The sequence below is a fragment of the Stenotrophomonas pictorum JCM 9942 genome, from assembly GCF_001310775.1.
Taxonomy (GTDB): Bacteria; Pseudomonadota; Gammaproteobacteria; order Xanthomonadales; family Xanthomonadaceae; genus Stenotrophomonas; species Stenotrophomonas pictorum.
The window spans coordinates 1-46,006 of the sequence record NZ_BAZI01000002.1; the positions used below are offsets into that span (position 1 = coordinate 1).

Below are 46,006 nucleotides of genomic sequence, written 5' to 3' on the forward strand. Positions count from 1 at the left end.
CCGCGGCAGGCGCAGCGCGTGCTGTCGCAGCTGCCGGGAGTGCTCAGTGTGGCGCAGATCGGCAATCTGCTGCGGGTGCTGGTCCAACCCGGTGATGACCTCCCGGCGCGCCTGCAGCGGCAGTTGCAGGCCGCAGGGCTGCGGGCACAGGTGACACCGGTGCCGCCCAATCTGGAGGATGTGTTCGTCTCGGCTACCCGCGGCCGTGGCGGTGCCGATGCCGAGAAGGGCGGGAGGGACGCATGAGCCTGCGCCGGCTCTGGGCCATCGTGCTGAAGGAGCTGCGCCAGCTGCGCCGCGATCGCATCACCCTGGCCATGATCGTCGGCATCCCGGTGATGCAGCTGGTGCTGTTCGGCTATGCGATCAATCTCAACCTGCGCCACCTGCAGGCCGGCGTCGCCGACCAGGCCGGTACCAGCGCCTCGCGGGCGCTGGTGATGGACATGGTCGCCACCGGGGTGATCGCCCCGGCGCTGTGGGTGCAGACGCCGGAGGAGCTGATGCACGCGCTGCGGCGCGGCCAGATCAGTGTCGGGGTGGTGATTCCTGCGGATTTCGAGCGTCGCCGCTTCGAGGGGCGCGAGGCGGTGCAGGTGCTGGTCGACGGCAGCGACACGGTGGTGCAGAGCACGGCGCTGCAGCTGGCGCAGGTGCCGCTGGAGACACGGCCATTGCGCAATGATCGGCCGCTGCGCACCGGCGCGACCGGCGGCAGCGGCCAGGTCAGCGTGGTCGCCTTCTACAACCCGCAGCGGCGTTCTGCGGTCAATATCGTGCCGGGTCTGATCGGCATCATCCTGACCATGACCATGGTGATGTTCACCGCAGTGGCGATCGTGCGCGAACGCGAGCGCGGCAACATGGAACTGCTGATCGCCACCCCGCTCAGTCGCAGCGAGCTGATGATCGGCAAGGTGCTGCCGTATGTGGCGATCGGCCTGGTCCAGACCTCGCTGGTCCTGCTGCTGGGAGTCTGGCTGTTCCAGGTGCCGGTCCGTGGCAGCGTGCTGGAGGTCTATCTGGCGACGATGCTATTGATCGTGGCCAACCTGGCCCTGGGGCTGTTGATCTCGACCAAGGCACGCTCGCAGTTCCAGGCGATGCAGATGACGATGTTCGTGTTCCTGCCTTCGATCCTGCTGTCGGGTTTCATGTTTCCGTTCGAGGGGATGCCACGGCCGGTGCAATGGCTGGCCGAGCTGCTGCCATTGACCCACTTCCTGCGCCTGATCCGCGGCATCATGCTGCGCGGGGCGCGGCTGTGGGAGCTGTGGCCGGAAGTGCTGGCGCTGCTGGCTCTCATCGTGGTGATGATGGCGCTGGCGATACTGCGCTTCCGCAAGCGGCTGGATTGAACGCTGCAGTATCCACAGCGGTTGTGGACCGGGGCTTGGCAAAGATGTGGATAAGCCCCGGCCGTGCAGGCAGGCCAGGGCTTTTGCGCGGTTGGTCAAAAAATCGCCAAGGCCTGCCGCCCGGCCGGAACGGGTCCGGCCGGAGCGGAATCAGGCCGCGACGATGCGCCCGCGCAGCGAGTTGCTCAGCGCCTCGGTGATGACCACATCGACGAACTGGCCGACCAGGCGCGGGTGGCCGGGGAAGTTCACCGAACGCATGTTCTCGGTCTTGCCGGTCAGCTCGTTGGGGTCCTTGCGCGAGGGGCCTTCGACCAGCACCGACTGCACGCTGCCCACCATCGACCGCGAAATGCCGGCGGCATGGTCGTTGATGTGCGCCTGCAGGCGCGACAGGCGCGCATGCTTCTCGCGTCGCTGATGGTGTCCTCCAGGTCGGCGGCCGGAGTGCCCGGGCGGCGCGAGTAGATGAAGGAGAAGCTCTGGTCGAAGCCGACGTCCTCGATCAGCTTCATGGTCTTTTCGAAATCGGCCTCGGTTTCGCCGGGGAAGCCGACGATGAAATCCGAACTGATCGAGATGTCCGGGCGCACCGCGCGCAGCTTGCGGATCTTGGCCTTGAATTCCAGTGCGGTGTAGCCGCGCTTCATCGCGCTGAGGATGCGGTCACTGCCGGCCTGCACCGGCAGGTGCAGATAGTTGGCCAGCTGCGGTACGTCGCGATAGGCGTCGATCAGCGAGTCGCTGAACTCCAGCGGGTGCGAGGTGGTGAAACGGATGCGGCCGATGCCGTCGATTTCGGCCAGGGTGCGGATCAGCAGGCCCAGGTCGGCGATCTCGCCGTCTCCATAGGGACCCCGGTAGGCGTTGACGTTCTGGCCGAGCAGGTTGATCTCGCGCACCCCCTGCGCCGCCAGCTGCGCGCATTCCACCAGCACATCCTCGAACGGCCGGCTGACCTCGGTGCCGCGGGTGTAGGGCACCACGCAGAACGAGCAGTACTTGGAGCAGCCCTCCATGATCGACACGAACGCCGACGGGCCTTCGGCGCGGGGCTCGGGCAGGCGGTCGAACTTCTCGATCTCCGGGAAGCTGATGTCCACCTGCGGCTTGTTCTGCTCGCGGCGGGCGCGGATCAGCTCCGGCAGGCGGTGCAGGGTCTGCGGGCCGAAGACCAGGTCCACGTAGGGCGCGCGTTTGACGATGGCTTCGCCTTCCTGCGACGCCACGCAGCCGCCGACTCCGATGATGACATCGCGGCCACCGGCCTTGAGCGCCTTCCAGCGGCCGAGCTGGCTGAACACCTTCTCCTGCGCCTTCTCGCGGATGGAGCACGTGTTGACCAGCACCACATCGGCTTCTTCGGGGTTGTCGGTCAGCTCCAGGCCTTCGGATTCGGCCAGCACGTCGGCCATCTTGGCCGAGTCGTACTCGTTCATCTGGCAACCGTGGGTCTTGATATACAGCTTGCCGCGCGCGCCGCCGGCAGGCTTCGGCTTGGCGCTGGGCAGGGGAATGAGTTCAGGAGTGGTCATTTCAACAGACGGCACGTCGGAGCCGGCCGGATTCGGCGAGGGAGAAGCGGGCGTCCCGGGCATGGTGCGTATTCCAGACGGGTGGGCGGGCAACGACCCGAAGGCCGCATTCGAAGCCGGCTATTGTATCGGTCCATGCCCGGGCGCAGGGCCGGCGGGCCGTCAAATACTTGGCAAGCCCCGGTGAAGCTGGGAGACTCCCCGCCCATGAAGGGGATTTTGGGGATCGCCGCAGTTCTTGCCGCGACACTGACCGCCGCGCCGGCCAGTGCGGGCACGCTGTACAAGTGTGTCGGTGGCGATGGCGTAGCGAACTATGTCAGCAAGCGCATCGGCGGGGCCCAGTGCAGCGTGGTCAGCAGCTACCGGCCCGCACGCGAGGCGCCCCGGCGAATGCCGGTGGTGGCCCCTCCGGCTTCTTCGCCGGCGACTCTTGCGGACACCGCTTCCGGATCCAGCCCCACCCCAGTGGCCGCCCAGGTCGCACCGGCTGCGGTGGCGCCCCTTCCGGCACCCGCGCCTGCGACCGCTGGGAAAGCCCAGCGCGTGGTCAGCGGGCAGGTCTATTCCTATATGAAAGATGGCGTCCGCCATTACACCAGCGCCCGGCCCGCACAGCTGGCCAGCGTCGGCCAGGTGCGCACCATCCAGTACAGCTATATCGAGCGCTGCTTTGCCTGTGGCGTGCAGTCGCGGGTCAACTTCGGCTCGGTGCGTCTGAACACCCACGCCTACAGTGCCGAGATTGCGTCGGCTGCCCGCGAGTTTGGAGTCGAGGAAGCGGTGGTGCGCGCCATCATCCATGCCGAGTCGGCGTTCAATCCGACCGCGCTCAGCCGTGCCGGAGCCCAGGGCCTGATGCAGTTGATGCCGCCGACCGCACGTCGCTTCGGGGTTTCCGATTCCTACGACGCCGGACAGAACATCCGTGGCGGCGTGCAGTACCTGGCCTGGCTGCTACGCCGCTTCAACGGCAACCTGACGCTGGCGGCGGCCGGTTACAACGCTGGCGAAGGTGCCGTCGACCGTCATGGCGGCGTACCGCCGTATCGGGAAACCCAGTACTACGTGCAGCGCGTGGCGCAATTGGCTGACCGCTATCGGGGCGAATTGGCGGCGCGGCAGTAAGTGCTGACGTTTCTGTTGCAACAGGCCGTGACAAATTTTACGGACTGGTGTTTGATCGCGTTGTGTCACCGTTAAGCGTTCCGCTACACTCGGGCGCGATTTGTTCAGAGCGGGCTGGCCCCCACCAGACCGCTGGCAGCCTCAAGCTACCTAATCAATATCGGAGTGCCGGATGGCCAACGATGGGGTAAACGATCCAGTCAACACCGGACGTCGGCGGTTTTTGACAGCGACCACAGCGGTGGTCGGAGCAGTCGGCGTCGGCTTCGCAGCGGTACCGTTCATCAAGTCGTGGAATCCCAGCGCCCGCGCCAAACTGGCCGGGGCCCCGGTGACGGCCGATATCAGCGCCTTGCAGGAGGGCCAGCGCCTGATCCTGGAATGGCGTGGCCAGCCGATCTGGATCGTCAAGCGCTCCAAGGCCATCCTCCAGGCGTTACCGGGACTGGATGGCAGGCTCAAGGATCCGGAGTCCGACAACAAGGACCAGCAGCCGGACTATGTGCTCAAGGGCAATCCCGAATTCCGCTCGATCAAGCCGGACATCTCCGTGCTGGTCGGGCTGTGCACCCATCTGGGGTGTGCCCCGGAGATGGTCGCCGAGATCCGTCCCGAACCGTATGACGCGCAGTGGAAGGGCGGCTACTTCTGTCCCTGCCACAAGTCGCGTTTCGACATGTCCGGGCGCGTGTTCCAGGACGTGCCGGCACCGATCAACCTGCTGGTGCCGCCACACCATTATGTGGATGACAACACCATCGTCATCGGCGTCGATCCGCAGGGGGCTGCCTGATCATGGCCGACAACATTCTCACCCGCACCGCCACCGGCGTGGCCAACTGGGTCAATGAGCGTGCTCCCGGCCTGATGCCGGTTTATCGCAAGCATGTCAGCGAGTACTACGCGCCGAAGAATTTCAACTTCTGGTACTACTTCGGCTCGCTGGCGATGGTGTTGCTGGTCAACCAGATCCTGACCGGCATCTTCCTGACGATGCACTACAAGACCAGTGCAGCCGAGGCGTTCGCATCGATCGAATACATCATGCGCGACGTGGAGTGGGGCTGGCTGATCCGCTACATGCACTCCACCGGTGCCTCGTTGTTCTTCATCGTGGTCTATCTGCACATGTTCCGCGGTCTGATGTACGGCAGCTACAAGAAGCCGCGTGAGCTGGTGTGGATCCTGGGCATGCTGATCTACCTGGTGCTGATGGCCGAAGCCTTCATGGGATATGTACTGCCGTGGGGACAGATGTCGTTCTGGGGTGCGAAGGTGATCATCTCGCTGTTCGGTGCCATTCCGGTGATCGGCAACGGCCTGACGGAGTGGATCATGGGCGACTACCTGCCCGGTGATGCCACCCTCAACCGCTTCTTCGCCCTGCACGTGATCGCGTTGCCGCTGGTGCTGCTGCTGCTGGTGGTGCTGCATCTGGGGGCGCTGCACGAAGTGGGCTCCAACAATCCCGATGGCGTGGAGATCAAGAAAGGGCCCAAGGGCAACCGCTGGTCGGCGGGCGCGCCGGCCGATGGCATCCCGTTCCATCCGTACTACACGGTCAAGGACATGGTGGGCGTCGGCTTCCTGCTGGTGATTGCGGCCTTCATCATTTTCTTCGCCCCGGGTTTTGGCGGACTGTTCCTGGAGCATGACAACTTCACCGAGGCCAATCGGCTGGTGACGCCGGCGCACATCAAGCCGGTCTGGTACTACACCCCTTACTACGCCATGTTGCGTGTGGTGCCGGACAAGCTTGGTGGTGTGATGGTGATGTTCTCGGCCATCGCCATCCTGTTCCTGGTGCCCTGGCTGGACCGGGCCAAGGTGAAGTCGATCCGTTACCGCGGTCCGCTTTCCCGGTTGATGCTGGGCCTGCTGGTGGTGTGCTTCGTATGGTTGGGGGTAATCGGCTCCGGCCCGGGAACGGCGATCTGGGAAACCTGGGTCGGGCGTGTACTGACTTTCCTGTACTTCGCCTTCTTCATCACCATGCCGCTGTGGACCACGCTCGACAGCACCAAGCAGGTACCGGACCGGGTGACGACGCATGACTGACAAATGGATGGTGCGGCTGCTCTTTGCAGCAGCGATGCTGTTCTGTACCTCGCGTCCGCAGCCGATGGCGGGGCCTTGCAGCAAGCGGGAAATGACCTGGGGGATCGCGCATCGCTGCAACGCGGCGCCCAGGCCTACATGAGTTATTGCTCGGGCTGCCACTCGCTGAAATATCTGCGTTATTCGCGTATGGCCGAGGACCTGGGGCTGACCGAAGAACAGGTGATGGACAATCTCAACTTCACCGGTGCCGCGTTCGGCGAGCAGATCCAGGTGGCGCTGCCGCATGAGGCGGCCACCCAGTGGTTCGGCAAGATGCCACCGGATCTGAGCCTGATTGCCCGGGTTCGAGGAAGCGACTGGATCTACAGCTATCTCAAGTCGTTCTACGTGGACGAGTCGCGGCCGCTGGGCTGGAACAACGCCGTATTCCCCAATGCCTCCATGCCCAATCCGCTCTGGGAGCTGCAGGGCATGCAGCATGCGTGTATGGCAAGGCCGAGCAGCCCGGGCTGGATCCCCCGGTCACCGGGCTGAAGATCGACACGCCTGGCAAGGTGGATGCCCGCGCATACGACCAGACGGTACGGGACATCACCAATTTCCTGGAATATGCCGGTGAGCCGGCAGCCCTGAAACGGCAGAGTATCGGGGTGTGGGTGGTGTTGTTCTTGGCGCTGCTGACGTTCCTGGCGTATCTGCTCAAGACCGAGTACTGGAAAGACGTGCATTGATTTCACGTGGCCCGGTGCGGGTGCAGGCACGGGGTGATGGCAGGGCCTTGGAAATTGTCTCGCCCGATTGCACACTCGGGAGACCGTGGCGACCGTCGGCAATGGGTTGGCGGAGCTGTAAGGCTGGCGGATTCCGGCCGTTGGAGAGCCTTTGATGGCGGCGAGTGTGCGTATGCGTAATACCCTGACTTTGTTCTCTGCCAATGACGATGTGCTGTGCCATCGGGTGCGGTTGGTATTGGCGGCCAAGGGCGTGACCTACGATCTGGTCCCGGTCGATGCGCAGAATCCGCCGGAAGATCTGATCGACCTCAACCCCTACCATTCCGTGCCGACCCTGGTCGAGCGGGAGCTGGTGCTCTATGCCGCCTCGGTAGTGAGCGAGTATCTGGATGAGCGCTATCCGCATCCGCCGCTGATGCCGGTCGATCCCCTGTCGCGGGCCCGGCTTCGCCTGGCGATGCTGCGCATCGAGCACGACTGGGTACCGCAGGTGCAGGCCATCCAGCTGGGCAACAAGACCCAGGCCGAAGCCGGACGCAAGCGCCTGAAGGAGCTTGTGGCGCAGTCGGTGCCGCTGTTCAAGGCGAGCAAGTTTTTCCTGAATCCGGAAATGAGCCTGGCCGACTGTGCGATTGCACCGATCGTGTGGCGGCTGGAGTCGCTGGGCATTCCGCTGCCCAAGGACGGCAAGGCGATCGAGGATTACGGCAACCGCATCTTCCGTAACCCGGGGTTTATCCGCAGCCTGACCGACCAGGAAAAGAAGCTGCGCGACCTGCCGGCCTGAGCGGGGAACAGCTGTACTTGACCCCATCGAACACCGCCTCCGGGCGGTGTTCGCGCTTCAATGCGGCGTACACTTGGCATATGAGTGAAGAATCTTTTCGCATGAGCAGCCACCGTCCGTACCTGTTGCGGGCGCTGGTGGAATGGATCAACGACAACGGTATGACGCCGCACATCATGGTGGATGCGGGAGTCCCGGGCGTGCAGGTGCCGGCCAGCGCGATCAAGGAGGAGCGGGTCGTGCTCAATGTCGCCGAGCGCGCGGTAATGCGTCTGCATATCGACAATGAGACGGTCAGCTTCACGGCACGCTTCTCCGGTGTCAGTTTCCCGGTGAGCGTGCCGATCTCGGCGGTACTTGCGGTGTACGCGCGGGAGACCGGGCAGGGCATGGCGCTGCCGGACGATGTTCCCGGTGCGGACCTGCCCCCGGACGATGACGATACGCCGCCGTCGGCACCCGAGCCGCCACCGGCGGGCAAGCGCCCGTTCCTGCGGGTGGTCAAGTAATCCGACACATCGCCGCCGCAAGGTGGCGATTCTTTTTGGGCGATGGCACCGGTCCGGGTTGCCCGGACTCGGCGGCTGCAATCTCCCCCGCCGTCCGGCAGGGGCGCGATCAGCTCACGGGTTGCAGTGGGACTAGGCCTGGGTGTTGCCGCTGCCTGGGAGGCTGAGGGGGCGCTTGCCTGCTGATTCAGATGTCTTCAGCTTCTTCGCCAGATTGGCGGATCTTGCCGATCTGCGCCGCGGCCGGGCCGGAGAAGGACACCAGCTCACGACCGAGCAGCACCAGGCGACCGGTGTGGCGTTCTATGCCGTCGTAGGAGTAGTCGAAGCGGAAGCTGCGCTCGAAGCCCAGCCAGCCGCTGGGCAGGCGGCGCAGGCGCATGCCGGTGGCATGCACGCTGTGGTCCAGCCATTGCACATCGGCAGCACGACAGGCGTTGCGGCCCAGTTCGCTGGCACGCTCGGCTGCGGCGCGGCCGGTGTCCCACAGCGCGAAGCCGATGGCGCCGATGATCATCAGGATGAGAAGAGTAGGCATGGCCACACTCTAGGGGCTGTCAGTGGAAAGCGGAACCGGGTGGGCGCTGCTGTCAGCGGGATGTGGCGTTGCCGGTTTCTGTGGCCGCGGGCTGTGCTGGTATGACTGGCGCAACCGCGGGCCCCTGTGACGCGGTCGTGGGCAGCAGTTTCAGCAACGCGGCCCAGTCCTGCCGGTTGAGGTTGCAGTCTTCCTCATTGCCGGGGGTGCAGCCTTGCGCGCCGATCTGCCCGGTGTTGCCGCCATCCGGGCGCGGCAACTCGACCAGACCGGTGCGGCCCAATGCCAGTTTGCGCATCACCACCGAGTTGGCGACATTGCCGCCGACCAGGTGCAGCGTGCGATCACCGCCGGCGTTGGCGGTCACCACGATCTCGCAATGGGATTGCCAATTGCCGGCGCTGCCGTTGCCCAATGCCTGGATCAACCCGCTGTAATTGAGCGTCGTGCTGCGGTTGCGAAGAAAGCACAGCATGTCGCCGGGGGCGGGTTTCTCGGTTGCCGGATCGGCGAGCCTGTAGGGGCCGTTGCCGCCGCTCTGGTAAGCGGCACGGATGTAGTCGATATGGCGCGGTGAGCGGTTGAAGCCGGTCACGCCGGCGCGGGTCATGACCCAGGAAATGAATGCCGCCGACCACGGGTTGTCGATCAGGAAGGCGCGGCAGTCGCTGTCGGTGTAGCGGTTGCCGGTGGCGACAAAGCAGCTCTGGGCACCGGGAACACTGCCCATTGCGCCCAGCGTTCCACTTTCGCGCCAATAGCCGGCCACGCGCTGCCACGCGATGACGCCATTGTCGGCCAGGCTGCCGCTGTCGGCCTCTGAAGCGCCGAGGCTGGCGATGCGTCCGTCGCGGTCGATGAACGGGCGATACCAGAGCCGGTGTTCGTTGCAGGTGGTGCGCACGATGGCCTGGGCGGTGGTGCTCAGGCCGTAGCGCGGCGGGATATCGCAGACTTCGATCGCCAGCGCGCCGGTTGACATGAGTGCGAGCACTGAGCCGAAAAACAGGTGCCGGTAGACCACGGTGAACTCCTCATCCTTGAACGGAGCGTTGCAGAACCGGCAGTGCTCGTGCCGTGAAATCAGCCCGGTGGCGGGCCGAGCTTGAGGGACAGGTCGATCGCCTGGATGTGCTTGGTCAGGCCGCCGATGGAGATGAAGTCCACCCCGTCCTCGGCAATGGCACGGACCACGGTCAGGTCCACGCTGCCGGAGACTTCCAGCGGAATGCGCCCGGCCGCGATGCGCACCGCGTCGCGCCGCATCCCGGCGCTGAAATCGTCGATCAGGATGCGTTCGCAGCCGGCGGCCAGGGCTTCCTGCAGCTGTTGCAGGTCTTCCACTTCCACCACCAGCGGCAGTTGCGGCTGCTGGGCGCGGGCCGCCTGCACGGCGGCGCTCAGCGAACCGGCGGCGCGGATATGGTTTTCTTTCAGCATCACCGTATCGAACAGGCCCATGCGGTGGTTGTCGCCGCCGCCGCAGCGGACCGCGTATTTCTGGGCCTGGCGCAGGCCGGGCAGCGTCTTGCGGGTGTCCAAGATGCGCGTGCCAGTGCCGGCCACGGCCGCCACGTAACTGGCGGTGACAGTGGCGGTGGCGGACAGCGTCTGCAGGAAATTGAGCGAGGTGCGCTCGGCGCTCACCAGACAGCGGCTGCGGCCTTCCAGCGTTGCCAGTACGGTGCCGGCGCTGACGTGATCACCCTCCAGTACGCGCCAGTGGATCTTCACCGCCGGGTCGAGCGCGCGGTGTGCGGCATCAAACCAGGGCCGGCCGGCAATCACCGCGTCCTGCTTGCACAGCAGGTAGGCGATATCCGCCGTGTCCGGCAACAGGGCGGCGGTGACATCACCGCTGCCGATGTCCTCGACCAGGGCGCGGGCGACGTCGGCCTCGACCTGCGCCTGCGGCGGCGCGGCTGGCGGGTGCGGCAGCATCAGGCGCCCGGGAAGTCGGCGATCTGCGCGGTGGCAATGGCTTCTTCGGCCAGCAGTACCGGAATGCCGTCCTCGACCCGGAACAGCTGTTTGCGGTCACGGGTGACGAGCACTTCGCGCAGTGGCTGGGTCTGGGCGCTGCCATCGGCACGGTTGACCGTACCTGCGGCGATGGCGCGGTTCAGTGCGTCCAGGCCGGCGCTTTCCAGCAGGAGCAGCGGCTGGCGGGTGTCTGGGGAGACGAGCAGGTCGAGCAGTTTGCGGTCCATCAGGTCTTGGTCTTGCGTGGAAGATGGCTAGAATACGTCTTTGCAGCAGGTGACGGCCAATGACCCCCAACCCCTCCGTGCCGCTTGTCGGCATTGTCATGGGTTCCCGTTCCGATTGGGAAACCATGCAGCACGCCGCCCAGAAGCTCGATGCGCTGGGTGTTCCCTACGAAGTGAAGGTGGTTTCGGCGCATCGCACGCCGGACGTGCTGTTCACCTATGCCGAAGAGGCGGGCGCGCGTGGTTTGCGCGCGATCATCGCCGGTGCCGGCGGTGCCGCCCATCTGCCGGGCATGATCGCGGCCAAGACCGCGGTGCCGGTGCTGGGTGTGCCGGTGAAGTCCAAGGCCTTGAATGGCATGGATTCGCTGCTGTCGATCGTACAGATGCCGGCCGGTATTCCGGTGGCGACGTTCGCCATCGGTAGCGCTGGTGCCTCCAATGCCGCGCTGTTTGCCGCGGCGATGCTGGCGCCCGAGCAGGTGGCGATCGGCCAGGCGCTGACTGCATTCCGCGCACGGCAGACCGCTGATGTGATGGCCAACGACGATCCGCGGCAATGATCACCGTCGGCATCTTGGGAGGCGGGCAGCTGGCCCGCATGATGGTGTTGGCCGGTGCTCCGCTGGGGGTGCGCTTTGTGGTACTGGATCCGGTCGCCGATGCATGCGCCGGACAGGTGGCGCCGCTGCAGGTCGGGGCATTCGATGATCCGGTCGCGCTGGCCGAGTTCGCCGCCAAGGTGGATGTGGTCACCTTCGATTTCGAGAACGTGCCGGCCGCCAGTGCGCACTGGCTGGCCGAGCTCAAACCGGTGTTCCCGAACCCGGCCGCGCTGGCTGTGGCGCAGGACCGCCTGAGCGAGAAGACCCTGTTCCGGGAATTGGGGATTCCATTGCCGCCGTTTGCAGATATCCGCAGCCGCGACGAACTGGCTGCCAGGGTCGGCGAGTTCGGGCTGCCGTGCATCCTCAAGACCCGCCGTCTCGGTTACGACGGAAAAGGCCAGTTCCGCCTCCGCAATGAGGCCGATATCGACGCGGCCTGGCAGGCGTTGGGCGCGCAGGTCGAAAAGACCGGCCTGATTCTGGAAGGTTTCGTCGCGTTTGACCGCGAGGTCAGCGTGGTGGCGGTGCGGGGGCGTGATGGCGAATTCCGTGCGTGGCCGCTGACCGGCAACTGGCACGTCGATGGCGTGCTGTCGGCCAGTCTGGCGCCTGCACAGGCCAGCGCCGCGCAGCACGAAAAGGCCATGAGCTACGCCCGGCGTGTGGCCGAGCGGCTGGATTACGTGGGCGTGTTCGCCCTGGAGCTGTTCTGCCGGGGCGAGGAGCTGCTGGTCAACGAGATGGCCCCGCGCGTGCACAACTCCGGCCACTGGACCAGTGATGGCGCCGAGACCTCGCAATTCGAGAACCACATCCGTGCGGTGCTCGGTCTGCCGCTGGGCGATACCCGCGTGCTGGGCCATGTATGCATGTTGAACTGGCTGGGGCGGATGCCGGATGTGGCGGCGGTACTGGTTGAGCCATCGGGCCACTGGCACGACTACGGCAAGTCGCCGCGCGAAGGGCGCAAGGTCGGTCATGCCAACCTGCGCGAGGACTCGGCCGAGGCATTGGCCGCGGCGCTGGAGCGGGTGGGTGCCGCGTTGGGCCGTCCGGCACAGGTGGCACCGGTGGTGGAGACGCTGCGTCGCTGAGGCGCAGCCGTTGCATCGTTCGGGACCTGTGTGCCTGGTGTCTCCGGCACCTCCATTGGAGACACTCGATGCCGGGCTGGAGTCGGTATTGCGGTGAGCTCAACGGTCGGATCGGCGAGTGGGTCGCGCCGGCTGCGGTAGTGACCCCGTGCTGCGATAGCGGTATCACCGTTGGCTCCGGTCTCGGCCAGCGCGCAAACAAGCGTGCTGCAATCGCCACAGGTCATGGGCGCCCATCCTCACTGCCGGTAACGCCGGTACGGCATCACAACCTTTCGCTGAACCAGTGCGGCCGCGGTGCGGCTCAGCGCAACTGGCTGGCGACGAAGTCCCAATTGACCAGTCGCCAGAATGCCCGCAGGTAAGCCGCGCGGTCACTCTGGTGGTCGGTGTAATAAGCATGCTCCCACACATCGCAGGCCAGCAGCGGGGTGCTGGTGCCGGTCAGCGGCGTGTTGGCATTGCGCGTGGAGACGATGGCCAGGCTGCCATCGGCGTGCTGCACCAGCCAGACCCAGCCCGAGCCGAACACGGCCAGCGCGGCCCGATTGAATTCCTCGCGAAGTTTCTGCACGTCACCGAAATGCCGGGCAATGCGCTCGGCCAGCGGGCCATGTGGCTCGTCGCCGGCCCGTGGGTGCAGGCATTGCCAGTAGAACGCGTGGTTCCACGCCTGCGCGGCGGCCTCGAACAGACTGCCTTGGCTGCCCAGCACGATATCTTCCAGCGAGGCCTCGGCCAGTTCGGTGCCGGCGATGCCTGCATTGACCCTGTCGACGTAGGCGCGGTGATGGCGGCCGTGATGCAGGTCCAGGGTCTGGGCGGAAATGTGCGGTTGCAGCGCGGTGCGGGAGTAGGGCAGTTCGGGCAGTTCGACGGGCATGGTCCGTATCTTTTTGAGGGCAAAGGCGCCGGGAGTTGGCCGGCTCGGCTTACAATTGGCCACCACGTGAAAGTCTATCCGACAGGACAGGCCGTTCTTTCGCAGCAGCAGGGAGAATTCGAATGCCGGTGATGGAGCAAATCCAGGCCGAAGTGGAACAGCACCCACTGGTCTTGTTCATGAAGGGCACACCGCAGTACCCGATGTGCGGCTTTTCCAGTCGCGCGGTGCAGGCGCTGATGGCGGCTGGGGCGGCAGGATTACGCACCGTCAATGTGCTCGAGTTTCCCGAGGTGCGCGCCAATCTGCCACGTTATTCCAACTGGCCGACCTTTCCGCAGTTTTTCATGCACGGCGAGCTGATCGGTGGCTGCGACATCATCCTTGAACTGCTCGAGTCGGGCGAGCTGAAGCGCATGGTCGCCGAGGCGGGCCAGGCGTGAGTGCGCAGCCGATGGCGGAGAGCCGGATCGATCTGGCCGGACGTGTCGTGCTTGTCTCCGGCGCGGCCGGCGGGCTCGGAGCAGCCGCAGTGCGGGCCTGTACCAGTGCCGGGGCCACGGTGGTGCTGCTCGGGCGCAAAGTCGCCAAGCTCAATCGCGTCTATGACAGCGCCGCATCGCTTGGGCCCGAGCCGCTGCTGTATCCGCTGGATCTGGAGGGCGCCACGCCCGATGACTACGCCGCGCTGGCCGAGCGCCTGGCGTCCGAAGTGGGGCGGCTGGATGGACTGTTGCATTGCGCGGCCGACTTCGCAGGGCTGACGCCCTTTGCACTGGGAGACCCGGCGGCGTTCGCACGCGCCATCCATGTGAACCTGACCGCGCGCGCCTGGCTGACCCAGGCCTGCCTGCCGCTGCTGCAGAAACGGGAGGATGCCGCAGTGGTATTGGCGCTGGATGACCCGCAGCGGGTGGGGCAGGCCTATTGGGGTGGTTACGGTGTAGCCCAGTTCGGACTGCGCGGGCTGCTGGAAAGTCTGCATCACGAGTTGCGCAACGGGCCGGTACGGGTCAGCGGCCTGCAGCCGGGGCCGATGCGCACCGCGCTGCGCGCGCGTGCATTCACCCATGAGCAAGACCTGGTCCCAGTCGATCCGGCTGCCTATGCCGCCGCCTGTGTGCAGTTGCTGGCGGCCGACGGTAGCCGGTGGCGCGGCAAGGTGATGGATCTGTCCGTGTGACGATCCTGTCGGCGGCATTGCTGCTGTTCCTGATTCTCGACCCGCTGGGCAACATCCCGGTGTTTCTGAGTCTGCTCAAGCCCTTGGCGCCGCGCCGCCAGCGCCTCGTGCTGGTGCGCGAGCTGTTGATCGCGCTGGCGGTACTGATGGCGTTTCTATGGGGCGGCAAGTACGCGCTGGAGCTGATGCACCTGCGGCAGGAGTCTGTCGCCATCGCTGGCGGCATCGTCCTGTTCCTGATCGGTATCCGCATGATTTTCCCGCGGCCGGAGGGGCTGATGGGCGCGGTGCCTGATGGCGAGCCGTTCATTGTGCCGATGGCCATCCCGCTGGTAGCCGGTCCTTCCGGAATGGCCGCGGTGATGTTGATGGGCAGCAACGAGCCCGATCGCCTGCTGGACTGGAGTCTTGCATTGCTCCTGGCGTGGGGAGGGACCGCCGCGATTCTGTTGTCCGCCACCTTGCTCTACAAGCTGCTGGGGGCCCGCGCGCTGACCGCGCTGGAGCGCCTGATGGGCATGCTGCTTGTCGCGATTTCCGTGCAGATGCTGCTGGACGGGATCGCCACGTATCTGGCCTCGCTTTCGTAACTTGTTGATTCGCTTGAGCCGGGATTGTTGCGTCGCATCACGACTGTCTTATGCCGGTCATATTCACAATCTAACGTGTTAACCTGATGTTAACCGTTGCGGCTGCAACCGCTCCGGAAGGTATCCCAGATTCAAGCCGATCAGGCGCCCGGTTGATCCCGGGGCTGATGGATCGCGTTTTTTCTTTCTCAATCGCTAACTCGTGTCGAGCTACCCCAAAAATGAACCACCCACGCATCCGGATGTCCAAGCTTGCTCTTGGCCTCGTCGCCGCTCTTGCGGCCGCGCCCGCGTTCGCACAAAGCACGTCCGCCGGTGTCGGCGGCCAGGTCACCTCCGCTGCTGGCCAGCCGGTGACCGGTGCTGAAGTCACCATCACGCACGTCGAGTCGGGCACGGTCAGCCGTGCGACCACCGACGCTGCTGGTCGTTACAACGCCCGCGGTCTGCGTGTGGGTGGTCCGTACACCATCACCATCACCAAGCCGGGTGAAGGCACCAAGACCGAAGATGGCGTGTATCTGAACCTGAACCAGGTCAACACCGTCAATGCGGCCCTCACCGGCGATCTGGCTGCCACCACGCTGGAAGCGGTGCAGGTCATGGCTGTCGGTGCTGGTTCGGAAGTGTTCAGTGCCAACAAGATGGGCACCGGCACCAACGTGACCCGTGAAACCCTCGAGGCGCTGCCGTCGGCCAACCGCAACATCCAGGACTACATCCGTCTGGATCCGCGCATCTCGCAGGTCAGCAAGGCTGACGGCGCGATCTCGGCCGGTGGCCAGAACACCCGTTTCAACGCCATCCGCATCGACGGCATCGGCGCCGGTGACCCGTTCGGTCTGGAATCCAACAACCTGCCGACCGAGCGTCAGCCGGTGTCGATGGATGCCATCCAGGAAATCAACATCGATCTGGCCAACTACGACACCACCATCTACGGTGGCACCGGTGCGGTGATCAACGCCGTGACCAAGTCGGGTACCAACGAATTCCACGGCACCGTGTACGGCGCATACCGTGACAAGGACATGGTGCGTGAAACGCTCGATGGCGTGAAGGGCAAGTTCAACGGCTTCGACGACGAAACCACCTACGGCATGACCTTCGGTGGCCCGATCGTCAAGGACAAGCTGTTCTTCTTCGCCAACTACGAGAAGTATGAGCGCTCCGCGCCGGGCGTCAGCCTGAGCGAAGGCCCGTATGGCAAGGGCAGCGTTACCGATGCCGATATCACCAAGGTGCAGGACTACATGTCGGGCTTGGGTTACGACATCGGCAGCCTGAATGCGCCGGCCAACAAGACCGAGATCGAAGAGTACGCGGTCAAGCTGGACTGGAACATCAACGAGAATCATCGTGCGGCCCTGCGCTACAACAAGATGCAGCAGGACGTGATGCGCTTCCCGGGCCTGACCAACAGCACCGTTTCGCTGAGCAGTCACTGGTATTCGCAGCCGAAGATCTATGAAACCTGGATGGGCGAACTGTTCTCCGACTGGTCGGAAAACTTCTCCACCGAATTCAAGGTCTCGCACAAGGACTACTCGGCCAACCGCGTGCCGACCAGCAACCTGCCGCAGATCCGCATCAACGGCTTCGCTGCCAATGGCCGCGATGCTCTGCTGTTCGGTACCGAGCAGAACACCCACGTCAATATCGTGGAGTCCAAGGAACTGAGCGCCTTCGGTGCTGGTACCTGGTACGTCGGTGATCACACCGTCAAGTTCGGCTTCGACTACTCCGACAACGACCTGATGAACTTCTACGGCCGTAATCTCAACGGCGTTTACGAGTTCAACAGCCTTCAGGATTTCCTGGCGGGCAAGGTGAACCGTTACCAGCTGCGCGCGCCGCGTGCCGATGGCAGCATCGACGACATCCCGGCCTCGTTCACCCTGAAGAACACCGGTGTGTTCGTGCAGGACACCTGGGCGATCAACTACAACCTGAACCTGATGTTCGGCGTGCGCGTCGACATGCCGGATTTCAGCGACCAGCGCCTGTACAACCCGGAGATCGAGAAGGTCTACGGCTACAACAACACCAACCTGGTTGACAGCAAGCTGGTGCAGCCGCGCTTCGGCTTCAACTACACCTTCGACAGCGAGCGTCCGACCCAGCTGCGTGGCGGCGTCGGCCTGTTCGGTGGTGCGGCTCCGAACGTGTGGCTGGCAGGTGCCTACCAGAACACCGGTCTGAACTATGTCGAGTACGATCTGCGCGGCGCCAACGCTCCGGCGTTCGATCCGACCGTACCGCCTTCCACCGCGGGCATGACCCCGGGCAACGCCCGCCAGAACGTGGACCTGATCGAGCCGGGCACCAAGCTGCCGTCGGTGTGGAAGGCGAACCTGGCGTTCGATCACGAACTGCCGTGGTACGGCATGGTCGCCTCGGCCGAGCTGCTGGTCACCAAGGTCAAGGACGCGCTGTATTTCGAGCGTCTGGACCTGTACAACGCCGCGGGCGCAGGCCCGACTGCGATTGGCCAGGATGGTCGTGAGATCTTCTGGAATGCTGCCGGTCTGAATCCGAACAATGCTGGCAACTTCGGCATGGAAAACGGCACCAACGGTGCCGGTAACAAGGCCAACCGTCCCGGCAACATCGGTGACGTGATGTTGCTGCGCAACACCGACAAGGGCCGCAGCTCGCAGGCGACGTTCTCGGTGAGCAAGCCGATGACCGAGAACTGGGGCTGGTCGCTGGGTTACACCTACACCCAGGCCAAGGAAGTCAGCCCGTTGACCAGCTCGCAGAACACGTCGAACTGGAACAACACCATGATCTTCAACGCCAACGAGAACGTGGCCTACAACTCGCGTTATGCGATGAAGGACCGTGTGACCGGCACCCTGGAGTGGAAGCACAATTTCTTCGGCGACAACGCCACCCGCGTTGGCCTGTTCTATGAAGGCCGTAGCGGTCGTCCGTACAGCTACATCTTCTACAACGACGTGAATGGCGACGGTGCCGGCACCAACGACCTGTTCTACGTGCCGTCGGGCTATGGTGATGTGCTGTTCGGCAAGGTTGTCGGCGGCAAGTTCCAGCAGGATGCCGGCATGGAGAAGGCCTTCTTCGATTGGCTGGAGAAGACCCCGGAACTGGCGGGCTACAAGGGCCAGGTTGTTCCGGCCAATTCGCATCGTGCGAAGTGGGTCAACAGCTTCGACATGCGTATCAGCCAGGAGCTGCCGGGCTTCTTCAAGGGCCACAAGACTGAAGTTGCGCTGGACATCATGAATGTCGGCAACCTGCTCAACAAGAAGTGGGGCCTGATCGACGACTACGGCTTCTTCTCGACCCGTCGCATCGCCAACTATGGCGGTATCGATCCGGCAACCGGCAAATACATCTACCAGTTCACCGGCTCGACCGATAACCCGACGATCCAGGAAAACAACAACGACAAGGGCAACACCGGTGTGTCGCGCTGGTCGATGATGTTGAGCCTGAAGTACAAGTTCTGATCGTTTGATTGATCGGATGTGAATGAAAACGGCCGGGGCGACCCGGCCGTTTTCTTTTTTGTGGGGGCGGGGCTAAAGTCGATCGCCAATAAGGATGGAATGACGATGGAAATGAAGAACAGTGACGGTATGGCGCGTGCATTGCCGGTGCAGGATGCGCGCATCTACCCACGTGGCGGGCTGGACGTGCTGTCGCGGGCGGAAGTGGCCCGCCTGCGCGACGCCTCCGGCGGTGGCATGCACGAGCTGCTGCGCCGCTGTGCGCTGGCGGTGCTGACCAGTGGCAGCGCCTCGGATGATCCGCGCGCCGCGCGCGATCTCTATCCGGATTTCGACATCCAGGTGGCACAGCAGGACCGCGGTGTCCGCATCGATCTGAGCAATGCGCCGGCAATGGCGTTCGTGGATGGTGAGATCATCCGCGGTATCGCCGAGCTGCTGTTCTCGGTGGTGCGCGATCTGGCCTACATGGCAATCGAGCTGGGGCCGGAATACGCCTCGGACCTGGAGACTTCCGAAGGCATCACCAACGCCGTGTTTGGCCTGCTGCGCAACGCGCGCATCCTGCAGCCGAGCGAGCCGAATCTTGTGGTGTGCTGGGGCGGGCACTCGATCTCGCGCGACGAGTATCTGTATACCAAGCAGGTCGGCTACGAGCTCGGGCTGCGCAACCTGGATATCTGCACCGGCTGCGGCCCGGGAGCGATGAAGGGGCCGATGAAGGGGGCCACCATCGCCCATGCCAAACAGCGCAAGACCAACACCCGTTACATCGGCATCACCGAGCCGGGCATCATCGCGGCCGAGTCGCCGAACCCGATCGTCAACCACCTGGTGATCATGCCCGACATCGAGAAGCGCCTTGAGGCGTTTGTGCGTTTGGGTCACGGCATCATCGTATTCCCGGGCGGCGTGGGCACGGCCGAGGAGATCCTCTATCTGCTGGGGATCCTGTTGCGCGAAGAAAACAAGGAGCTCCCGTTCCCGTTGATTCTCAGTGGTCCGGCGATCGCCGCGCCGTACTTCGAGCAGATCGACCGCTTCATCCGTATGACGCTCGGCGACCAGGCCGCCAGCCGCTACGAGATCATCATCGGTGATCCGGTGGCGGTGGCGCGCAAGATGTCACAGGGGATCAAGCGTGTGCGCGAGTACCGCCTGGCGCACAAGGACTCGTTCTTCTTCAACTGGTCGGTGGAAATTCCTGCCGAGTACCAGAGCCCGTTTGTCCCCACGCACGAGGCAATGGCGGGATTGGACCTGCACCACGGCCGACCGGCACCCGAGCTGGCGGCGGACCTGCGTCGCGCGTTCTCCGGCATCGTCGCCGGCAACGTGAAGGAAGATGGTATGCGCCGGATCGAGGAGTTCGGTCCGTTCAAGATCCACGGCGACCCGGCGATGATGCAGGCGCTGGATGCGCTGCTGCGCGCCTTTGTCGAACAGCGTCGCATGAAGATCGCCGGGGATTACAAGCCCTGCTACCAGGTGGTGACCTGAGTCTCAGGGCGGTATCGGGAGTGTGACGATGGTGATGTGGCGACCGTTCTCCGAGCGTGTCGCTACACCCCCTGCGCCGCCGGTCATTGCATGTATCCGGGCACGTGCCGACTCCAGGCCCACGTTGTGTCCATTCCTTAAAGGGCGTGTGCCGCTAGGGGCCAGATCGTTTTCGATTGTGATACTGATGCCGCGCTCGCTTTGCGTAAGCCGCAGGCAGATTTCGCCGCCCTCAGGCGAGGGTTCGATGCCGTGATGGATTGCGTTTTCCACCAGTGGCTGGATCGAGAGTGAGGGGACGCGTAGAGGAGGGATTGCTGCCGGTAACTGCCATGAGATGCGCATGCGATCCCCGAATCTGAGTGCCTCGATTTCAAGGTAACGCCGCGACAACGCCAGTTCCTCCTCCAGGGGGATTTCCTGGGGGCCCGCCAGTGCGGCGCGGAAGAGATCGGCAAGGTCCAGCAGCAGGTGTTCCGCGCCACTTGGATTGTTGTGCACCATCGCAGCGCCGGTGTTGAGCGTGTTGAACAGGAAGTGGGGACGTATGCGGGCCTGGAGGGCCTCCAGTTCGGCCTGTTTTACGCGCAGGGCGAGCTGGCGTAAGCGCCAGTGGTTCTGGAAAGCGACAACCGCTAGCAGTCCGAAGGTGAGGATGATCCCGGTAAAACGAAGCAGTGCGGGCTGCCAAGGACTGGCCGACTCTGGCCAGAGATCACGCAGCAGCCACCAGCTCGCAGTGCATACCAATAAGGTGGATAGCACCAGCACGAGCAGGGTGACGTTTGCGATCCATGAGGGGGAGAGTCGGGACAGCGGGCGCCGCAGGAGGTACAGGGCGCCAAGTGCCGACAGCGATATCCATTGGATCATGAAGACAACGCGCCGAACAATACCCAGCGGCTGCCGCTGTGTTCCGGTGCCAATGCCAGGATGATCGCCAGCCCCTCGCCGGCCAGGACCGTCCAGGTCACGGCGGGAGCTTTCCAGAGAGTGTCCAGCGGGGTGATGGGCAATTTTTCGGGCATCGGGAGGGGCCAGGGGGAGTTGGGGGCCTTTGGTCGTTCCGGAAGACCGCTCATCCCCCGAAGCGCTGATTTCTGTTGTTGTTTGGCCTAGTGTCCGAGCTTAGTGAATATGGGGAGCGTATGCATGGCCGATTCCAGGCTGCGGAAGTGTGGCGGCGCGATCGGGAGGTGCCGGGTCGAGGGGTTCACCCTGGTCGAATTGATGGTAACGGTTGCTGTCTTGGCCATCGTGGCCGCGATCGCCACGCCCAGTTTCGGGCGGATGATCAGCCACAATCGTCTGGTGGCGGGCGGCAATGAAATGGTGGCCGCGATACAGGCGGCACGTTCAGAGGCGATTGCCCGCCGGGCGACGACGACGTTCTGTGCCACTTCTGATGGGCAGACCTGCTCCGGTGCCAGCGGGAACCGCTGGCTGGTGCTGGCGACAAAAAATGGCGTGTCCACGGTTGTGCGATCTGCCGAAGTCAACCCGGCATTGACGGTGACAGTGAGCCCGAATGTGGCTGCGGGAAATGCGCGAATCTCCTTCACGCCGGCCGGGTTCGTGCAGGTGGGGGGGCGGACCAGTGGGACGGTCGCTGTATGTGCACCGAGCCTTCCAAATGAGAATTCATTTGATGTGTCTGCCAGCATGGTGCGTGTTGCTTCCGCTAAGCGCGCCGCGGGGGCTGGGTGCCGGGCACCAGGAGATATATGAGTCATGACTAGCAGAAGGAAAATTTCATCGTCGCTCAATGCGCAACTGGGCATTGGCATGATTGAGGTGATGGTGGCGGTACTGGTGCTGGCGATCGGCGTGCTGGGAGTGGCCGCGCTGCAGGCGATCACGCTCAAGAACACCGGCAGTTCGGCAAGCAGGACCCAGGCGGCAGTCCAGATCTACTCGATGATGGACATCATTCGCGCGGATCGTACGAACCTGTCCATCTACAACACGAATATCTACGTCGCTGGCGAAGGCAGCGGGCAGGCTGGCACGCTGGATGGCTGGCTGGATGGCCTGCAGTCAACTGTCGCTCCTGATGCACAGGGGCGGGTGATCTGCGACGCGGGACGCATGGTCTGCTCGGTAGGCATCCAGTGGAACGACGAGCGCGGCACCGGTGGTAGTACAGACGATCCTGAGCGAATCGAGGTCACCAGCCAGCTATGAAACGGATCAATTACTCGAGAGCCCGCGGCTTCACGCTGATTGAGCTGATGGTGGCCTTGCTGCTGGGTTTGCTGGTGGTTGCGGCAGCGGGAAGTATTTTCCTGTCAAACCGGCGGGTGTATGGCTCGACCGAGGCGGTAAATCGCATCCAGGAAAACCAGCGAGCCGCTTTTGAAATGATCGCGCGCGATTTGCGCGAGGCGGGAATGAATCCATGCGCGCGCTTCAATGCGACAAAGCCGTTGACGATGCAGATTGCGGCGCCTGATCTGAATTTCTGGAACGGCGTGGTCAACGGAATCTCCGGGGGAACCGCAGGTGGCCAGGATTTCGTTGCCGTGTATCTTGCAAATGGGCAGCAGTACCGTGTGCAGGAGCACGCCCGGCCGGTCAATGCGCTGTCTGTCCATTCCGTTGCGGGGCTGTCCGCTGGGCAGGCATTGATGGTGTGTAACGCGGATGAGGCGATCGCCTTCTCTGCAACAGCAATCTCCGGATCCAATATCGAGCACGCCGCGGGTGCCAATTGCGGTGCAGGCCTGACACCAGCGCCGGATGCAAGCCGCTGCACCTTGGCTGAGTCCGGCCCGGGTTATTGCTTCCGCATCGCGAGTACGCCGACCGCTGCGGATGTGACCAATTGTCCTCGTGGTATCGGACGTTCGCCTGCATTCGTGGTCGCGCCTTATGAGGCGCGATGGACGGTCGATAACAACGGAAGAGGGGGCCGTTCACTCTATCGCACGGCCCAAGGGGCGAGGAGTGAAATCGCCGAAGGAGTCACTAATATGACGCTCGGATACAAAATTGGTGCGGCAGTGGGATATTCGGACGCCGCCGCAGTCACGGCGGCAAATGCTTGGGCACGAGTGACGTCTGTACATCTAACGCTCGCCTTCCAGGCAGAGCAGGGAGCGATGGCTGCGCGGGACGTTCAAGGCGTGGATGGAAATGTTATCACCCGCACAATGGAGGATTTCATCGTCCTGCGTAATCACCAGGAGGATATCCAGTGAGTCCGAGCCGGAATATGGGTGTGAGTGCGTCTGCCCAGTCGGGCGCCGCCCTGATGGTGGTGTTGATGCTGCTGGTGATTATCACCCTGCTAGGTCTGGCTTCGATGCGCGGTGCGATCATGCAGGAACGCATGGCCGCCAATACTGTCGCCCGGAGTCGAGCCTTCCAGGTGGCGGAAGCCGGGCTGAGGCAGGCGGAGATCGTTGTGCGTGATGGCAATGTCACTTTCCCGTCTTCCGGGTGCGCGGCCGGGCGTTGTGCCATGCCCATGCCTGATGCGGAACCGGCTTGGGCAGAAGCGGGTTTTTGGGAAGACGGCGGCCAGTTCCAGGAGGGAACGCCAGTGGGCAGTGGAAGTGCCGTACTCACTCCACGCTTTGTGATCGAAGATTTCGGAACGTCGGTGAACGGGGGCGGTGCGTCAGACTGCATTGATGTTTCCAAGCCCTGTATCACCACTGCGGAACAGAGCGTCTACCGAATTACAGCTTACGCAGCCACGCCCAATGGCGGCGAGGTCGTTGTCCAATCGATGTATCGTCGCTGATCGGGGCGTGCTATGAAATCCAATAATTGCCAAGAAAATATTCTCGCCGCCCGCGTCCGGACGGCTATCGCCGTAATGGCTATGTCGATGGTTGCCGCAGCATCCGCGCAGGCGGCGCCGACGTCCTTTCCCCAGTATCCGCTGCTGACCGGCGGTGAAGTCATACCGCCGAATATCATGCTGATCCTTGACGATTCTGGGTCGATGGAGGCGGTTCATATGCCCACCGATCGCTACTCTTTGAGTGATCTTGTGCGAGACAGGTCCTATATAAACAACACGCTTTACTACAATCCTGATCGGGATTACAAGCCGTGGCGGAAGGCGAGTGTTGATTTGGATGATCGGTTTGGTAATGCAAACTTCCGTTCCGTTTCAAGTTCAACAACTTCCGTAAGCAACGGCGGTTTTGATCTTCGCGATCAGGCGGAATCGTATTTCTACATACCCAAGGCGGGGGTTTCCAATCCAGGGACTAATTCGTCGAATTACGATAAATATCGGATCGCGAGTTCTTCTTCTGCCAACAGCTACAACGGCGGTGTGGTTCAGAAGCAGGTCTCGCGGACGGACGTGATCTTGAGTGGTACGGTTTCGGTCGCAAATAGAGGGAGTTCCGCCTGTTTCGCGATTCCTGTCGATGGTGTGGATACTGTGACTCTTCAGGTGTCAGGAAGTAGGAATGCGGATCTTTATGTTTTTTCAAATAGTAGTTGCGCTAACAACTCGCAGCTGAATAGCGATACTAGCAACAACAATACTAAGAGCTTGTCTGTCAACGTCTCTTCGAGATCGTGGATTTATCTGCAGATCCGAAATGGTTCGAATAGTAATATTTCAAACATAAGCTACTCGGCCTCTGTCTATAGGGAGTGGGAGGACGCCACCCCCGCACGTACCGTGAAAGATAAAGATGGCAATATGCTTCCGCCTCGGGCACAGGCTGATGAGCTGCAGAATTTTGCCAACTGGTACCACTATCATCGGTCGCGGAACAAGATGGCCAAGGCGGGGGCCTCTGAGGCATTCGGGCGTCTTGGGAAAAATTATCGTGTCGGGTTCGACACCATCTGGAACAGGCGTAATGGGAATACTGTTTCTGTAAGGGGCAGTGTGCCCGCGTTTCCAATTCCCACAGCCACCAACGATGGGCTGTTCGAGAGCGCTAATCGCAGTAATTTCTACGATAGCCTGCAAGCGGCTACCGCGAGTGGCAACACGCCACTTCATGGTGCTTTGCAGCGTGCCGGACGCTACTTCCAGACAGATGCGCCGTGGAAGGACAGTAGTGGAAACATGTTGAGTTGCCGCCAGAATTACGCCCTGCTGACCACCGATGGCTATTGGAACCAGGCGGACTCTGCCGGCGGCTATAGTCCCGCGGTTGGGAATTCGGATCTGGGAAGCAAGCACGGCGATGCGGTCGCCGATACATTGGCCGACGTCGCCTATGAATTCTGGAAAAAGGATCTGCGGGCGGATCTTGGAGATAATGTAAGGCCGACGGGTGCTGATCCGGCGACTTGGCAGCATATGGTCACCTTCGGCATTTCGATCGGCTTGCAGGGTACGTTGGATCCCAATCAGGAACCGCCGGCGGCGGGTAGGTGGCCAAATCCGATTACCAATTCCGGTGCAGCCCGTATCGACGATCTTTGGCATGCCAGTCTGAACGGCCACGGCAGCTTTGTTGTTGCTACAGATACAGACAAGTTCGCGGCAGCGTTGACTGCCGCGCTCAGTGCGATCGACTCGCGTAGTGCATCTGGATCGAACATCGCATCTAGCTCGACCAAAACGGAGTCATCCACCTTGACGTTCGTCGCGGGATTTACTTCGGTAAGCTGGATTGGTGACTTGATTGCAAGCCCATTCAATGCCGCTCTCACCGGGGTGTCAGATACACCGCTTTGGGCGTTGTCCAAGACGTTCGGCGCAGGGGGGGTGAATAGCGGCTTCGCAGACCGGACGGTCTTGACCAGCTTTGGCGGTACTGCCCAGCAGTTCACGAGCAGTATGCCCTCTGCTGGCGTTTTCGCCCGTAGCGGCACTGCGGATGCGGTTTCCGCAGCTGACAATATCGATTATCTGCGCGGCGACCAGAGCAGGGAGGAGGGGCGCGTGGGTGGAGTATTGCGCAAGCGCGCATATCCGCTTGGCGATATCGTCGACTCCTCGCCCAGCTATGTTGAGGATACCAATACCGTTTACGTAGGGGCCAATGACGGCATGCTGCACGGTATCCGGGCCACGGATGGGAAGGTGCTGTTCTCCTATGTTCCGAAAGGATTGGATTTTGAGGCCATGGCCGGCCTGAGTGCTCCTTCCTACGAACACCGCTATTTCGTTGACGGCCAGATGGATGTGATCAGTCGCGTCAACCAGGGAAGTGGGCGGAACATCCTCGTTGGTGCGTTGGGGCGTGGTGGGCGAGGTGTATTCGCGCTGAATGTCACCAATCCCGCTCCATGGGTGCCTCGAATGTTCTGTGGGATGACACGTTCCAGACTCCCGCGTCCGGCGCCGATCCGGACAGGGATATGGGCTATGTGTTTGGTGCGGTGCGCATCCGTAAAGGAAATGGGGGCAAGACATACGCGCTGGTGCCGAATGGTATCGATAGCCCGAATGGTTCCGCTACGTTGTATGCCTACGAGCTGGCTGCCAACGGCGCGGTTACCCGGAAGCACACACTTATTGCCGACGCTGGCACCGGAAACGGGCTGATGTCCACGGGCATGGCGGATTTCAACGGCGACGGCTTGATCGATGTCGTATACGGCGGGGATCTGAAGGGCAATGTCTGGCGCTGGGATTTCGAGGGCACCAACCCGGGTGCGGCTGTGAAGCTGTTCCAAGCCAAGGACGCAGGGGGCAACCCGCAGCCGATCACCGGAGGTCTCGCCGTTGGTCGCGATACGTCCGGGCAGGTGTTCGTGGGATTTGGCACCGGCAAGTTCATTTCCAACGGCGATGTACCCGCTCCCGGTATTACTTCCCAGACCCAGAGCATTTACGGGATCATCGACACCGGCGCGACTATTGCTGCGCGCAGCCAACTTGAGGCACGCACGATTCCGTTTTCTGGAAAGACAGCCAAGGGCGAGGATGCCCGCGGGTTCGAGAACTACTCTGTGCTTCCGTCCAGCAAGCAGGGCTGGTATATCGACCTGCCAGTACCTGAGCGCGTGACCTCAGCGCCCACGGTATACGGATCGGCGATGTATCTGGCGTCTGTGATTCCGGCGACGGGAGCTGATTGCTCGGGCGCAGCGGGTAGTGGGTTTGTAAATGCGCTGAATCTTTTCACCGGCACCAGTCCCAAGTCGGGAGGCTATTTCACCGATCAGACAGGTCTGAAGGACAAGGATGGCAACCCTGGCGTGATTGGTTCGGTAGGTATCAGTGGCGGCATGCCGACCGAGGTCAATGTGACCAGTTCGTTGGCAACGGTGGGTACCGGCCAGGGCCCCAGTGACCTGAGCAGCGGTACGTCGAGCTCGGGTATCAATCCTCCGACCGGTGGGCGGCCGAGCCGCATCAGTTGGCGTGAGATCGTGGCGCAATGAGGGAGAGTGTGAAGATGCGCAGGGAAAAAGGTTTTACGTTGATCGAGCTGATGGTCGTGGTGGCGGTGCTGGGCATTCTTGCCGCCATCGCCCTTCCCAGTTATACGCAACATATGGTGAAAGCCAGGCGTGTAGCAGGGGCGACCTGCCTGATGGAAATGGCGCAGTTCATGGAGCGCCATTACACGACCAACATGTCTTACACCGATGCGGTGTTGCCCAACACCGCTTGTATACAGGAAGTGTCGGACCATTATGTGATCCGGGCGCCGGCTATCGCGGCTACCAGCTATACGCTTACTGCTACGCCAACGGGTACGCAGGCTTCAAAAGACACTTTGTGCGAAACGCTGAGTATCAATCAGGCGGGGGTGCGAAGCGTCACTGGAAGTGCTGGCAGCAACGTGAGCAAGTGTTTCTGATCAAGAAGGCCGGCCCGCAGATGTGGGCCGGCCTTCTTGATTTCTCTGGGAACGGGCATAAAAAAACCTGCCGTGAGGCAGGTTTTTTTTAATCTGGCGCCCGAAGTTGGACTCGAACCAACGACCCCCTGATTAACAGTCAAGTGCTCTAACCGGCTGAGCTATTCGGGCGAGGCGCACATTGTATTGATGTGCGCACCTGGGCGCAAGAGTGAATTTCACGCGCGATGGCCGTGCGTGCGGATGTCAGGTGCAGGGTGCAGGCGAACTGGATCTGGCGAGCCGTATGCGGCCCGTGTTGTTGATGATGATCTGGATCGACTGGCGGTTGTCGATGCAGGTTGTGATGGTGAGATTGCTGCCGGCGCTCCGTCCGTCGGGAAGGTAGCGGGCTTGGTTGCGGCCGGCCGACGAGGTGATACGGATGTCGTTGTCCGGGCTTCTTGTCTCGGTAGCAACTATGTGGCTTGGGTGGTCCGGTCTTCTGTTGCCATCGGAGTCCATGAACACCAGCCAGCCCGCTGTCCAGTCAGGCGTGGTGTGGCAGGTGCTTCCATTGGTGGAAGGGCAGGTCGCAACGATCGAGCGATGGGTGACCGCCCGACTCCTTGCCAGGTTCAGGTGCGCAACCAACAGGTTGTTGGCGGCGATGCCGCGCTGTCGTTTCAGCAGCTCGCTGAACGAAGGTGCAGCCAGCGCCAGGGTGATGGCGATGATGGAGGTGGTGACCAGCAGTTCGATCAGGGTGACGCCGGTGGAGCAGATGTACTGGGGCTGATGCCTGGGGCGCGGTGCTCTGGCCATGCTTCCTCCTTTGCCCGGTCCGGATGAAGAGAAGTGGCTATCGTTGTTCGAGACAAGGGCGCGCGTTATCAGACAGTTGCAGTACGAGTGGTAGGGAAGCTGCCCGGCCAGTTGTCATCCGGCGGCTCGCTATAATCGGCAAGTCCCGTTGTTGAAGCTGCCATGACCGACCGTTTCCAGCTCGTCTCCCCGTACTCGCCCGCAGGTGATCAGCCGGCCGCGATTGAAAAGCTCGTCGCCAACTTCGAGGCGGGGATCGCCAAGCAGACGCTGCTGGGGGTCACCGGTTCGGGCAAGACCTACACCATCGCCAATGTGGTGCAGCAGGTGCAGCGGCCGACCCTGGTGATGGCACCCAACAAGACCCTGGCAGCGCAGCTGTACGGCGAGTTCAAGGCGTTCTTCCCGCATAACGCGGTGGAGTACTTCGTCAGCTACTACGACTACTATCAGCCCGAAGCCTATGTGCCGTCTTCGGACACCTTCATCGAGAAGGACAGCTCGATCAACGAGCACATCGAGCAGATGCGTCTGGCCGCGACCAAGACGCTGTTGTCGCGCCCCGATGCGATCGTGGTGGCCACCGTGTCGGCGATCTATGGCCTCGGTGCGCCGGAAGACTATCTGTCGTTGCGGCTGATCCTGTCCACGGGCGAGCGCATCGATCAGCGTGATCTGATCAAGCATCTCACCCAGCTGCAGTACACCCGCAACGAATACGAGCTGCAGCGCGGCACCTTCCGTGTGCGCGGTGAGGTGATCGATGTGTTTCCCGCGGAGCTGGACAGCGAGGCATTGCGCATCGAGCTGTTCGATGGCGAGATCGAGCGGCTGGGGATGTTCGATCCACTCACCGGCGAAAGTCTGCGCAAGCTGCAGCGCTACACGATCTATCCGAAGACGCACTACGCGACCACGCGTGAGCGGGTGCTGGCGGCGGTCGAGACCATCAAGGTCGAGTTGAAGGAGCGTCTGGAACAGCTGTATGCGCAGAACAAGCTGGTGGAGGCGCAGCGGTTGGCGCAGCGCACCCAGTTCGATCTGGAAATGATGGCCGAGGTCGGCTACTGCAACGGCATCGAGAACTACTCGCGGCACCTCACCGGCAAGGCGCCGGGCGAGCCGCCGCCGACGTTGTTCGATTACCTGCCGGCCGATGCGCTACTGGTGATCGACGAATCGCATGTGACCATTCCGCAGATCGGAGCGATGTACAAGGGTGATCGCTCGCGCAAGGAGACGCTGGTGGAGTTCGGCTTCCGTCTGCCGTCTGCGCTGGACAACCGCCCCCTGCGTTTCGAGGAATGGGAGGCGCGCTCGCCACGCAGCATCTATGTGTCGGCCACGCCCGGGCCGTACGAGCTGCGCGAATCCGGCGAGGAAATCACCGAGCTGGTGGTGCGGCCGACGGGGCTGGTGGATCCACCGGTCGAGATCCGGCCGGTGGGCACGCAGGTTGATGATCTGATGTCCGAGTGCAATGCGCGGATCAAGATGGGCGATCGCGTGCTGGTCACCACGCTGACCAAGCGCATGGCGGAGAACCTGACCGAGTACCTGGGCGAGCACGGCATCCGCGTGCGCTATCTGCATTCGGATGTGGACACCGTGGAGCGTGTGGAGATCATCCGTGACCTGCGCCTGGGCAAGTTCGACGTGCTGGTCGGCATCAACCTGTTGCGCGAGGGCCTGGATATGCCAGAGGTGTCGCTGGTGGCGATCCTGGATGCGGACAAGGAGGGCTTCCTGCGTTCAACCGGCTCGTTGATCCAGACCATTGGCCGCGCGGCGCGCAACGTACGTGGCAAGGCCATCCTGTATGCGGACAAGATCACCCGTTCGATGCAGGCGGCCATTGATGAGACCGACCGGCGTCGGCAGAAACAGGTCGAGTACAACGAGGCCCATGGCATCGTGCCCAAATCGGTGGCGCGTGCCATCGTGGATATCCTCGAGGGGGCGCATGAGGAGTCCTCGCCCAAGTCCAGTGCCAAGGGCAAGGGGCGGCGTGTGGCCGAGCCGGAGGCCGACTATCTGCCGATGGAGCCGGCCAGGCTGGCCGCGCGGATCAAGGAGCTGGAGCAGCAGATGTACCAGCATGCGCGTGACCTGGAGTTCGAGGATGCGGCCCGTGTGCGCGACAAGATCCATCGCCTGAAAGAAGCCAATCTGGGCTGATCGCAGGCAATGTGAAAATTTTTTTGAAAAACTATTGTCCTTCCCGGATTGCAGGGTTAAGATACGCGCCCTCGCAACGACAAATTGTTGCTGAGAAGGGCGGTTAGCTCAGCGGTAGAGCACTACCTTGACATGGTAGGGGTCACAGGTTCGAACCCTGTACCGCCCACCACTAAGTACCTTAGATTGCAGGGAACAGTGGATAAGAAAAAAAGCCGGCCCAGTGCCGGCTTTTTTGTTGCCGCGGGCCGGGCTGCAGATCGTTCCTCGGCATCGCCAGCATACGGCTCTTTGCCGCAGCGCCCATGTTCCGTCGTCGAGCGGCTGTCAGGATCGGGTGGGGTGTGCTCTGACCTTGGGTGTCAGGATGCTCGGTAATCGTGCGGATGGGGTGTTCTACTTTCGTATCGTCCCCGTGCGGTTCCCGGATGTCTGTTTTCGTCTTTTGGGCCGCCATCATGTATGCCGGCGTTTCCTGCCAAGCCTCCATTATCTGTTGTGCTTGAAAGCCGGTTCGTCGGCCTTTCACCTTCATTGCGTCGCTCCGTCCCGGCACGCGGGTAGGTGCTTTACGTCTTCTGCTTTACCTGCATATCCGGGTTCCGGAGTTGTGGACTGCATCTCGTCTGCCGGGCGGTCAGGCCTTCCATACTGGAGTACGCCTTGACCGGCGTGCGAGGCGTCCTGCGGTCTAGGCGGTGGGTGATGACCTCCGTGTCATCGCACGGTACCCCAGAACATGCGGTAACCGTGTGTTGCGCGTGACCTGCGCGTTGCCGGGATCGTAAAAAATCTAGACGGGTCCTATGGAATGGAGATCGGGATTTGACCAGGAACAAATGGATTGCTCTGGCCCTCACTATCGTCCTGTTCGGCGTAGCGGCTACATGGTGTCCGGGTATGTCGTGCTGTTGTTGCTCAAGGCCGATACCGCGAATTTCGGTGTACTGACCTACAAGCAATATCTCAACGCCTTGAGCGTGCCGCAGTGGGCGCCGTACGCCGCCAGGATACGGCTTGCCGGCTACATCGGATTTGGTGTCTGTGGTGCCTTGTGGGTCGCAACGGTCCTGATGCTGTTCCGTCCGCGCAAGCGCTCTCTGCATGGAGATGCACGGTTTGCCAGTGCATCGGACCTGGCCGCGCAGGGCATGTTCAAATCCGGCGGCACCGGACTGATCGTCGGCAAATTCGGGGGCAGGATTGTGCGTCTGCCGGGGCAGCAGTTTGCGATCCTGGCGGCGCCAACGCGCTCGGGAAAAGGCGTTGGCATCGTGGTTCCCAATCTCCTGGACTACGAGCAGTCCGTGGTGGTGCTGGACATCAAGCAGGAGAATTTCGATCTGACCAGTGGCTGGCGGGCAAGCCAAGGGCAGGAGGTATATCTGTTCAATCCGTTTGCCGAGGATCGCCGCACCCATCGCTGGAACCCGCTGACCTATGTTTCAGCCGATCCTGTGTTCCGGGTATCGGATCTGATGAGCATCGCGGCGATGTTGTATCCAGATGGCTCCGATGATCAGAAATTCTGGATCAGCCAAGCCCGCAATGCGTTCATGGCGTTCGCCTTGTACCTGTTCGAGAACCGCGATGACGAGCGGCGTTCCGGCTTTCCAGGCGCCAGCGGGGTTCCGACACTCGGCGCTATCTATCGGCTGTCTTCCGGTGACGGTACCGATCTCAAGCCTTACCTGAAAGGACTGGCGGCACGGCCGTTCCTCAGTGCCAATACGCGCTCGGCGTTCTCGAACCTGCTGTCCCAGGCTGACGAGACATTCGCCTCGATCATGGGAACGTTCAAGGAGCCGCTCAATGCCTGGATCAATCCGGTTCTTGATGCGGCCACCAGTGCGGATGACTTCCTGCTGACGGATCTGCGCAAGAAGAAGATGACGATCTACATAGGCATCCAGCCCAACAAGCTGGCTGAGAGCCGATTGATCGTGAATCTGCTTTTCAGCCAGATCATCAACCTCAACACCAAGGAACTGCCCCGGGGCAATCCGGAGCTCAAGTATCAGTGCCTGCTGTTGATGGATGAGTTCACTGCCATCGGGCGTGTGGACATCATTACTTCCGCGGTGGCGTACATGGCGGGCTACAACCTTCGTCTGCTGCCGATCATCCAGTCCATGGCACAGCTGGATGCAACGTATGGCAAGGACGTATCGCGCACCATCATCACCAACCACGCGCTGCAGATTCTGTACGCCCCGCGTGAGCAGCAGGATGCCAATGACTACTCCGAGATGCTTGGCTACACTACGGTGCGCCGTAAAAACGTCACCAAAGGCCGCGAGACCAGTCATAGCACCAGTGAAGAACGCCGGGCGCTGATGCTGCCACAGGAGCTGAAAGCCATGGGGGCGGAGGCACAGGTATTTCTGTATGAGGCATTGCCAACCCGGTGAAATGCGAAAAAATCCGCTATTACCAGGATCGCTACTTCACATCCCGTCTATTGCCCCGGGTGATTGCGCCGGTACTGACGCTCTGAAGCGGAGTTTTCCTACGCTCGCGTACAGGGTCAGCGGCTTGTCTTAGGTGATCATCTTGAAACTGTGCGCCAGTCGATTGACGTTCATCTTCCCGGAAGGCAGATTCTGTTCAACCGCAAGACGGCGGGTGACATAAAACCGTCGCGCGGTTCTGCTGGATGCTCTGGGGGAGTGATGAGGCAGGGAAGTCAGGGGCCATGCCGCCTGTTGAATATTTTTCCCGTGATACGGAGATCACCTTTTCGTATGCACACCCGTCTTGGCCTGCCGGAATCATCCCTGGTCCGCTGTCCGTAGATGACTTGAAGTTGATTGCCCTGCGATTCCCTGGGAAGGATCCGTCGCGCCTTTTCCCTTGTAGTTCGATCTTTCCATCCGCGCTGGCGAATGGGTAACGAGGTGAATGTGAAGCGTCTTCTTCAGAATATTTTTGTGCTGACAGCGACAGGTCTGATGCTGGCCGGCTGTGGCACGACGCCTGCCCGGGATTTTGGCGGGCGCTGGCAACCGGTAAACCGTTTCGCCAGTACGACGCAGGAGATCCCGCTTTACAGCAGCTATGTGTACCAGGCGACGCCAATGGACGGCACGCTCAAGGCCATGCTTGAGCGTTGGGCCAAGGATGCGGGAATGACCTTGGATTATCGGCTCAGCTCCGATTACACCTTGCATGGTGCGGTCTCGAGGATCGGTACTACCAATCCACACGAGGCCATGACTGACGTCACTGCCGCCTATGCGATGCAGGGGGTGTCTGTTTCGATCGTGGGTAACAGCATCGTGGTGCAAACCGTGACCCAAGGGGCTGCACCGGTCGCGTCGACGGCCAGTGGGCCGCTTCATAACGGAAGCTGACGCGGCACTGCAAGCAGCGAACCCGGTGTGCCCACGCTACGCGTACAGCGCATCCCTCTTGATGGCCATGCAGCACGGATGAATCCATGTTCGGTAGAAAGGATGCAGGCAGCAGTCAGAAGGTCGATCACGCAGTGGCCAAGGCCGTCAGCTACGAGTTGACTGTTGCCGATATGGCACGACGCAGCGAGCGTCGCGCCTGGCGGGTGGCGAGCGTCTCGTTGCTGATGTCATTGGCACTGGTCGGCGGCTATTACTACATGCTGCCGTTGAAGGAAAAAGTGCCCTTCCTGGTGATGGCCGATGCCTACACCGGCACTGCCACCGTAGCCCGGCTGAGCGGCACCTTCCAGGGTGAAACCATTACCGCCCATGAAGCGATCAATCGCAGCAATGTGGCCCAGTATGTATTGGCGCGCGAGTCGTTCGATTCGGCGGTCATGGGACTGCGGGACTGGGACCTAGTGTTCACCATGTCGTCCGAACCGGTGGCTGCCACGCAGCGGCAACGCTATGCGAACAATAATCCGCAGAACCCGGTTTACGTATACGGCGTCAACAAGGCGATACGGATCAAGATCCTGAGCATCACCCCGTTGGGTGCCGAACCCGATGGTGGCTTCCGAGGCGCTTCGGTACGCATCCAGCGTAGCCTGCTGGACAAGAACACGGGTGTTGCGCAATTTCTCGACAACCAGCTGGTCACGATGCGGTTTGAGTATCGCACTGATCTGGCGCTGTCCGAACACGACCGCGTACTGAATCCGCTCGCTTTTCAGGTGACCGAATACCGGGTTGACAACGACTACGCGCGCGGTGTGCCGGTACCGGATGACGCGGCGATGGCTCCTTCATCCCTGCAGGCGTCGATGCACGCCAATTACGATCCGACCTCTTCCGAGGCAGCCACCCTGATCGATCCGGCTGCGGGTCAGCCGGGTTCCCTGCCGGCTCAACCCGCGCCGGGCCACTCCATGCCCCAGGGAGCCGCCGGGCAAGTCATGCCAGGGATGGTGCTGCCAGGCCACGTCGCACCACCGCAATCGGAGCGGCCGCGTGGCCAAGGAATTTCCACCGGAACTGCTGAGGGAGTTGGCAACCGATGAGTAGTGCAAGAGTTTGGTGGACCATCCTGGTCCTGTTGCCGATGTTGGCCGGGTTCAGTGCTCCGGTTGCAGCGCAGGCGGTGCACCAGTACGAATACGAGAAGGACCGCATCTATCCGGTCCGTACCGGATTGGGGCTGACGACACAGATCGAACTCAGTCCCCACGAGAAGATCCTCGACTACAGCACCGGTTTCAGCAATGGCTGGGAGCTGACGCGTCGTGAGAACGTGTTCTATCTGAAGCCTAAAAATATCGATGTCGACACCAACATGATGGTGCGCACCGAAACCCATTCCTACATCTTCGAATTGAAGGTGGTCGCGACCGACTGGCGCCAGCTTGAACAGGCGCGGCGGGCCGGCGTGCAGTACAAGATCACCTTCAACTATCCCGGCGGCACCGAGTTCAGTGCGGCCCGGCAAGCTGTTGAGGAAGAGCTCCAGCCGCTGGTGAGTGCGGAGCTGGCCAAGGACCGTCACTACAATTTCGATTACGCGTATTCCACACGTAGCGCGAAGAAAATGGGTTGGCTGATTCCAGTCAATGCCTATGACGATGGACGCTTCACCTACCTGAGGCTGCCTGTGTCGCCGCAGTATAAAACCGGTATTTTCCCCGCGGTGTTTGGTCGCGAGACCGAACATGGCGAGGATTTTGTCGTCAACACCACGGTCGAGGGCAATGCGCTGATCGTGCACGGAACCTATCCCTACCTGGTGATCCGTCATGGTGACAGCGTGGTGGGCTTGCGAAGGAACGTGAAGAAATGAGCCAGCACACTATCCCCGGCAATGCGGCGGACAATGCGCGCGATCAGGGCGGCGAGAGCGCACCGGAAGTCATCGATTCAACCTCGAGCAATCCCTATTACGGTAGGGCATACGCCGAGTCAGCCCCGGATCTTGACGCCGCCGCACCGAAGTTGCGCTCGGCCGAAGAGCAGCGCTTGAATCGCAAGGCGCTGTTTTTTCTGGGCAGCATTGTGGTGCTGCTCATTTCCATGGGCTTCCTGCTGCTGCGCAAATCCAGGGATGATCAGCAGTTGCCGGCCAAGGTCAATGAGACGGCGCGCGTATCCACGCCGGAACTGCCGACCGCGCCGCCGTTGGAACAGCAGGTGCAGGCTGCTCCCATTCCAATGTTGCCGCCGTTGCCACCGCAGGAGTTGCCGCGCGCGCCGGCAATGTTCGCTGCCCCGTCTGCGATACACGACTCCAGCAGTGGCCCGAGCCTGATGGACCGGCGTATGGGATCGGTCGGGGGCATGGGCAGTGGCGATGGGCAGGGTGCTAACGGCGGTGCGTCCGCGGGGATGGACGACTACACGCGCGCGATGCTGGCGCAACTACCCGGCAACCAGCCGCCACAAGAGGCCAAAGTGCGTCGCGGCCCGGACGTGGAAGATGTTTCCAGTGCCAGTTTCCTCCGTAGTCCGGATGCGCTGCTCGTACGTGGTACGTACCTGCGCTGCGTACTTGAAACCCGCATCATCACCGATGTGCCAGGTTTCACCTCCTGCCTCCTGACCGAGCCGGTGTATTCCATCAATGGCCGCAGCCTGCTGTTGCCAAAGGGCTCGAAAATCTACGGCGCCTATGGCGGTGGTCCCAGCGGAGAGCGTGTCGCGGTGGTATGGGACCGCATCACCACTCCCAATGGTATCGACGTGGCCATGTCCAGTCCGGGGGTTGACCAGCTCGGTGGAGCCGGTCACCCGGGCCAGTACAGCGCACACTGGGGCAGCCGCATCACCTCCGCGCTGATGATCAGTCTGCTTGCCGATGCCTTCAAATATGCCGCTGCCGAACATGGCCCGGAATCGACAACGATCACCAACAGCGGCCTGGCCATCCAGTCACCTTATGAAAGTGCCACGGCACGCACCATGGAGCGACTGGCCAATGAGGCGCTGAGTCAGCGTCGGCCACCCACTGTCACCATCAACCAGGGTGTTGTGGTCAGTGTCTACGTGGCCAAGGACGTCGATTTCAGCGACGTGCTGCCCATGCGCCGCTGACGTCAGGGATCGATCATGGATGTCGAAGTGACGCCGATTGCTGATGTTTCCAGTGAATTCCTCAGATACCAGTACGAGGTCTTGGGCATCGACCAGTACATGGCTTCGTCCGAGGTGACGGAAATCTGCATAAACCGTCCGGGCGAGGTGTATCTGGAGACGCGTGAGGGATGGCAACGTGTGGAGGTTCCCACGCTGAGCTTTGAGCGTGCGCGCCAGTTCTGCACCGCCGTGGTCAACGAAAGCAATACCGGACAGCGCATCACCGACACCGATCCGGTGGTGTCATTGACGTTCCCCACCGGCCAGCGCGCCCAGTTCGTGATCCCGCCGGCCTGCGACGCCGGCAAGGTTTCCATCACCATCCGGTTGCCGTCCCGGCACACCAAGACGTTGCAGCAATACCAGCAGGAAGGATTTTTCGACCAGATCCTGGACCAGGGTTCGACATTGAACGAGCAGGATCGTGAGTTGCTCGAACTGCGCCACGCGCGCAATTACGCCGAGTTCTTCCGGCGTGCCGTGCTGTATCGCAAGAACATCGTGGTCTCAGGGGCGACCGGCAGCGGCAAGACCACGTTCATGAAATCGCTGGTCAACCATATTCCCGCCACTGAGCGCCTGGTGACGATCGAGGATGCGCGCGAACTGTTCATCAGCCAGCCCAATGTCGTCCATCTGCTGTACTCCAAGGGCGGGCAGAGTGCCAGCAATGTCACTGCCAAGAGCTGTATGGAGGCCTGCCTGCGCATGAAGCCCGAACGCATCATCCTGGCCGAATTGCGCGGCGATGAAGCGTTCTACTTCATCCGCAACTGTGCATCGGGCCATCCCGGCTCGATCACCAGCTGCCACGCGGGCAGTCCGGAGCAGACCTGGGACCAGCTCGCATTGATGGTCAAGGCGTCGGTGGAAGGCTCTGGACTGGAGTTTTCGGTGATCAAGCGCTTGTTGATGATGACCATCGACGTCGTCGTGCATATCAAAGCCCACGCCGGCAGCCGCTACATCACCGGCATCGACTTCAACCCTGAACGTGCATTTTCCCAGGCCGAAGTGAGCGCTCCGATATGACTTGCCAGAAGATGTGCTGCGTTGTCGCAACGGGTCGTGCCGCACGCTACTGCCAGGCGCAGTTCGTAGTCAGCGGGAGGGGGCGCTGATGCTGCCGGGTATGGAAATGCTGGCGTGTCCGGAAATGGCCGTGCCGATGGATGTGATGAGGCACGTGGTCGAGGTTGAATCCTCGCGTAACCCGTATGCCATCGGCGTGGTTGGCGGGGTGTTGGCGCGCCAGCCGCGGCAGTTGGACGAGGCCCTCGCGACCGTAAGGATGCTCGAACAACAGGGCTACAACTTCTCGGTCGGCCTGGCCCAGGTGAATCGCTACAACCTGGCCAAATACGGGCTGGATTCCTATGAAAAGGCCTTCCAGCGCTGTCCCAATCTGCAGGCCGGCTCACGCATCCTGGCCGAGTGCCACAGGCGCTCAGGCAACGACTGGGGCAAGTCCTTCAGCTGCTACTACTCGGGAAATTTCACCACCGGCTTTCGGCACGGCTATGTGCAGAAGGTGTTTGCGTCCATTGCCGGTGAACGCGTAGGTGGCGGAGCCACGGCAGTGGGAGTCACCCCGATCAATGTGGTCAGTCGGCAGTCGCAGCGGCGGCGGGGCGATATTTCCCGTCATCCGCGAGGTACCGGAGAAGCGAGCGACGTGGTCAGTGCACGGGTTGCGTCTCCATCAGCGGCAGCGGCAGCGGCGCTGGCAGATGGTCAGGCCGCCGGCACAGATCCTGACCGCGCCTACGAGAGGTATCCGTCTACCGGCGCAATGGTGCGTGGCGGGCTGGCTCGCGCCGGCGATGTCGCGTTGTCGCGGGGAGTGCTGGAGGCGATGGACCCTGTGGTGCAGCAGCCGGTATCTATCGCACAGCCTTCTTCCGCTCCGCCGGCAGCAGCGCAGCTGCCGGGTGCTCCGGTGCTGTTGCGACCGTGGAGCGCGCGGAATCCATCGCAGGCGGAACCGGCGCAGACCGATCCGGCCACGGCGATGCCTGCCGCCAATATTCCCGTGGGGGATTCAGCCTTCGTGTTCTGACGAAGTTGTGGCACGGCCAGCCACACGGTATGGCCGATTCAGTTGTTTTGGACCATCGACAAGGAAATCATCAATGAAGCGTACTTCTCTCGATTCCGCCAACGTCCAGCGCACGCTGAAGACCCTGCTGATGGCAATGGTCTTCGCTGGTGTGGTCTTTGTGCCGGACGTATTTGCCCAGGCAACCAATTTTGGAGGCGCTGACAAGAAGGTCTGCGGCTTCTTCAACAACATCAACGGCCTGCTCAACCTGGCCTCCATCGCCGTGGTGACTATCGCGGTGATCTTCGCCGGCTATCAGATTGCCTTCGCCCATAAGCGCATTGCCGATGTGGCGCCGATCCTGATCGGGGGCCTACTGATCGGCGCGGCCGGCCAGATCGCCAAGATGCTGCTGGGCGACAGCAGTGGCACCTGTGCCGCCACCACCATGCTGATCGACGTGGTCCAGCATTACCGTGCATAAGAATGTGCTGTTCCGGGGGTGTACGCGCCCGCCCATGTTTCTGGGCGTGCCGTACGTCCCCTTCTTTCTGGTGGCCGGTGGCCTGCTGCTGTTGGGCATGTATTTCAACATGTGGCTGCTGCTGTTGATTCCGCTCGCCATTTTTGTGATGCGGCATATGGCCAAGCGTGACGAAATGATTTTCCGGCTGATTGGTCTACGCCTGCATTTCAAATTCAAGGCGCGCAATCTGCAGCAGCACGATGGCATGTGGGTGTTTTCGCCCAACCACTATCGCAACAGACCACCGCCGTCATCCTCCGGTGACAGGTAACAAACCGTGCAGGCGACCCCTTCGTCGCCTGCACGGTGCGGCAGGTAGACCCCTTTCGCGGTACCTCAACGGAAGCCGTTCATGTTCAGCCCCGACACCTCCATCAGTGAATTCATCCCCCTCTCGTCGCACGTGGCGCCGACGGTCGTAAAGACCACAGGCGGGGATTTTCTGCTGACGTGGCATCTGCAGGGGCTGCCCTTCGTAGGCCGCGAGGATTGGGAACTGGAGCACCGCCACAACACCTTCAACCGGTTGTTGCAGACCCTGCGTGCCCCCGATTTCGTCAACGTGGCGTTCTGGGTGCACGACATCCGCCGTCGGCGCCAGCTCACCTCGCGAAGCCGGTTCGGCCAGCGTTTTAACCAGGAAGTGTGCGACCAGTACATGGACATGCTTTCGGCGCAGCGGATCATGCAGAACGAGTTGTACCTGACGATGCTGTACCGCCCGGTGGTGGCGGGCAAGCGGCTGATGGACAAGTCCTCGGACGTCGTCAAGCTGCAGGCCGAACAGGATCAGGCGGTTGCCACACTGCTGGAAATGGCGGGCAACGTCGAGGCGGTCATCCGTGATTACGCGCCGTACCGCATGGGTATGTATGAAGCGAAAAACGGCCAGGTATTCTCCGAAACCCTGGAGTTCTTCGGCTACCTGCTCAATCGCATCGACGAGCCGGTGCCGGTGCTGTCGGCCCCGGTCAAAGACTACCTGCCGGTCAGCCGCCACATGTTCTCGGCCAAGACAGGTGATTTTGTGGTCAGTACGCCCCACGGCATCAACACTTCGGCGCCATTCTCAACATCAAGGAATATGCCGATGGGACGTATCCCGGAGTACTCAATGGACTGAAGTATCTCGATTTCGAGTATGTCATCACCCATTCGTTCAGTCCGATGGGGCGGCAGGATGCGCTCAAGGTGCTGGACCGCACCAAGGGCATGATGATTTCCTCCGGTGACAAGGCGGTAAGTCAGATCATCGAGTTGGACCAGGCGATGGATCAGCTGTCATCGGGCAACTTCGTGCTGGGCGAATACCATTTCATCATCGCGGTCTATGCCGACAGCCAGGAAAAGCTTTCCCACAACATTGCCGCGACCCGCGCCGAACTGTCCAATGCCGGTTTCGTGTCAACCAAAGAGGACCTCGCGGTCACCTCGGCGTTCTATTCACAGTTACCCGCCAACTGGCGCTATCGCACCCGCTTGGCCAACGTCAGCTCGCTGAATTTCCTCGGGCTGTCGCCGCTGCACAACTTCGCCACCGGCAAGCCGCACAACAACCCCTGGGGCGATTGCGTGACCACGCTGCAGACCACCAACGGGCAGCCGTACTACTTCAATTTCCATGCCACGCATCCTTCGGAGAATTCGCTCGGCGAGAAGGCCATTGCCAACACCATGGTCATTGGCAAGTCCGGCACCGGCAAGACGGCGCTGATCAACTTCCTGCTCAGCCAGGTGCAGAAGTACGAACCGTCGCCGACCATCTTCTTCTTCGACAAGGACCGCGGCGCCGAGATCTTTGTGCGCGCCTGTGGCGGCAACTATCTGGCGCTTGAGAACGGGGCATCGACCGGATTCAACCCTTTCCAGTGCGAGAACACCGAAAGCAACGTGCAGTTCCTGGCCGACCTGATCAAAGTGCTGGCCGGCAAGCGCGAATACAGCGCCCGCGAGGAAGATGACATCTACCGCGCGGTGGCGAGCATGCTCGACACGCCGATGCACCTGCGCAGCATGACCAACTTCCAGAAAAGCCTGCCCAACATGGGCGATGACGGCCTGTACGCACGCCTGCGCCGCTGGACATCGGGCAACTCACTGGGCTGGGTGTTCGACAATCCGGTCGATACCGTGGACCTGGGCAAGGCAAGCATCATCGGTTTCGACTACACCGACATCATCGACAATCCTGAAGTGCGTGTACCGGTCATCAATTACCTGTTGCATCGCTTGGAATCGCTGATCGATGGGCGCCCGCTGATCTACGTTATGGACGAGTTCTGGAAGATCCTCGATGGCGAGGGAGGGCTGAAGGAATTCGCCAAGAACAAGCAGAAGACCATCCGTAAACAGAATGGGCTGGGCATCTTCGCCACCCAGAGTCCGGAAGATGCGCTCAAAAGCGACATCGCCGCCGCGCTGATCGAGCAGACCGCTACGCTGATCCTGCTGCCCAATCCCAATGCCAGTCGCTCGGACTATATCGACGGACTGAAACTGACCGAAGCCGAATTCAAAGTGGTCACCGCTTTGGATGAGCGCTCACGCTGCTTTCTGGTCAAACAGGGCCATGCCGCCAGTGTGTGTCAGCTCAATCTGCGCGGTATGGATGACATCCTCTCGGTTATTTCCGCCTCCACCGACAACATCGAGGTGATGCATCGCGTCCTGCTGGATGTCGCGGAACGGGAGAACGTGGCAAAAGCTGACCTCAGTCCCGAGCAGTGGCTGGACGAGTTCTACAAGAGGCGAAAAGGCTCAGGGAAAGCACATTCGCCCCGAAACGAGGTCGCAATTTGATTCATTGCGGAATTTCATAAACCCACGATCAGAAGATCCCTGTTTTGGAGAACGTCATGAAACGATCGGGAAGGAGTAATTCGAATCTTCAATCGCATCACAGCGGGGTGGCAATTGTTTTTGGAGTCGCGCTGGCACTTGGGGCTGTCACCGCCCATTCGCAACAGGCGGTCGTGGAAGTGGGTCCTAGTTTTGGGCAGCAAATTTTAAATCAGATCAATACCTACCGTGCCCAGATCCAGCAAGCGGCCCAGTACATCAAAGACAACACTCAATGGGCTACCGACTGGGCACAGACATTACGGGAATACCAAGAGGCGCTGGTGACGGTACAGGGGATCATCAATTCGTTCGGATTGCCTGATGCTGCGCCGCTGACGCCGGTGGCTCCCAACTACCTGGTCGCTGAGACCTGTGGCAAGGATGCGGATCTGAAGGGCTGGTTGAGCTCAGTCGTGTTCGGCTCCGGCGGTGACTGGAAAAGCCAGCAGACCCAGATTTGCGTGAACATTCGCATGATGCAGAACCGAAAATATAATGAATCGGTGGATTTCATGCTTACTACCGCCCCGTCGTTCCTCAACAGTCTTGACCGGATTGCCAGCCTGCGCCTTCTGAGCAACAGGCGTGGCGACATGGACGCGGTCGTAAACGATTCGCTGCGTACCGCCAACGAAATCAATGCGGCGGCCAAAAATTTCGAGGCGCGCATGAAGTCCTATGACGCCTACATCGAGGTCATGGAGGCCAACCAGAAGCTGATTGCGCATAGGGCGATGAAAGGCCCGTCGTCGTTGGCCGGTGATCTGGTCAAGACGGCCGCACTGAAGACGGCGCTGAGCATCGACTGAGAGCTCAGCGGATGAGCCGGGACATCGTCAGCAGTGGCGACGAAAAGCGGTCTGATGGAACTAATCAGGAATGACAGGAATGAATGTCCGATCGATTGAGAGCTTTGATTTAACCGGCGGGTTGCAGGACCTGCTGGGCCATGCCATACGCATGCAGTCGATCGGGGATTTTGCGTTTTTCCGATTCATCCTGACTTACCTGCGTAAGCGCATCGATGCGTTCAGCATCGAGCTGCTCGGCAATATGATGGCTGGGTAGGCGGCATCGCACTGACCTTGATGACGCTCTGGGTGTTGCTTCAAGGCTTCCGGATCGTCACCGGGCAAAGCCGCGACTCGATGATGGTTCTTGTCACCAATATGGCGCGGGCTGCATTTATCGTGAGTGTGGCTACCAGCATGGCCATGTTCGGCGGCAGTCTGAAGCAGTTTATAACCAAGGACGTAAGAGACGAGATCACCTGGGTTGTAACCGGCAAGAACGAGTCGCCGGACGAACAGATCGACAAGAGCCTGGCTTGGATGCAGGTGGCGCTCTCAAGCGTCGATGCGATCAAGGTGCTGGACGATGACAATCTGCGCGACGACAAGAACCGGGCATTGTTGGCCATCGGTCTGGGCACCGGTGGGCCTGCGGTGACTGCCGGGTCGATGTTGTTGCTATATGAGGTGGCGATCGCGCTCTTCATCGGCTTGGGGCCGCTTTTCATCCTGTGTTTGCTGTTCGATCAGACCAAGCAGCTGTTCCAGCGCTGGCTCTTCTATGGACTGGGGACGATGTTCTCGATGGCGGTCTTGGCCGCGATGGTGTCGATCGCACTCGACATGGTCATTCGCGTGTCCGCCGCGTTCTGGACCAGTGCACTGGTCGACAAGTACCTGTTGGATGTGGCGACTGGTGGTGGTTTGAGCAGCCAAGCGATGCAGCAGGGCGGCATGGGGCTGATCCTCACCACATTGATCCTGACCGCCCCCCCGATGGCCGCCATGTTTTTCCAAGGAACGTTGGGAAGTTTCATGGCGTATTCGCAGATAGGTGGTGGTGCGGCTGGTACGCCGAGTGCCGATGGTCGTCCGCCGGGTAGCTATACGCCATCTTCGCCGAATAAGGCACACGCAGATGATGGAGGGCGCCGTGAAGCTGACGGCGGAAGCAGGATGATTCTACCCCAGAATAATGCAGCGGTAGCTCCGGAAACGGGGCTCCGGGCCGCACCTCGCAATACTGGAAACTGAAGGAGATTTAGCATGTTTTCTATATCGCGTGCGTTTTTCTTTATCCTTCTGCTGTTGGTATCAGTCGCGACATATGCGGAAGGACCATGTCCGCCTGGGCAGTATCCGGTCGGAGGGCAGGGGGTGCTTGGTTGTGCTCCAATTCCGAGTGGAGCATCAGGCGCAGTCGGGCCAAGGGCCACAGGGCGCTGGATCAAAACGTGGGGAGTGATTTCAGTCTCCCGTAGCGGCGATATGGGGGCTTCAGTGGGTCAAAGGTCTAAGAGAACAGCTATATCTGAAGCTCAGCAGCGTTGCGCGACCTATGGTGCGAAGGATTGCAGTGTGTTCGCTAGTTATAAGAACCAGTGCATTGCGTACGGAATAGCCCAAGGAGGGCGAAAAATTAGATCGAATACGGCGGCTACAAAAGAGGTGGCCGTCCAGCGTGTGCAGGAAATGTGCGCGAAGGATGGATTGGTGGAATGCGAAATAAAGTACACAGATTGCTCTGAACCTATTTTCGAAAAATTTTAAACAGTTGGCAGCGTGATTTTTGATTATTGCTGAGTAGTGGGCTGTATTTTATTTGGTCTTATTTTAGTGAGTTTGTTTTCTATCGTTAGCTGTCTATTGGTGTTCCTTTCTCCGATCTGCTGAGGTTATTGCTCAAATTGTAGCAGTTCCACGGTGCCAGTGGCGATACCTTTGATATTTCAGTGGTGTGGTGGTTGTTGTCCGTTGCATTCTGGATCGGCGAAATTTTCGGAGATTTCCGATTGGATGTGGCGACTGGTGGTGGTTTGAGCAGCCAAGCGATGCAGCAGGGCGGCATGGGGCTGATCCTCACCACATTGATCCTGACCGCACCCCCGATGGCCGCCATGTTTTTCCAAGGAACGTTGGGAAGTTTCATGGCGTATTCACAGATTGGCGGTGCGGCAGGCGCGCAGCCCGGCCCGCAGGGGCAGCCACCGGGCTCTTACTTGCATCAAGCTCCTGAAAATAACCGTGGCAGTAGTGGAGGAGGCGGCAGTGGTGCAGCTGACATTTCGCGGGCATCAATGCCCATTTCCTCTCCCGCCTCTACCGGGGGGCAGGCAGGTCGGCGTGGAATGGCGAGTAACGATTAATGGGG

General features: G+C 61.4%; 40 protein-coding genes, 2 tRNA genes and 7 pseudogenes. 38 read left to right on the top strand and 11 right to left on the bottom strand.

Annotated elements, in window-relative coordinates:
* Nucleotides 1–246, top strand: a pseudogene (locus tag JCM9942_RS00215) (DUF4162 domain-containing protein); the annotation flags it as partial.
* Entirely contained in the window at nucleotides 243–1,358 is a 1,116-nt protein-coding gene (locus JCM9942_RS00220; protein ID WP_054656758.1) for an ABC transporter permease, read from the top strand. The pseudogene JCM9942_RS00215 and the gene JCM9942_RS00220, both read left to right, overlap by 4 nt.
* 150 nt (nucleotides 1,359–1,508) lie before the next feature.
* Here JCM9942_RS00220 and miaB read toward each other — a convergent pair.
* Nucleotides 1,509–2,956, bottom strand: a pseudogene (gene miaB / locus JCM9942_RS00225) (tRNA (N6-isopentenyl adenosine(37)-C2)-methylthiotransferase MiaB).
* 144 nt (nucleotides 2,957–3,100) lie between these two features.
* Between miaB and JCM9942_RS00230 the strand changes: the two are divergent.
* The 6 genes and pseudogenes from JCM9942_RS00230 (at nucleotide 3,101) to JCM9942_RS00255 (ending at nucleotide 8,112) form a co-directional block, all read left to right on the top strand.
* Nucleotides 3,101–4,021: a lytic transglycosylase domain-containing protein gene (locus JCM9942_RS00230; RefSeq protein ID WP_054656759.1), complete on the top strand. Its 921-nt coding sequence runs from the start codon at nucleotides 3,101–3,103 to the stop codon at nucleotides 4,019–4,021.
* A gap of 172 nt (nucleotides 4,022–4,193) precedes the next feature.
* The gene (gene petA / locus JCM9942_RS00235; RefSeq protein WP_054656760.1) at nucleotides 4,194–4,814 is read left to right on the top strand and encodes a ubiquinol-cytochrome c reductase iron-sulfur subunit; all 621 of its coding nucleotides are present in this window, start codon (nucleotides 4,194–4,196) and stop codon (nucleotides 4,812–4,814) included.
* 2 nt (nucleotides 4,815–4,816) lie between these two features.
* A complete protein-coding gene (locus tag JCM9942_RS00240; RefSeq protein WP_054656761.1) occupies nucleotides 4,817–6,079 on the top strand; it encodes a cytochrome b in 1,263 nt (420 codons plus the stop codon).
* Between the two features lie 3 nt (nucleotides 6,080–6,082).
* Nucleotides 6,083–6,813: pseudogene (locus JCM9942_RS00245) on the top strand (cytochrome c1).
* A gap of 154 nt (nucleotides 6,814–6,967) precedes the next feature.
* Nucleotides 6,968–7,603, top strand: a complete 636-nt coding sequence (locus JCM9942_RS00250) for a glutathione S-transferase N-terminal domain-containing protein (RefSeq protein WP_054656762.1) — start codon at nucleotides 6,968–6,970, stop codon at nucleotides 7,601–7,603.
* Nucleotides 7,604–7,683: 80 nt separating this feature from the next.
* Nucleotides 7,684–8,112: a ClpXP protease specificity-enhancing factor gene (locus tag JCM9942_RS00255; protein ID WP_054656763.1), complete on the top strand. Its 429-nt coding sequence runs from the start codon at nucleotides 7,684–7,686 to the stop codon at nucleotides 8,110–8,112.
* Between the two features lie 187 nt (nucleotides 8,113–8,299).
* Here JCM9942_RS00255 and JCM9942_RS00260 read toward each other — a convergent pair whose 3' ends face one another.
* The 4 genes from JCM9942_RS00260 to JCM9942_RS00275 form a co-directional block, all read right to left on the bottom strand.
* Nucleotides 8,300–8,650 (bottom strand): DUF3301 domain-containing protein, encoded by a 351-nt coding sequence (locus JCM9942_RS00260; RefSeq protein ID WP_054656764.1) that lies wholly within the window; start codon nucleotides 8,648–8,650, stop codon nucleotides 8,300–8,302.
* Nucleotides 8,651–8,702: 52 nt separating this feature from the next.
* Nucleotides 8,703–9,632 carry a DUF2272 domain-containing protein gene (locus tag JCM9942_RS00265; RefSeq protein ID WP_054656790.1) on the bottom strand — a complete coding sequence of 310 codons (930 nt, stop codon included), beginning with the start codon at nucleotides 9,630–9,632 and terminating at the stop codon, nucleotides 8,703–8,705.
* 101 nt (nucleotides 9,633–9,733) lie between these two features.
* Nucleotides 9,734–10,591 carry a carboxylating nicotinate-nucleotide diphosphorylase gene (nadC, locus tag JCM9942_RS00270; RefSeq protein WP_054656765.1) on the bottom strand — a complete coding sequence of 286 codons (858 nt, stop codon included), beginning with the start codon at nucleotides 10,589–10,591 and terminating at the stop codon, nucleotides 9,734–9,736.
* On the bottom strand, nucleotides 10,591–10,860 hold the full coding sequence (locus JCM9942_RS00275) for a Trm112 family protein (protein ID WP_054656766.1): 270 nt from the start codon (nucleotides 10,858–10,860) through the stop codon (nucleotides 10,591–10,593). The genes nadC and JCM9942_RS00275 overlap by 1 nt, the downstream gene beginning before the upstream one ends.
* Nucleotides 10,861–10,919: 59 nt before the next feature.
* Here JCM9942_RS00275 and purE point away from each other — a divergent pair, with 59 nt between their 5' ends.
* Both purE and JCM9942_RS00285 read left to right on the top strand, forming a co-directional pair.
* Nucleotides 10,920–11,423: a 5-(carboxyamino)imidazole ribonucleotide mutase gene (gene purE / locus JCM9942_RS00280; protein WP_054656767.1), complete on the top strand. Its 504-nt coding sequence runs from the start codon at nucleotides 10,920–10,922 to the stop codon at nucleotides 11,421–11,423.
* Nucleotides 11,420–12,562 carry a 5-(carboxyamino)imidazole ribonucleotide synthase gene (locus tag JCM9942_RS00285; protein WP_054656768.1) on the top strand — a complete coding sequence of 381 codons (1,143 nt, stop codon included), beginning with the start codon at nucleotides 11,420–11,422 and terminating at the stop codon, nucleotides 12,560–12,562. Before purE ends, JCM9942_RS00285 begins: the two co-directional genes overlap by 4 nt.
* Nucleotides 12,563–12,866: 304 nt before the next feature.
* Here JCM9942_RS00285 and JCM9942_RS00290 read toward each other — a convergent pair whose 3' ends face one another.
* A complete protein-coding gene (locus JCM9942_RS00290; RefSeq protein WP_054656769.1) occupies nucleotides 12,867–13,445 on the bottom strand; it encodes a superoxide dismutase in 579 nt (192 codons plus the stop codon).
* Between the two features lie 122 nt (nucleotides 13,446–13,567).
* Here JCM9942_RS00290 and grxD point away from each other — a divergent pair, with 122 nt between their 5' ends.
* From grxD to ppnN, 5 genes are all read left to right on the top strand, one after another.
* Nucleotides 13,568–13,888, top strand: coding sequence for a Grx4 family monothiol glutaredoxin (gene grxD / locus JCM9942_RS00295; protein ID WP_054656770.1), 321 nt, complete (start codon nucleotides 13,568–13,570; stop codon nucleotides 13,886–13,888).
* An 11-nt stretch (nucleotides 13,889–13,899) separates the two neighbouring features.
* A complete protein-coding gene (locus JCM9942_RS00300; protein ID WP_054656771.1) occupies nucleotides 13,900–14,628 on the top strand; it encodes an SDR family NAD(P)-dependent oxidoreductase in 729 nt (242 codons plus the stop codon).
* Nucleotides 14,625–15,218 (top strand): YhgN family NAAT transporter, encoded by a 594-nt coding sequence (locus JCM9942_RS00305; protein ID WP_054656772.1) that lies wholly within the window; start codon nucleotides 14,625–14,627, stop codon nucleotides 15,216–15,218. The genes JCM9942_RS00300 and JCM9942_RS00305 overlap by 4 nt, the downstream gene beginning before the upstream one ends.
* A 221-nt stretch (nucleotides 15,219–15,439) precedes the next feature.
* Nucleotides 15,440–18,694: a TonB-dependent receptor gene (locus JCM9942_RS00310; protein WP_083468343.1), complete on the top strand. Its 3,255-nt coding sequence runs from the start codon at nucleotides 15,440–15,442 to the stop codon at nucleotides 18,692–18,694.
* Between the two features lie 111 nt (nucleotides 18,695–18,805).
* Complete coding sequence (ppnN, locus tag JCM9942_RS00315) at nucleotides 18,806–20,194, top strand: nucleotide 5'-monophosphate nucleosidase PpnN (protein WP_054656791.1); 1,389 nt, start codon at nucleotides 18,806–18,808, stop codon at nucleotides 20,192–20,194.
* Nucleotides 20,195–20,197: 3 nt separating this feature from the next.
* On the opposite strand, the gene JCM9942_RS00320 is transcribed toward ppnN, so the two are convergent.
* Entirely contained in the window at nucleotides 20,198–21,067 is an 870-nt protein-coding gene (locus JCM9942_RS00320) for a sensor histidine kinase (RefSeq protein ID WP_256202256.1), read from the bottom strand.
* Entirely contained in the window at nucleotides 21,064–21,222 is a 159-nt protein-coding gene (locus JCM9942_RS19765; protein ID WP_256202257.1) for a hypothetical protein, read from the bottom strand. Before JCM9942_RS19765 ends, JCM9942_RS00320 begins: the two co-directional genes overlap by 4 nt.
* Before the next feature lie 202 nt (nucleotides 21,223–21,424).
* On the opposite strand from JCM9942_RS19765, the gene JCM9942_RS20565 reads away from it, so the two are divergent.
* The 7 genes and pseudogenes from JCM9942_RS20565 to JCM9942_RS00350 all read left to right on the top strand — a co-directional run bounded on the left by JCM9942_RS20565 (nucleotide 21,425) and on the right by JCM9942_RS00350 (nucleotide 27,933).
* A complete protein-coding gene (locus tag JCM9942_RS20565; protein WP_425478281.1) occupies nucleotides 21,425–21,922 on the top strand; it encodes a GspH/FimT family pseudopilin in 498 nt (165 codons plus the stop codon).
* A 3-nt stretch (nucleotides 21,923–21,925) separates the two neighbouring features.
* On the top strand, nucleotides 21,926–22,378 hold the full coding sequence (gene pilV, locus JCM9942_RS00330) for a type IV pilus modification protein PilV (protein WP_083468345.1): 453 nt from the start codon (nucleotides 21,926–21,928) through the stop codon (nucleotides 22,376–22,378).
* Nucleotides 22,375–23,394, top strand: a complete 1,020-nt coding sequence (locus JCM9942_RS00335) for a PilW family protein (RefSeq protein WP_054656776.1) — start codon at nucleotides 22,375–22,377, stop codon at nucleotides 23,392–23,394. The genes pilV and JCM9942_RS00335 overlap by 4 nt, the downstream gene beginning before the upstream one ends.
* Before the next feature lie 20 nt (nucleotides 23,395–23,414).
* Nucleotides 23,415–23,942, top strand: coding sequence for a pilus assembly PilX family protein (locus tag JCM9942_RS00340; RefSeq protein ID WP_158499982.1), 528 nt, complete (start codon nucleotides 23,415–23,417; stop codon nucleotides 23,940–23,942).
* Nucleotides 23,943–25,958: 2,016 nt separating this feature from the next.
* Nucleotides 25,959–26,387, top strand: a pseudogene (locus JCM9942_RS19775) (PilC/PilY family type IV pilus protein); the annotation flags it as partial.
* Between the two features lie 95 nt (nucleotides 26,388–26,482).
* Nucleotides 26,483–27,511 carry a pilus assembly protein gene (locus tag JCM9942_RS00345; protein WP_157722729.1) on the top strand — a complete coding sequence of 343 codons (1,029 nt, stop codon included), beginning with the start codon at nucleotides 26,483–26,485 and terminating at the stop codon, nucleotides 27,509–27,511.
* A gap of 14 nt (nucleotides 27,512–27,525) precedes the next feature.
* On the top strand, nucleotides 27,526–27,933 hold the full coding sequence (locus tag JCM9942_RS00350) for a type IV pilin protein (protein ID WP_054656792.1): 408 nt from the start codon (nucleotides 27,526–27,528) through the stop codon (nucleotides 27,931–27,933).
* A gap of 94 nt (nucleotides 27,934–28,027) precedes the next feature.
* Here the strand turns inward: JCM9942_RS00350 and JCM9942_RS00355 are convergent.
* A tRNA-Asn gene (locus JCM9942_RS00355) sits at nucleotides 28,028–28,104 on the bottom strand.
* Nucleotides 28,105–28,179: 75 nt separating this feature from the next.
* Nucleotides 28,180–28,737 (bottom strand): GspH/FimT family pseudopilin, encoded by a 558-nt coding sequence (locus JCM9942_RS00360; RefSeq protein ID WP_054656779.1) that lies wholly within the window; start codon nucleotides 28,735–28,737, stop codon nucleotides 28,180–28,182.
* 162 nt (nucleotides 28,738–28,899) lie between these two features.
* Here JCM9942_RS00360 and uvrB point away from each other — a divergent pair, with 162 nt between their 5' ends.
* Nucleotides 28,900–30,915, top strand: a complete 2,016-nt coding sequence (gene uvrB, locus JCM9942_RS00365) for an excinuclease ABC subunit UvrB (RefSeq protein ID WP_054656780.1) — start codon at nucleotides 28,900–28,902, stop codon at nucleotides 30,913–30,915.
* 97 nt (nucleotides 30,916–31,012) lie between these two features.
* A tRNA-Val gene (locus JCM9942_RS00370) sits at nucleotides 31,013–31,087 on the top strand.
* A gap of 9 nt (nucleotides 31,088–31,096) precedes the next feature.
* On the opposite strand, the gene JCM9942_RS00375 is transcribed toward JCM9942_RS00370, so the two are convergent.
* Nucleotides 31,097–31,450: a hypothetical protein gene (locus tag JCM9942_RS00375; protein ID WP_054656781.1), complete on the bottom strand. Its 354-nt coding sequence runs from the start codon at nucleotides 31,448–31,450 to the stop codon at nucleotides 31,097–31,099.
* A 304-nt stretch (nucleotides 31,451–31,754) separates the two neighbouring features.
* Between JCM9942_RS00375 and JCM9942_RS00380 the strand changes: the two are divergent.
* The 14 genes and pseudogenes from JCM9942_RS00380 to JCM9942_RS19785 all read left to right on the top strand — a co-directional run bounded on the left by JCM9942_RS00380 (nucleotide 31,755) and on the right by JCM9942_RS19785 (nucleotide 46,001).
* Nucleotides 31,755–33,412: pseudogene (locus JCM9942_RS00380) on the top strand (type IV secretory system conjugative DNA transfer family protein).
* 454 nt (nucleotides 33,413–33,866) lie between these two features.
* Nucleotides 33,867–34,268: a TcpQ domain-containing protein gene (locus JCM9942_RS00385; RefSeq protein WP_054656793.1), complete on the top strand. Its 402-nt coding sequence runs from the start codon at nucleotides 33,867–33,869 to the stop codon at nucleotides 34,266–34,268.
* Nucleotides 34,269–34,354: 86 nt separating this feature from the next.
* Nucleotides 34,355–35,374 carry a VirB8 family type IV secretion system protein gene (locus tag JCM9942_RS00390; protein ID WP_054656782.1) on the top strand — a complete coding sequence of 340 codons (1,020 nt, stop codon included), beginning with the start codon at nucleotides 34,355–34,357 and terminating at the stop codon, nucleotides 35,372–35,374.
* Nucleotides 35,371–36,147 (top strand): TrbG/VirB9 family P-type conjugative transfer protein, encoded by a 777-nt coding sequence (locus JCM9942_RS00395; RefSeq protein WP_054656783.1) that lies wholly within the window; start codon nucleotides 35,371–35,373, stop codon nucleotides 36,145–36,147. The genes JCM9942_RS00390 and JCM9942_RS00395 overlap by 4 nt, the downstream gene beginning before the upstream one ends.
* Nucleotides 36,144–37,394 carry a TrbI/VirB10 family protein gene (locus JCM9942_RS00400; RefSeq protein WP_054656784.1) on the top strand — a complete coding sequence of 417 codons (1,251 nt, stop codon included), beginning with the start codon at nucleotides 36,144–36,146 and terminating at the stop codon, nucleotides 37,392–37,394. Before JCM9942_RS00395 ends, JCM9942_RS00400 begins: the two co-directional genes overlap by 4 nt.
* 15 nt (nucleotides 37,395–37,409) lie before the next feature.
* Nucleotides 37,410–38,468: a P-type DNA transfer ATPase VirB11 gene (virB11, locus tag JCM9942_RS00405; protein WP_054656785.1), complete on the top strand. Its 1,059-nt coding sequence runs from the start codon at nucleotides 37,410–37,412 to the stop codon at nucleotides 38,466–38,468.
* Nucleotides 38,469–38,556: 88 nt separating this feature from the next.
* Nucleotides 38,557–39,495, top strand: coding sequence for a lytic transglycosylase domain-containing protein (locus JCM9942_RS00410; RefSeq protein WP_054656786.1), 939 nt, complete (start codon nucleotides 38,557–38,559; stop codon nucleotides 39,493–39,495).
* 73 nt (nucleotides 39,496–39,568) lie between these two features.
* The gene (locus JCM9942_RS00415) at nucleotides 39,569–39,961 is read left to right on the top strand and encodes a TrbC/VirB2 family protein (RefSeq protein ID WP_054656787.1); all 393 of its coding nucleotides are present in this window, start codon (nucleotides 39,569–39,571) and stop codon (nucleotides 39,959–39,961) included.
* A complete protein-coding gene (locus JCM9942_RS00420) occupies nucleotides 39,954–40,274 on the top strand; it encodes a VirB3 family type IV secretion system protein (RefSeq protein WP_083468347.1) in 321 nt (106 codons plus the stop codon). Before JCM9942_RS00415 ends, JCM9942_RS00420 begins: the two co-directional genes overlap by 8 nt.
* An 81-nt stretch (nucleotides 40,275–40,355) precedes the next feature.
* A pseudogene (locus JCM9942_RS00425) lies at nucleotides 40,356–42,802 on the top strand (VirB4 family type IV secretion/conjugal transfer ATPase).
* Nucleotides 42,803–42,858: 56 nt separating this feature from the next.
* Nucleotides 42,859–43,653, top strand: a complete 795-nt coding sequence (locus JCM9942_RS00430; RefSeq protein ID WP_145974317.1) for a hypothetical protein — start codon at nucleotides 42,859–42,861, stop codon at nucleotides 43,651–43,653.
* 79 nt (nucleotides 43,654–43,732) lie between these two features.
* A pseudogene (locus JCM9942_RS00435) lies at nucleotides 43,733–44,889 on the top strand (TrbL/VirB6 family protein).
* A gap of 12 nt (nucleotides 44,890–44,901) precedes the next feature.
* Complete coding sequence (locus JCM9942_RS17950) at nucleotides 44,902–45,405, top strand: DUF4189 domain-containing protein (RefSeq protein WP_089153116.1); 504 nt, start codon at nucleotides 44,902–44,904, stop codon at nucleotides 45,403–45,405.
* 197 nt (nucleotides 45,406–45,602) lie between these two features.
* Nucleotides 45,603–46,001, top strand: a complete 399-nt coding sequence (locus JCM9942_RS19785; protein WP_338062230.1) for a hypothetical protein — start codon at nucleotides 45,603–45,605, stop codon at nucleotides 45,999–46,001.
* Nucleotides 46,002–46,006: the final 5 nt, after the last annotated feature.

Excerpts from the sequence above, each read along its gene's own strand:
- JCM9942_RS00220 (WP_054656758.1), top strand. The coding sequence starts at position 243 with ATGAGCCTGCGCCGGCTCTGGGCCATCGTGCTGAAGGAGCTGCGCCAG.
- JCM9942_RS00230 (WP_054656759.1), top strand. The coding sequence starts at position 3,101 with ATGAAGGGGATTTTGGGGATCGCCGCAGTTCTTGCCGCGACACTGACC.
- petA (WP_054656760.1), top strand. The coding sequence starts at position 4,194 with ATGGCCAACGATGGGGTAAACGATCCAGTCAACACCGGACGTCGGCGG.
- JCM9942_RS00240 (WP_054656761.1), top strand. The coding sequence starts at position 4,817 with ATGGCCGACAACATTCTCACCCGCACCGCCACCGGCGTGGCCAACTGG.
- JCM9942_RS00250 (WP_054656762.1), top strand. The coding sequence starts at position 6,968 with ATGGCGGCGAGTGTGCGTATGCGTAATACCCTGACTTTGTTCTCTGCC.
- JCM9942_RS00255 (WP_054656763.1), top strand. The coding sequence starts at position 7,684 with ATGAGTGAAGAATCTTTTCGCATGAGCAGCCACCGTCCGTACCTGTTG.
- JCM9942_RS00260 (WP_054656764.1), bottom strand. The coding sequence starts at position 8,650 with ATGCCTACTCTTCTCATCCTGATGATCATCGGCGCCATCGGCTTCGCG.
- JCM9942_RS00265 (WP_054656790.1), bottom strand. The coding sequence starts at position 9,632 with ATGTCAACCGGCGCGCTGGCGATCGAAGTCTGCGATATCCCGCCGCGC.
- nadC (WP_054656765.1), bottom strand. The coding sequence starts at position 10,591 with ATGCTGCCGCACCCGCCAGCCGCGCCGCCGCAGGCGCAGGTCGAGGCC.
- JCM9942_RS00275 (WP_054656766.1), bottom strand. The coding sequence starts at position 10,860 with ATGGACCGCAAACTGCTCGACCTGCTCGTCTCCCCAGACACCCGCCAG.
- purE (WP_054656767.1), top strand. The coding sequence starts at position 10,920 with ATGACCCCCAACCCCTCCGTGCCGCTTGTCGGCATTGTCATGGGTTCC.
- JCM9942_RS00285 (WP_054656768.1), top strand. The coding sequence starts at position 11,420 with ATGATCACCGTCGGCATCTTGGGAGGCGGGCAGCTGGCCCGCATGATG.
- JCM9942_RS00290 (WP_054656769.1), bottom strand. The coding sequence starts at position 13,445 with ATGCCCGTCGAACTGCCCGAACTGCCCTACTCCCGCACCGCGCTGCAA.
- grxD (WP_054656770.1), top strand. The coding sequence starts at position 13,568 with ATGCCGGTGATGGAGCAAATCCAGGCCGAAGTGGAACAGCACCCACTG.
- JCM9942_RS00300 (WP_054656771.1), top strand. The coding sequence starts at position 13,900 with ATGGCGGAGAGCCGGATCGATCTGGCCGGACGTGTCGTGCTTGTCTCC.
- JCM9942_RS00310 (WP_083468343.1), top strand. The coding sequence starts at position 15,440 with ATGAACCACCCACGCATCCGGATGTCCAAGCTTGCTCTTGGCCTCGTC.
- ppnN (WP_054656791.1), top strand. The coding sequence starts at position 18,806 with ATGAAGAACAGTGACGGTATGGCGCGTGCATTGCCGGTGCAGGATGCG.
- JCM9942_RS00320 (WP_256202256.1), bottom strand. The coding sequence starts at position 21,067 with ATGATCCAATGGATATCGCTGTCGGCACTTGGCGCCCTGTACCTCCTG.
- JCM9942_RS19765 (WP_256202257.1), bottom strand. The coding sequence starts at position 21,222 with ATGCCCGAAAAATTGCCCATCACCCCGCTGGACACTCTCTGGAAAGCT.
- JCM9942_RS20565 (WP_425478281.1), top strand. The coding sequence starts at position 21,425 with ATGGTAACGGTTGCTGTCTTGGCCATCGTGGCCGCGATCGCCACGCCC.
- pilV (WP_083468345.1), top strand. The coding sequence starts at position 21,926 with ATGACTAGCAGAAGGAAAATTTCATCGTCGCTCAATGCGCAACTGGGC.
- JCM9942_RS00335 (WP_054656776.1), top strand. The coding sequence starts at position 22,375 with ATGAAACGGATCAATTACTCGAGAGCCCGCGGCTTCACGCTGATTGAG.
- JCM9942_RS00345 (WP_157722729.1), top strand. The coding sequence starts at position 26,483 with ATGGGCTATGTGTTTGGTGCGGTGCGCATCCGTAAAGGAAATGGGGGC.
- JCM9942_RS00350 (WP_054656792.1), top strand. The coding sequence starts at position 27,526 with ATGCGCAGGGAAAAAGGTTTTACGTTGATCGAGCTGATGGTCGTGGTG.
- JCM9942_RS00360 (WP_054656779.1), bottom strand. The coding sequence starts at position 28,737 with ATGGCCAGAGCACCGCGCCCCAGGCATCAGCCCCAGTACATCTGCTCC.
- uvrB (WP_054656780.1), top strand. The coding sequence starts at position 28,900 with ATGACCGACCGTTTCCAGCTCGTCTCCCCGTACTCGCCCGCAGGTGAT.
- JCM9942_RS00375 (WP_054656781.1), bottom strand. The coding sequence starts at position 31,450 with ATGAAGGTGAAAGGCCGACGAACCGGCTTTCAAGCACAACAGATAATG.
- JCM9942_RS00385 (WP_054656793.1), top strand. The coding sequence starts at position 33,867 with ATGCTGGCCGGCTGTGGCACGACGCCTGCCCGGGATTTTGGCGGGCGC.
- JCM9942_RS00390 (WP_054656782.1), top strand. The coding sequence starts at position 34,355 with ATGTTCGGTAGAAAGGATGCAGGCAGCAGTCAGAAGGTCGATCACGCA.
- JCM9942_RS00395 (WP_054656783.1), top strand. The coding sequence starts at position 35,371 with ATGAGTAGTGCAAGAGTTTGGTGGACCATCCTGGTCCTGTTGCCGATG.
- JCM9942_RS00400 (WP_054656784.1), top strand. The coding sequence starts at position 36,144 with ATGAGCCAGCACACTATCCCCGGCAATGCGGCGGACAATGCGCGCGAT.
- virB11 (WP_054656785.1), top strand. The coding sequence starts at position 37,410 with ATGGATGTCGAAGTGACGCCGATTGCTGATGTTTCCAGTGAATTCCTC.
- JCM9942_RS00410 (WP_054656786.1), top strand. The coding sequence starts at position 38,557 with ATGCTGCCGGGTATGGAAATGCTGGCGTGTCCGGAAATGGCCGTGCCG.
- JCM9942_RS00415 (WP_054656787.1), top strand. The coding sequence starts at position 39,569 with ATGAAGCGTACTTCTCTCGATTCCGCCAACGTCCAGCGCACGCTGAAG.
- JCM9942_RS00430 (WP_145974317.1), top strand. The coding sequence starts at position 42,859 with ATGAAACGATCGGGAAGGAGTAATTCGAATCTTCAATCGCATCACAGC.
- JCM9942_RS17950 (WP_089153116.1), top strand. The coding sequence starts at position 44,902 with ATGTTTTCTATATCGCGTGCGTTTTTCTTTATCCTTCTGCTGTTGGTA.